47 protein-coding genes and 2 tRNA genes (1 of these 49 only partly in view) are annotated in these 57,182 nt (G+C 69.9%); 20 read left to right on the forward strand and 29 right to left on the reverse strand.

Translation table 11 applies throughout. The features are described from left to right. Window positions 1-8: 8 nt before the first annotated feature. The gene (locus tag ITJ62_RS10170) at window positions 9-281 is read right to left on the reverse strand and encodes a DUF2277 domain-containing protein (RefSeq protein ID WP_159878298.1); all 273 of its coding nucleotides are present in this window, start codon (window positions 279-281) and stop codon (window positions 9-11) included. 107 nt (window positions 282-388) lie between these two features. Between ITJ62_RS10170 and ITJ62_RS10175 the strand changes: the two genes are divergently transcribed. Continuing rightward, window positions 389-1,132 (forward strand): NAD(P)H-hydrate epimerase, encoded by a 744-nt coding sequence (locus ITJ62_RS10175; protein ID WP_194601613.1) that lies wholly within the window; start codon window positions 389-391, stop codon window positions 1,130-1,132. A gap of 68 nt (window positions 1,133-1,200) precedes the next feature. On the opposite strand, the gene ITJ62_RS10180 is transcribed toward ITJ62_RS10175, so the two are convergent. Further along, window positions 1,201-3,114: an anthranilate synthase family protein gene (locus ITJ62_RS10180; RefSeq protein WP_194601635.1), complete on the reverse strand. Its 1,914-nt coding sequence runs from the start codon at window positions 3,112-3,114 to the stop codon at window positions 1,201-1,203. 242 nt (window positions 3,115-3,356) lie between these two features. Between ITJ62_RS10180 and ITJ62_RS10185 the strand changes: the two genes are divergently transcribed. Next, a tRNA-Leu gene (locus tag ITJ62_RS10185) sits at window positions 3,357-3,438 on the forward strand. Window positions 3,439-3,490: 52 nt separating this feature from the next. Beyond that, complete coding sequence (locus tag ITJ62_RS10190) at window positions 3,491-4,237, forward strand: DedA family protein (protein WP_064296207.1); 747 nt, start codon at window positions 3,491-3,493, stop codon at window positions 4,235-4,237. A 53-nt stretch (window positions 4,238-4,290) separates the two neighbouring features. Here the strand turns inward: ITJ62_RS10190 and ITJ62_RS10195 are convergent, their stop codons facing one another. The 4 genes from ITJ62_RS10195 to murI all read right to left on the reverse strand — a co-directional run bounded on the left by ITJ62_RS10195 (window position 4,291) and on the right by murI (window position 7,487). Continuing rightward, a complete protein-coding gene (locus ITJ62_RS10195) occupies window positions 4,291-5,202 on the reverse strand; it encodes a cation diffusion facilitator family transporter (RefSeq protein ID WP_194601638.1) in 912 nt (303 codons plus the stop codon). Between the two features lie 77 nt (window positions 5,203-5,279). Further along, a complete protein-coding gene (gene rdgB, locus ITJ62_RS10200) occupies window positions 5,280-5,915 on the reverse strand; it encodes an RdgB/HAM1 family non-canonical purine NTP pyrophosphatase (protein ID WP_194601640.1) in 636 nt (211 codons plus the stop codon). Then, window positions 5,915-6,649, reverse strand: coding sequence for a ribonuclease PH (gene rph, locus ITJ62_RS10205; protein ID WP_064296204.1), 735 nt, complete (start codon window positions 6,647-6,649; stop codon window positions 5,915-5,917). The genes rdgB and rph overlap by 1 nt, the downstream gene beginning before the upstream one ends. Beyond that, on the reverse strand, window positions 6,642-7,487 hold the full coding sequence (gene murI / locus ITJ62_RS10210; protein ID WP_194601643.1) for a glutamate racemase: 846 nt from the start codon (window positions 7,485-7,487) through the stop codon (window positions 6,642-6,644). Before murI ends, rph begins: the two co-directional genes overlap by 8 nt. Window positions 7,488-7,619: 132 nt before the next feature. On the opposite strand from murI, the gene ITJ62_RS10215 reads away from it, so the two are divergent. Continuing rightward, window positions 7,620-8,903: a nicotinate phosphoribosyltransferase gene (locus ITJ62_RS10215; protein ID WP_370581889.1), complete on the forward strand. Its 1,284-nt coding sequence runs from the start codon at window positions 7,620-7,622 to the stop codon at window positions 8,901-8,903. A 43-nt stretch (window positions 8,904-8,946) separates the two neighbouring features. Here the strand turns inward: ITJ62_RS10215 and ITJ62_RS10220 are convergent, their stop codons facing one another. The 3 genes from ITJ62_RS10220 to ITJ62_RS19325 form a co-directional block, all read right to left on the reverse strand. Continuing rightward, on the reverse strand, window positions 8,947-9,222 hold the full coding sequence (locus ITJ62_RS10220; protein ID WP_064296346.1) for a DUF3039 domain-containing protein: 276 nt from the start codon (window positions 9,220-9,222) through the stop codon (window positions 8,947-8,949). A gap of 101 nt (window positions 9,223-9,323) precedes the next feature. After that, window positions 9,324-10,895 carry a hypothetical protein gene (locus ITJ62_RS10225; protein WP_137241934.1) on the reverse strand — a complete coding sequence of 524 codons (1,572 nt, stop codon included), beginning with the start codon at window positions 10,893-10,895 and terminating at the stop codon, window positions 9,324-9,326. Then, complete coding sequence (locus ITJ62_RS19325; RefSeq protein ID WP_370581890.1) at window positions 10,871-12,652, reverse strand: ATP-binding cassette domain-containing protein; 1,782 nt, start codon at window positions 12,650-12,652, stop codon at window positions 10,871-10,873. The genes ITJ62_RS10225 and ITJ62_RS19325 overlap by 25 nt, the downstream gene beginning before the upstream one ends. Window positions 12,653-12,923: 271 nt before the next feature. Between ITJ62_RS19325 and ITJ62_RS10235 the strand changes: the two genes are divergently transcribed. From ITJ62_RS10235 to ITJ62_RS19330, 5 genes are all read left to right on the forward strand, one after another. After that, window positions 12,924-13,616, forward strand: coding sequence for an NTP transferase domain-containing protein (locus tag ITJ62_RS10235; RefSeq protein WP_064296200.1), 693 nt, complete (start codon window positions 12,924-12,926; stop codon window positions 13,614-13,616). 117 nt (window positions 13,617-13,733) lie between these two features. Then, on the forward strand, window positions 13,734-14,501 hold the full coding sequence (locus ITJ62_RS10240; RefSeq protein WP_194601649.1) for an ABC transporter permease: 768 nt from the start codon (window positions 13,734-13,736) through the stop codon (window positions 14,499-14,501). Beyond that, entirely contained in the window at window positions 14,501-15,259 is a 759-nt protein-coding gene (locus ITJ62_RS10245) for an ABC transporter ATP-binding protein (protein ID WP_194601653.1), read from the forward strand. The genes ITJ62_RS10240 and ITJ62_RS10245 overlap by 1 nt, the downstream gene beginning before the upstream one ends. Window positions 15,260-15,333: 74 nt before the next feature. Further along, complete coding sequence (locus tag ITJ62_RS10250) at window positions 15,334-16,215, forward strand: hypothetical protein (RefSeq protein ID WP_194601656.1); 882 nt, start codon at window positions 15,334-15,336, stop codon at window positions 16,213-16,215. Window positions 16,216-16,299: 84 nt separating this feature from the next. Further along, window positions 16,300-17,775: a glycosyltransferase gene (locus ITJ62_RS19330; protein ID WP_194601659.1), complete on the forward strand. Its 1,476-nt coding sequence runs from the start codon at window positions 16,300-16,302 to the stop codon at window positions 17,773-17,775. On the opposite strand, the gene ITJ62_RS10260 is transcribed toward ITJ62_RS19330, so the two are convergent. From ITJ62_RS10260 to ITJ62_RS10285, 6 genes are all read right to left on the reverse strand, one after another. Continuing rightward, window positions 17,696-18,904 carry an acyltransferase gene (locus ITJ62_RS10260; protein ID WP_194601662.1) on the reverse strand — a complete coding sequence of 403 codons (1,209 nt, stop codon included), beginning with the start codon at window positions 18,902-18,904 and terminating at the stop codon, window positions 17,696-17,698. The two genes, ITJ62_RS19330 and ITJ62_RS10260, sit on opposite strands and share 80 nt — an antisense overlap. Before the next feature lie 53 nt (window positions 18,905-18,957). Continuing rightward, window positions 18,958-20,259 (reverse strand): CDP-glycerol glycerophosphotransferase family protein, encoded by a 1,302-nt coding sequence (locus ITJ62_RS10265; RefSeq protein WP_194601664.1) that lies wholly within the window; start codon window positions 20,257-20,259, stop codon window positions 18,958-18,960. A gap of 68 nt (window positions 20,260-20,327) precedes the next feature. After that, entirely contained in the window at window positions 20,328-21,212 is an 885-nt protein-coding gene (locus tag ITJ62_RS10270; RefSeq protein ID WP_194601668.1) for a glycosyltransferase family 2 protein, read from the reverse strand. Further along, window positions 21,212-22,039: a CDP-alcohol phosphatidyltransferase family protein gene (locus tag ITJ62_RS10275; protein ID WP_194601671.1), complete on the reverse strand. Its 828-nt coding sequence runs from the start codon at window positions 22,037-22,039 to the stop codon at window positions 21,212-21,214. Before ITJ62_RS10275 ends, ITJ62_RS10270 begins: the two co-directional genes overlap by 1 nt. After that, window positions 22,040-23,107, reverse strand: coding sequence for a glycosyltransferase family 2 protein (locus tag ITJ62_RS10280; protein ID WP_194601674.1), 1,068 nt, complete (start codon window positions 23,105-23,107; stop codon window positions 22,040-22,042). 121 nt (window positions 23,108-23,228) lie between these two features. Beyond that, window positions 23,229-24,890: a S1C family serine protease gene (locus tag ITJ62_RS10285; protein WP_194601676.1), complete on the reverse strand. Its 1,662-nt coding sequence runs from the start codon at window positions 24,888-24,890 to the stop codon at window positions 23,229-23,231. Between the two features lie 158 nt (window positions 24,891-25,048). Between ITJ62_RS10285 and ITJ62_RS10290 the strand changes: the two genes are divergently transcribed. Then, a complete protein-coding gene (locus tag ITJ62_RS10290) occupies window positions 25,049-26,245 on the forward strand; it encodes an aminotransferase class I/II-fold pyridoxal phosphate-dependent enzyme (protein ID WP_194601679.1) in 1,197 nt (398 codons plus the stop codon). 62 nt (window positions 26,246-26,307) lie between these two features. On the opposite strand, the gene ITJ62_RS10295 is transcribed toward ITJ62_RS10290, so the two are convergent. The 4 genes from ITJ62_RS10295 to ITJ62_RS10310 all read right to left on the reverse strand — a co-directional run bounded on the left by ITJ62_RS10295 (window position 26,308) and on the right by ITJ62_RS10310 (window position 30,522). Further along, complete coding sequence (locus ITJ62_RS10295; protein WP_079705563.1) at window positions 26,308-27,204, reverse strand: glycine betaine ABC transporter substrate-binding protein; 897 nt, start codon at window positions 27,202-27,204, stop codon at window positions 26,308-26,310. 72 nt (window positions 27,205-27,276) lie between these two features. Further along, entirely contained in the window at window positions 27,277-28,284 is a 1,008-nt protein-coding gene (locus ITJ62_RS10300) for a proline/glycine betaine ABC transporter permease (protein WP_194601680.1), read from the reverse strand. Continuing rightward, the gene (locus tag ITJ62_RS10305; RefSeq protein WP_194601683.1) at window positions 28,281-29,642 is read right to left on the reverse strand and encodes a glycine betaine/L-proline ABC transporter ATP-binding protein; all 1,362 of its coding nucleotides are present in this window, start codon (window positions 29,640-29,642) and stop codon (window positions 28,281-28,283) included. The genes ITJ62_RS10300 and ITJ62_RS10305 overlap by 4 nt, the downstream gene beginning before the upstream one ends. 397 nt (window positions 29,643-30,039) lie before the next feature. After that, the gene (locus tag ITJ62_RS10310; protein ID WP_194601686.1) at window positions 30,040-30,522 is read right to left on the reverse strand and encodes an Lrp/AsnC family transcriptional regulator; all 483 of its coding nucleotides are present in this window, start codon (window positions 30,520-30,522) and stop codon (window positions 30,040-30,042) included. A gap of 169 nt (window positions 30,523-30,691) precedes the next feature. Here ITJ62_RS10310 and ald point away from each other — a divergent pair, with 169 nt between their 5' ends. After that, on the forward strand, window positions 30,692-31,795 hold the full coding sequence (ald, locus tag ITJ62_RS10315) for an alanine dehydrogenase (protein ID WP_194601689.1): 1,104 nt from the start codon (window positions 30,692-30,694) through the stop codon (window positions 31,793-31,795). 83 nt (window positions 31,796-31,878) lie between these two features. Here the strand turns inward: ald and ITJ62_RS10320 are convergent. The 3 genes from ITJ62_RS10320 to ITJ62_RS10330 all read right to left on the reverse strand — a co-directional run bounded on the left by ITJ62_RS10320 (window position 31,879) and on the right by ITJ62_RS10330 (window position 36,220). Continuing rightward, a tRNA-Met gene (locus tag ITJ62_RS10320) sits at window positions 31,879-31,952 on the reverse strand. Window positions 31,953-32,096: 144 nt separating this feature from the next. Next, window positions 32,097-35,018 (reverse strand): UPF0182 family protein, encoded by a 2,922-nt coding sequence (locus tag ITJ62_RS10325; RefSeq protein WP_194601691.1) that lies wholly within the window; start codon window positions 35,016-35,018, stop codon window positions 32,097-32,099. Window positions 35,019-35,089: 71 nt separating this feature from the next. Further along, complete coding sequence (locus ITJ62_RS10330; RefSeq protein ID WP_194601694.1) at window positions 35,090-36,220, reverse strand: PDZ domain-containing protein; 1,131 nt, start codon at window positions 36,218-36,220, stop codon at window positions 35,090-35,092. Window positions 36,221-36,385: 165 nt separating this feature from the next. On the opposite strand from ITJ62_RS10330, the gene ITJ62_RS10335 reads away from it, so the two are divergent. After that, entirely contained in the window at window positions 36,386-37,738 is a 1,353-nt protein-coding gene (locus tag ITJ62_RS10335; RefSeq protein ID WP_194602495.1) for a zinc-dependent metalloprotease, read from the forward strand. 87 nt (window positions 37,739-37,825) lie between these two features. Beyond that, the gene (locus ITJ62_RS10340; RefSeq protein ID WP_194601697.1) at window positions 37,826-38,695 is read left to right on the forward strand and encodes a TOMM precursor leader peptide-binding protein; all 870 of its coding nucleotides are present in this window, start codon (window positions 37,826-37,828) and stop codon (window positions 38,693-38,695) included. On the opposite strand, the gene ITJ62_RS10345 is transcribed toward ITJ62_RS10340, so the two are convergent. Next, a complete protein-coding gene (locus ITJ62_RS10345) occupies window positions 38,583-40,316 on the reverse strand; it encodes an ATP-dependent helicase (RefSeq protein WP_194601700.1) in 1,734 nt (577 codons plus the stop codon). The two genes, ITJ62_RS10340 and ITJ62_RS10345, sit on opposite strands and share 113 nt — an antisense overlap. Before the next feature lie 25 nt (window positions 40,317-40,341). After that, entirely contained in the window at window positions 40,342-41,280 is a 939-nt protein-coding gene (gene nudC / locus ITJ62_RS10350) for an NAD(+) diphosphatase (RefSeq protein ID WP_194601703.1), read from the reverse strand. A 63-nt stretch (window positions 41,281-41,343) separates the two neighbouring features. Between nudC and ITJ62_RS10355 the strand changes: the two genes are divergently transcribed. Beyond that, entirely contained in the window at window positions 41,344-42,603 is a 1,260-nt protein-coding gene (locus ITJ62_RS10355) for a phosphotransferase (RefSeq protein ID WP_194601706.1), read from the forward strand. On the opposite strand, the gene ITJ62_RS10360 is transcribed toward ITJ62_RS10355, so the two are convergent. Together ITJ62_RS10360 and ITJ62_RS10365 are read right to left on the reverse strand one after the other, a co-directional pair. Continuing rightward, window positions 42,513-45,788, reverse strand: a complete 3,276-nt coding sequence (locus ITJ62_RS10360; protein ID WP_370581891.1) for a UvrD-helicase domain-containing protein — start codon at window positions 45,786-45,788, stop codon at window positions 42,513-42,515. The genes ITJ62_RS10355 and ITJ62_RS10360 overlap by 91 nt on opposite strands. Continuing rightward, the gene (locus tag ITJ62_RS10365) at window positions 45,785-48,970 is read right to left on the reverse strand and encodes a UrvD/REP family ATP-dependent DNA helicase (protein WP_194601709.1); all 3,186 of its coding nucleotides are present in this window, start codon (window positions 48,968-48,970) and stop codon (window positions 45,785-45,787) included. Before ITJ62_RS10365 ends, ITJ62_RS10360 begins: the two co-directional genes overlap by 4 nt. Window positions 48,971-49,111: 141 nt before the next feature. On the opposite strand from ITJ62_RS10365, the gene ITJ62_RS10370 reads away from it, so the two are divergent. Together ITJ62_RS10370 and ITJ62_RS10375 are read left to right on the forward strand one after the other, a co-directional pair. Beyond that, a complete protein-coding gene (locus tag ITJ62_RS10370; RefSeq protein ID WP_064296179.1) occupies window positions 49,112-49,336 on the forward strand; it encodes a DUF3107 domain-containing protein in 225 nt (74 codons plus the stop codon). A 2-nt stretch (window positions 49,337-49,338) separates the two neighbouring features. Next, window positions 49,339-49,638: a hypothetical protein gene (locus ITJ62_RS10375; protein ID WP_194601712.1), complete on the forward strand. Its 300-nt coding sequence runs from the start codon at window positions 49,339-49,341 to the stop codon at window positions 49,636-49,638. 75 nt (window positions 49,639-49,713) lie between these two features. Here ITJ62_RS10375 and ITJ62_RS10380 read toward each other — a convergent pair whose 3' ends face one another. Then, window positions 49,714-50,433, reverse strand: a complete 720-nt coding sequence (locus ITJ62_RS10380; protein ID WP_079705551.1) for a ferritin-like fold-containing protein — start codon at window positions 50,431-50,433, stop codon at window positions 49,714-49,716. Between the two features lie 136 nt (window positions 50,434-50,569). On the opposite strand from ITJ62_RS10380, the gene ITJ62_RS10385 reads away from it, so the two are divergent. Beyond that, window positions 50,570-52,129, forward strand: a complete 1,560-nt coding sequence (locus tag ITJ62_RS10385) for a DEAD/DEAH box helicase (protein WP_194601715.1) — start codon at window positions 50,570-50,572, stop codon at window positions 52,127-52,129. Between the two features lie 146 nt (window positions 52,130-52,275). Here ITJ62_RS10385 and ITJ62_RS10390 read toward each other — a convergent pair whose 3' ends face one another. Beyond that, window positions 52,276-53,130, reverse strand: a complete 855-nt coding sequence (locus tag ITJ62_RS10390) for a PHP domain-containing protein (protein ID WP_194602501.1) — start codon at window positions 53,128-53,130, stop codon at window positions 52,276-52,278. An 82-nt stretch (window positions 53,131-53,212) separates the two neighbouring features. On the opposite strand from ITJ62_RS10390, the gene ITJ62_RS10395 reads away from it, so the two are divergent. After that, entirely contained in the window at window positions 53,213-54,250 is a 1,038-nt protein-coding gene (locus tag ITJ62_RS10395; RefSeq protein WP_194601718.1) for an endonuclease/exonuclease/phosphatase family protein, read from the forward strand. Between the two features lie 41 nt (window positions 54,251-54,291). After that, window positions 54,292-55,689 (forward strand): aminopeptidase P family protein, encoded by a 1,398-nt coding sequence (locus ITJ62_RS10400; RefSeq protein WP_194601723.1) that lies wholly within the window; start codon window positions 54,292-54,294, stop codon window positions 55,687-55,689. A gap of 42 nt (window positions 55,690-55,731) precedes the next feature. Here the strand turns inward: ITJ62_RS10400 and ITJ62_RS10405 are convergent, their stop codons facing one another. Further along, window positions 55,732-56,235 carry a general stress protein gene (locus ITJ62_RS10405; RefSeq protein WP_079705546.1) on the reverse strand — a complete coding sequence of 168 codons (504 nt, stop codon included), beginning with the start codon at window positions 56,233-56,235 and terminating at the stop codon, window positions 55,732-55,734. 68 nt (window positions 56,236-56,303) lie between these two features. Here ITJ62_RS10405 and ITJ62_RS10410 point away from each other — a divergent pair, with 68 nt between their 5' ends. Then, window positions 56,304-57,182, forward strand: the 5' portion of a protein-coding gene (locus ITJ62_RS10410; protein ID WP_079705545.1) for a magnesium transporter MgtE N-terminal domain-containing protein. It continues 435 nt past the right edge of the window; only the first 879 of its 1,314 coding nucleotides appear in the window; the start codon lies at window positions 56,304-56,306; its stop codon lies off the right edge, out of view.

Raw genomic sequence — 57,182 nt, forward strand, 5'->3', positions numbered from 1 at the left:
TCAGACGCTCAGACCGTCGCGAACCGCTTCGCCGAACGCTCCTTCGCCTTCTGCGCCTCGACCTCGCGGTCCTTCGGCGGGGCGGTCGTCACGAGGTCTTCGAGCAGATGGCGGGTGATGTGGGCGATCTCCGCGACCGCCCGGTCGAAGGCCTCAGCGTTCGCCTGGGACGGCTTCGTCGACCCGCTGATCTTCCGCACGTACTGGAGCGCCGCGGCCTCGACCTCGTCGTCGGTCGCCGCCGGTTCGAAATTGTGAAGGGTGTGGATGTTTCGGCACATGCAGGCATGGTAGCCCCGGCGCACGCCAGGATCCAGAGGTGATTCCGGAGCTGGTGCCGCGCCGCAACCGCTTGCGGCGGTCGACCCGAGCCGGAAGAGTGGGCGCCATGATCAACGGCTACACCGCAGACCAGGTCCGAGCCGCAGAGGCCCCACTGTTGGACGCGGGGGAACCGCTCATGGAGCGAGCCGCCCACGGCCTCGCCGAGGAGCTGCGGGCAGTCCTCGCCGAACGCGCGGAGGGCGCCGACGGTGACGCACCCGACGTCTGGAAGATCCTGCTGCTCGTCGGCTCGGGCGACAACGGCGGTGACGCCCTCTTCGCCGCGGCGGAACTCGCCGGCACGACCGGGCCGGGCGACGTCCCGCTCGACCTCGTGGTGGCCAGGACGGGCGACCACGCCCACGAGGCGGGCTACGCGGCCGCCGTCGAGGCGGGCGTCCGCTTCCTCATGAACTCCCCCGCCGAGCCGGACGACACCGCCGACGAAGCCAAGGGCGCCGCGCTCGTCGTCGACGCCGTCTTCGGGATCGGCGCCAGCCGGAACCCCACGCTGCGCGGTGCGCCGAAGGCGATCGTCGAGGCGGTCCTCCCGGTCGTGCAGAGCGCCGGCGGACCGACCGTCGTCGCCGTGGACGTCCCGAGCGGCATCGACCCCGACGAGGGAAGCGTCCCCGAGGGTGCTGTCCTGCCGGCGGAGGTCACGGTCACCTTCGGCGCGGTGAAGGCCGGGCTCCTCATCCCGCCAGGCTCGGCCTATGCCGGAGACGTCCGCCTCATCGACATCGGTCTCGGACCGCAGCTCGCCGACGTCACGCCGTTCACGACGCTCGACCAGGCGGACGCCTGACGAGCAGCCACGCACGGTTCGCCACCTGGGCAGTCGGCATCACCGACTGTCCAGGCGGTGCATGACGTTCAGGAGCCGACGGCAGCAGCCGATCGCCCTGATGCGACACCCGCGAGCGCGTGGCCCGCGAGCGACCCGAGGGTTCGGAGTCCGTCGCGCGACAGCACCGACTCGAGGTGCCCCTGGACCGATGCGAACCCGCGACCACGCATCGCGAAGACGTCGCCGGACGCAGCATCGGCAGCGATCTCGACCCCGCCGACCGGAGCCTCACCCGCCAGCCGTGCGGTGAAGGTGTTGTAGAACCCGATCAGCGACTGCTCACCGAAGAGGTCGAGGTCGAGCTGCAGCCCCTGTCGCGGCGCGTCGAGGCGTTCGATCGGCAGCCCGAGCTGGATCGCCAGCACCTGATGGCTCAGGCAGACGGCGAGCAGCGGCGCTCCGGCGGCGAGACGCGCTGACACGATCTCGTGCATCCGGCGGACCCGCGGCTCGGCGAGGTCGAGCGGATCGCCCGGCCCCGGACCGGCGACGAGGAGGTCGACGTCCACGAGCGCGTCGGTCACCGCCGACCAGTGCTCCACGCTGACGGTCATCCCGAAGTGGCGCAGCTGGTGGGCGAGCATCGCGGTGAACTCGTCCTCCGCGTCGACGATGACCGCGGTACGGCCCGACAATGAACCGACGGGCGCCGGGTGCTGCGGCTGCAACCAGAAGGACGCCAACCGCTCGTTCCGCGCTCGGAGCGCGTCCTGTACTCCGGGTTCCGCCGCGAGGTCGACGGTCGGACCGAGCTGGGCGGGTGCCATGACGCCGAGCGCGGTCAACACGCCGGCCGCCTTCGCCGCCGTCTCGGCCACCTCCGACTCGGGATCCGAGTGGCGGACGAGCGTCGCACCGGCGGGCACGCGGACGAGGCCGGCGTCGTCGATGTAGGCGGTACGGATGAGGATCGGTGCGTCGAGTTCGTAGTCGCCGTCGCCCACCGGGGTGAACAGCGCGAGCACGCCGGAGTAGTAGCCGCGCGCGTTCCGCTCATGGCGGGCGATGACCGAACACGCGTTCTGCATGGGCGAGCCGGTGACGGTCGGCGCGAACATCGTCAACCGCAGGACCTCGCGGACGTCGAGTTCGCTCGTCCCGGCGAGCAGGTACTCGGTGTGGGTGAGGCGCGACATCTGCTTGACGTAGGGGCCGAGGATGCGTCCACCGGAGGCACACACCCGGCTCATCATCTTCATCTCCTCGTCGACGACCATGAAGAGCTCTTCCGTCTCCTTGACGTCGCCGAGGAACGCGCGGAAGTCGTCGCCGGTCGCGCCGGAGCGCGGGTGGCGGAAGGTGCCGCTGATGGGGTTCATGGTGACGGTGCGTTCACCGGTCGACGCGTCGCGGGCGACCGCGACGTGGCGCTCGGGCGTCGCACCGGCCATCGAGACGCCCGGCGTGTGCACGGCGAAGGTCCAGTAGGCGCCGGTCTCCCCCGACAGGAGCGCGCGCAACCACGCGAGGACGGCGCGCTCGGCCGGCACCTCGGTCGTCGCGGTGAACTCGCGGCGGATGACGAAGTTGGCTCCCTCGCCGCGTCCGATCTCGTCCTCGATCACGCGGCGCACGATCGACGCGTAGTCCTCGTCGGACACGTCGAACCCGCCGTCGACCAGCGGGACCGCGTCGGCGGGGAGTCGGTCGAGCAGCTCGGCGAGCGTCACCGTCTCGCGCTCGCTCACCACGAGGCAGCGCAGCGGGGCACCGTCGTCCATCGCCGCGAAACCGCGCTCGCGCACCTGGCGGTAGGGCACGAGGGTGAGGACCTCGGGCTGGTGGTCGTCGCCGGCGGATTCGAGCGGGATGTCGGCGAGCGACTCGACGTCGACGACCTCGCCCGTGTAGAGGTCGACGGTGTCGCTGCCGTGTCGGCGGAGCACCGCGAACGGGAAGTCGGGGCCGGCGTGCAGCACGCGGTGGAGCAGGGTGGTCATGGTGGTGTCCTCAGGCTGGGACCGATCCGACAGGGCCTCCGAACGAGAACGACCGCCCTGTCAGGCGGTCGAGTCGTCGTGTGTGCACGTGCGCGGTCCGCCTAGGAGGCGGGCCACCAGCTCGTTGCACACGTCGTTCGCATGGAGCCGAGCATACACGGGCCGACCCGGGCTCCGCTGGCCGCGGCTCATCCCCGAAGCTCAGGACGTTCCCGACCTCGCTCCCGTAGACTGAGCGGGCCGCGGGAGTGGTGGAATTGGCAGACACGCAGGATTTAGGTTCCTGTGCTTTCGAGCGTGAGGGTTCAAGTCCCTTCTCCCGCACGCGACATCGTCGTACGCCGTTCCATCCCTCCCCCGACAGCAGGAGCTCCGCATGGTCCACACCGCCCTCATCCCCTGGCTCGACCCGGAGGGCATCATCACGGCCGTCGGTCCCTGGGCCCTCGTCGTGGTCTGCGCGATCGTCTTCGCCGAGACCGGCCTCCTCGTCGGATTCCTGCTCCCCGGCGACACCCTGCTCGTCATCACCGGCCTCCTCGCGTTCGGCTCCGCCCGCGTCATCGAGATCGACATCTGGTGGGTCTGCCTCGCGATCGGGTTCTCGGCGTTCCTCGGCGGCGAGGTCGGATACCTCATCGGGCACAAGCTCGGGCCGAAGGTGTTCGAACGCAAGGAGTCCGGCCTCTTCAGCATCAAGAACGTCGAGCGGACCAACGCCTTCTTCGAGCGCTTCGGCGCCCTCGCGGTCATCCTGGCGCGCTTCGTCCCGATCGTCCGGACCTTCGCCCCGGTCGCGGCCGGCATCGGCCACATGAACTACAAGAAGTACTCGCTCTACAACCTCATCGGCGCGCTCATCTGGGGCGCCGGACTCACCTTCTTCGGCTACCTGCTCGGGTACATCCCCCCGGTCGCCACCTTCGTGCAGAACTACATCGACGTCATCCTCATCGGAGCCGTCGTCCTCACGCTCATCCCGACCACCTGGCACTACATCCAGTCGAGCCGGAAGGCGAAGGCGCTGCAGGGCACCATCACCGAGGAGGAGCGTCGGGCCGCGGCTTCGAAGCTCGCCGACCAGGACGTCTTCAAGCGCGACCGCGGGAACGACACGGTCTGATCACCGGTGGCGACGCTCGCACGAGCGGTCGCGACAGCCGGACCGCCCGCGCGTCAGCGGTGGTGCGACTCCTCGTGCGAGGCGTGTTCCTCGGGTTCCAGCTGGAACGTCGAGTGCTCGACGTCGAAGTGGTCGTGGAGGCACGAACCGAGACGGTCGAGCAGCTCCCCCGTGCCACCATCGGCGAACACCTCCTGCTCGACGACGACGTGTGCTGAGAAGACCGGCTGTCCGGACGTGATCTGCCAGACGTGGACGTCGTGGACGGCGACGACACCGTCGGTGCCGAGCAGGTGGTCCCTGATCTCCTGCACGTCCGTGTCGGACGGTGCGGACTCGCTGAGGACGTGGACAACGTCGCGGAGCAACGACCACGCCCGCGGCACGATCATCGCGGCGATCGCGAGCGACGCGATGGCGTCGGCCTGAGCGAAACCCGTCACCATGATGACCACCGCGGCGATGATCACGGCGATCGAACCGAGGAGGTCGCCGAGGACCTCGAGGTACGCACCGCGCATGTTGATCGACGTGTCACGGCCGCCGCGCAGCACCTGGAGGGCGGCGAGGTTCGCCACGAGACCGATGACGGCGACGATCAACATCGGAAGGCTCTTGACCTCCGCGTCCGCCGGCTCGAGGAGGCGGGACACCCCCTCGATGAGGACCGACACCGCGACGGCGATCAGGATGAGCGCGTTGATGAGCGCGCCGAACACCTCCGCGCGCTGATACCCGAAGGTCTGCCGGTCGGTGGCAGGTCGGGCGGCGACGATCGTGGCGACGAGCGCGATGATCAGCCCGGTGAGGTCGGACAGCATGTGCCCGGCGTCGGCGAGGAGGGACAGCGAACCACTCACCCAGGCGCCGACGAGTTCGACCACGAGGACGGTCGCGATGATGGCGATCGCCACCGCGAGTCTCCTGCGGTTGGCGGTGCCGGCGTGTGCGTGATCGTGACCCATGATGCATCAACCGTAGGAGCTTCCCAGCGCCCGCGGAAGGGTTCATGCCGAGATAGGAATGGTCCTGAGTATCATGCTCAGCTGGCGGTCGACGCGGGCCCCTCGGGCACGAGCCGCTGCAGCACCGGGACGAGCGCCCGGAAGGCGAGTGCGCGGTGGCTCAGCTCGTTCTTCTCAGCCGGTGACAGCTCCGCCGCCGTCCGACGCTCGCCGTCCGGGATGAACGCCGGGTCGTACCCGAAGCCGTTCGTCCCGCTCGGCTCCGTCGCGAGGGCTCCGCGCCAGGTGCCGACGGCGACGTGCTCGAACGGCTCCGTCCCATCGATCCCCGGCGGCACCACGAGGGCGAGGTGGCAGGCGAACCAGGCGGCACGATGCTCCTCGTGCACGTCCCGCAGCTGATCGAGGAGGAGGGCGAGGTTCGCGGTCGAGTCGTGCTGAGAGCCGGCCCAGCGCGCCGAGAAGATCCCCGGCGATCCACCCAGGATCTCGACGCCGATACCGGAGTCGTCGGCGAGCGCGATGGAGCCGGTGTGGGCGGCGGCGACCCGCGCCTTGATCAACGCGTTCTCGCTGAAGGTCGTGCCGTCCTCGACGGGCTCCGGGCCGTCGTAGGCGAGGACCGTGACCCCGGGGACGTCGCGGCTGACGAGCCGCTGGAACTCCTCGACCTTGTGCTGGTTGTGCGTCGCGAGGACGATCTCGACGCTCATCAGCGTCCGAGGGCCTCGAACTGGATGGCCTTGAGCGACGCAGCGCCACCGACGGCGAGGTCGAGCAGGGAGTCGAGTTCGCGGCGGTCGAACGGGGCGCCTTCGGCCGTCCCCTGCACTTCGACGAACGATCCGCCGCCGGTGACGACGACGTTCATGTCGGTCTCGGCTCGCACGTCCTCGACATAGGCGAGGTCGAGCATGGGCACGCCGTCGATGATGCCGACCGAGACGGCCGAGACGCTGTCGGTGAGGGGAGACGCCTTCTGCGAGATGAACTTCTTGCCGCGCGCCCACTCGATCGCATCGGCGAGGGCGACGTAGGCGCCGGTGATCGCCGCTGTGCGTGTGCCACCGTCCGCCTGCAGGACGTCGCAGTCGATGACGATCGTGTTCTCGCCGAGGGCCTTGGTGTCGATCACGGCGCGGAGGCTCCGACCGATGAGTCGGGAGATCTCGTGGGTACGACCGCCGATCTTGCCCTTGACCGCTTCACGGTCCATCCGCTCGTTGGTGGACCGGGGCAGCATCGCGTACTCCGCGGTCACCCAGCCTCGACCCTTGCCGTTCAGCCAGCGCGGCACGCCGTTGGTGAACGAGGCCGTGCAGAGCACCTTCGTCCGGCCGAAGCTGATGAGTGCCGAACCCTCGGCCTGCTCGCTCCAGCCGCGCTCGATCGTGATGGGACGCAGCTGGTCGTTGGTGCGGCCGTCGGCGCGCGCGATGTCACTCATGGATGTGCTCCTCGAACTGGTGGGATGGAAGGTCGATGACGCCGGTCTGGACGAGCGAGACGGTGGAGATCTCCCGGCCCATCAGACGGTTGGCGAGGGCGATGAAGTCGTCGGCACTGCTCCCGGTCGCCTCGTACCGGTGGGTGGCCGGTTCGCAGCTGTCGCGCAGCAGGTCACGGGTGACGAGCACGCGGTAGACGTCGTTCGCGGTCTCGGTGTCACTCGAGACGAGCGACACCTGCGGACCCATCACGTAGCTGATCGCGCCCTTGAGGAAGGGGTAGTGGGTGCATCCGAGGACGACGGTGTCGACGCCGGCGTGCCGGAGCGGGGCGAGGTATTCCTCCGCGGCCTCGAGGAGGTCGGGGCCGGTCGTGACGCCGGCCTCCACGAACTCCACGAAGCGAGGGCAGGCCTGGCCGAACACCGTCAGCTCGGGATTGACCTCGAAGAGGTCCTGATACGCCCGCGAGTTGATCGTACCCTCGGTCCCGATGACGCCGATGCGCCCGTTCCTCGTGCTCCGGACCGCGGTCCGCACAGCGGGCTGGATCACCTCGACCACGGGGACCGAGTAGCGTTCGCGGGCATCGCGGAGCATGGCTGCCGATGCGGTGTTGCAGGCGATCACCAGCATCTTCACGCCCTGGTCGACGAGCGAGTCGAGGACCTCGAGCGAGTAGCGCCGCACGTCGGCGATGGGCTTCGGGCCGTAGGGCGAGTGGGCCGTGTCGCCGATGTAGATCACGGACTCGGCGGGGAGCTGGTCGCTGACCGCTCTCGCCACCGTGAGTCCGCCGACGCCGGAGTCGAAGATGCCGATGGGTGCGTCGTTCACGATGACCCAGCCTACCGTCCCTGCCGATGGACGTCGCTGACCGACCGATCACCACGTTCCGAGCACGCTCGCGGCTAGGCTGAACGGGTGCACGAGTCCTCAGCTCTCCTCACCGACCGATACGAACTCACGATGCTGGACGCAGCCCTCCACCGCGGCACCGCGGATCGGGAGTGTCTGTTCGAGCTGTTCGCCAGACGCCTCTCCGGTGGCCGCCGCTACGGCGTCGTGGCCGGCACGGGCCGATTCCTCGAACTGCTCAAGCACTTCCGCTTCGGTGAATCGGAACTCGAGTGGCTGCGCGAGGAGGGCGTCGTCAGCACGACAGCGCTCGACTGGCTCGCCGACTACCGCTTCTCGGGATCGATCTGGGGCTACCGCGAGGGAGAGGCCTTCTTCCCCGGTTCGCCGATCCTGGTCGTGGAGGGCACGTTCGCCGAAGCCGTTATCCTCGAGACCCTGGCGCTCAGCGTGTTCAACTACGACAGCGCCGTCGCCACGGCCGCCGCGCGCATGACCTCAGCGGCGGGCAGCCGCCCCCTGGCCGAGATGGGCTCCCGTCGGACGGGCGAGCGGTCGGCCATCGCAGCGGCCCGGGCCGCGTACATCGCCGGCTTCAGCGCAACCTCGAACCTCGAGGCCGGACGCAGCTGGGGCATCCCGACGATGGGGACGGCCGCGCACTCCTTCACGCTCCTGCACGACTCCGAGGAGGACGCCTTCCGAGCCCAGATCGACACGATGGGCGCCGGGACCACGCTGCTCGTCGACACCTACGACATCGAGGAGGCCGTGCGACTCGGCGTCCGCCTCGCCGGCCCGGAACTCGGAGCCGTGCGCATCGACTCCGGCGATCTGCCGATCGTCGTCGACCAGGTCCGCCGCCTCCTCGACGAGCTCGGCGCCACGTCGACACGCATCACGGTCACCAACGATCTCGACGAGCACGCTGTCGCTGCCCTGGCCGCGTCCCCGGTCGACTCCTACGGCGTCGGCACCTCCGTGGTCACCGGCTCCGGCTCCCCCGCCATGGGCATGGTCTACAAGCTCGTGGCGCACCGCGACGACCAGGGCGACTGGATCAGCGTCGCGAAGAAGTCGGCCGAGAAGGCGACCGTCGGCGGCCGCAAGACGGCTGCGCGCGCCTACGACCGGCACGGGGTCGCCCGCGAGGAGCGCATCTACCTCGGCGACGGTCCTGCGGGCGAACACGAGGGTGCGGCCGACGCCGCCTCGGAACGCCCCTTGATGGTCCAGCTCGTCGAAGGCGGACTCGTGGACGAGCAGTACCTCGGCGCCGCGGGGACGCGCCGGGCGAGGGAACACCGGGCGCAGGCGGTGGCGGAACTGCCACCCCGGGCCGTCAGCCTCGCCCGCGGCGACCCCGTGCTCCCGACCGTCTACCTCGAAGGCTGACCGCGGCGACGCGTCTCAGCGTCGGCCGCGGCGCGCTCCAACGTCAGTCGCGGAGGAGCTTCTCGTAGATCTCCTTGCAGGCCGGGCAGATCGGGAACTTCTCGGGGTCGCGACCCGGCGTCCACTTCTTGCCGCAGAGCGCCTTCACCGGCTTGCCGCTCAACGCCGATTCGAGGATCTTCTCCTTCTTGACGTAGTGCGAGAAGCGCTCGTGATCGCCGGGCTCGATGTTCTCGCTCTCGATCAGCTCCTCGAGCTCACGATCCATGATCGCCGTGCTCCCACCGTCGGGCGTGCCACCGGGATCGATCGTGCTCATCTGCTGCTTCGTGCTGTCATGCTGCGCCATGGCTCCATGGTACCGCCGGACGGCACCCGGGTCTCCTGCGGGCCGATCCGTTCGCCGCCGCCGACGTCGGGTCAGTGCGAGCTGGCGAAGCCGACGATCTCGGGGCTGCGACGGTCGAAGACGCGACCGCCGGCGAAGATCCCGATCACGAGGACCAAGATGCCCGTGCCCGCACCGACCGCGAGAGCCCCGAAGTTCCAGTTCGGCTCGCCGGTGAGCCCGAGCACGGCCAGCCAGCCGGCGGGAATCGTGAGGAGCACCGTACCGAGCAGGCTCAGGAACTGCGCGGACATACCGCTGCTGCCCGGAACCTGCGGCTGCTGGAACGGGCTGTCGCCGGGAAGCGACGTCGGGTATGGGAACCGCGCGGACACAAAGCTCGCGATACCGGCACCGCTGAACAACAGGCACGTGCTCACGCCGATCATCGACGGCAGGGCGTCCCAGTCGCCGTAGAACAGGATACTCAGCGTCGACCCGACCGCGATGAGCGGGATGCCGATGAGGAGCACCGGGAAGAGCCGGCCGATCCGATCCGATCGTCCGCGGACCCCCGAGGCGACGTGCAACCAGACCGCGGTCGAATCGAAGGCGAGGTCGTTGTGCAGGAGCCAGCCGAGGAACCAGCACACGACCGGGAGTGGGACGAGGGCGAGGACGTTCATCGGGATGCCGGCGACGAGCATGGGCACGAAGAAGATGAAGGGCGCGATCGGGATGATCACGAGGGAGACGAGGTACCGCGGGTCGCGCAGCCAGTAGGTCATGCTCCGAGCGGCGATGGCTCCGGACGGGGAACCGGGGAGCAGGTCGAACCAGCCCAGGCCGGTGCTGTCGCGGCCCGTCCCGAGGCGTTCCGGCGTCACGAGCAGTCGGGCGACGAACGCCTGCCAGGCGAACCAGAGCAGGGCGATGGTGGCCGCGGTGAGCAGCAGCTTGACGATCGCCGGCGCGATGCCGCCGAGTGCGGCATCACCGGGGAACGACCAGACGGCGCCGAGCGGGGTCCAACTGAGGATGTCAGCGACCCGGCCGAGGACGGCGAATCCGTCGCGCTGCCAGTCCACGGTGGTGAGGGCGATGATCGCCGGGGCCACGGCGATGATGAGCACCAGCCCGAGGACACCCATGACCTCCTTGGCGCGACGCGTCGAGAGGAGGCTCGCGGAGATCGAGGTGGCGATCCGGGCCAGGAGCGCGCAGAGCAGCACGCCGAGAACCGCGGAGACCACGGCGAGGACGGCGGGCAGCGGCGACCGCGACCAGGTGACCACCGAAGAGGCCGCAAGGACGGCGAGGACGAGCGACGGCACCGACACGAGCGCTGTCACGAGCAAGCCGGCCGACAGGGTGCGGTTGGGCAGCCCGAAGAGCGAGAACGCCCGAGGATCCAGCTGATCGTCGACACCGAAGACGAGCGGAAGGATGATGAACCCCAGGACGACCGCCGATCCGGCCAGCACGAGCAGGTTGCGGGTGACCTCCGGATCGCCACCGCGCAGCGCGACGAGACCGGTGCTCGCGAGCACGACGATCCACACGCCCACCGCGATCGCGAGGACGAGCCCGACCAGTCGCCAGGGGCTGCGGCGGAACGCGTTGAGCGTCAGCTGCAGTTTCAGTCGGAGAAGCTGTGCAACCATTCCATTCCCTCTGCCGACTTGCGGCCCCCGGCGAGCTCGACGAACCGCTCCTCGAGCGTGCCCGTTCCGCGCACCTCGTCGACGGACCCGGCGGCCAGCACCTTGCCCTGCACGATGATGGCCACGTGATCGCACACGCGCTGAATGAAGTCCATGCCGTGGCTCGAGAGCACGACGGTTCCGCCGTTGGCGACGTACCGCTGGAGGATCTCGATGACGTTCGCCGCGGAGACCGGGTCGACCGACTCGAACGGCTCGTCGAGGATGAGGAGACGCGGCGAGTGGATGAGTGCGGCTGCCAGCGCGATCTTCTTCGTCATGCCCGCCGAGTAGTCGGAGACGAGACGACCGAGCGCGTCGTCGAGACCGAAGGCACGAGCCAGATCGGCGGTCCGCGACTTGACGGTCGCGGGGTCGAGCCCCCGCAGGACACCGGAGTAGTACAGGAGCTGGCTGCCGGTCAGGCGGTCGAAGAGCCGCAGCCGGTCGGGCAGGACACCGATCGCCCGCTTGGCCTCGGCGGGATCCTGCCAGACGTCGACACCCTGGACGGTGATCGACCCTGCGTCGGGACGGAGGAGACCCGTGACCATGGACAGCGTGGTGGTCTTGCCGGCGCCATTGGGCCCGACGATGCCGTAGAACGAGCCACGGCGGACCTCGAGGTCGACGCCGTCGACCGCGACCGTGTCGCCGAACTGCTTGACGAGTCCCGAGATCGACAGGACGACGGGATGTGCACCGTCGTCGGCGGCCTCGGTGCGCTGCGCCATCGTCGCCGCAGGCGACGAGGTGGCGGCGGACGGCGGGGTCGCCGCGGGACGACCGACAGGACGCTTGGGGGCTGCCGCCGGAGCGACGACCTCCTCCTGCGGAGGCGCCACCGACACGGACTCCGACGGTGCCGGCGTCGTCTGCGGAGCCGTGTCGTCCGCAGCCTGCTCGGCGGTGGATGAAGCGCTCGCCGGGGTCGCGGTCTGCGTGTCGTCGGGCCGAGGCTCGTCGACGACGATCCGGTCGGCGACCTCGGGGGACGGCTGCTCGGACGGGGCCGACGTCGTCGCCCGGTCGACCGATCCCGGAGCGCTGACCTCGTCGAGGACGCCGGCGACCGCGGCTGCCGTCTGTTCGGTCTGCTTCGCGGCGCTGGTGCGCGCCGGTGTGCGCTTGGCCGGCGTCCGCGCCGTCGTGGACTTCGTCGTCGAGGTCCGGGCGGTGGTCGTCTTGGCGCCTGCGGCCTTGGTCGCCGGCTTCGCGGCTGCGGGGCGCGTCGTCGTCGACCTGGGCGTCTTCGGGGCGGTGGTCGTCTCGGCAGACTCAGTGCCCTCCGCACCACCGGCTGCAGCAGCCGACTTCGCGGGCGTGCGCTTCGCGGCGGTGGTGCGCGCCGTCGTCGACTTGGTGGCCGTGGTCTTCGCCGCCGAGGTCCGAGCGGTCGTCGAGCGTGCCGTGGTCGTCTTGGGCGCCGATGTGGTCGCGTCCCCGGACTCGCCCGCGGTCTCGCTCGCCGACGTGGTGCGGGTGCGGGGCGTGCTCGGCCGCTTCGCCGGGGCCTTCGCCGTTCCGGAAGCACGAGGCGTCGTCGAGCGGGGTGCGCGCTTCGGTGCCGTCGGCGTCGCAGCGCCCTGATCGTCGGAAGCGGTCGTCGGCGCAGGTGCACCAGCGGCGTCGGCGGGGTTCGGCGTGCCCGGACTCGTCGACGTGCCGTCGGCAGGCGCGGGCTGCTGAGCGGGATCTGGCGGAGTCGTGGAAGTCACCAAGCAAACCTACCAACAGCGGCGGCCGCAGCGGACAGCGGAGTCTCAGGATGAACGGTTGACACATCTCCCCCAAGCTGTGTAAACGCCGGGTGGTCGATCACAAAACGACAACGGACCCTGGGAACCCCTGACAGACGGAGTTCACCGCGGCTAGCCTGTATTTTGGCATGACGGAGTGTCTTTCAATGCACGTCTTGGTTAATCCTCGGTGAATCGTCCACAGCATCGTGGCACCGCGTGATTCCATACCCACACTGAGGAGAACAACGTGACCACCCAGGTAGTGATCCTTGCCGCAGGGATGGGCAGCCGTCTCGGCCGCTCGCTTCCCAAGCCCCTGACCGAGCTCAGCGACGGCCGCACCATCATGCAGCAGCAGTTCGACAACATCCACCACGCGTTCGGAGCGAGCGCCAAGGTGACGATCGTCGTCGGCTACAAGCTCGAGCACATCATCGAGGCCTTCCCCGACGCCTCCTTCGTCTACAACGAGCAGTACGACCAGACCAACACCTCGAAGAGCCTCATGCGCGCCCTCGCGGCGTCTCAGGCCGGCGGCGTGCTCTGGATGAACGGCGACGTCGTCTTCGACCCCGCTGTCCTCGATCGCGCTGCCGCGATGATCGCCAAGGACCGTTCCTTCGTGACCGTCAACACCTCCAAGGTGTCCGACGAAGAGGTCAAGTACACGACGAGCGCCGAGGGCTACATCAAGGAGCTCTCGAAGACCGTCGTCGGCGGGCTGGGCGAGGCCGTGGGCATCAACTACATCTCCTCGCAGGACAAGACGATGCTGCACCGCTACCTGACCAAGGTCGGCGACCAGGACTACTTCGAGCGCGGCATCGAGCTCGCCATCGAGCGCGAAGGCATGCTCGTCGAGCCGGTCGACATCTCCGACCTCTACGCGGTCGAGGTCGACTTCGCCGAGGACCTCGAGCGCGCGAACCTCTTCGTCTGAGGGCCCCGTCCACATCACACACGAACGCCGTCCCGACGCTGAGCGTCGCGGGCGGCGTTCCTGCGTCGCCTCGATAAGGTTGGTCACGTGAGTTCTTCTGCTGAAACGCGGCCAAGGATGTCGCGTTCGGCGAGGTATCGCCACGCGCTCTGGATCCTGACCGTCCGAGACCTGCGTGTGCGCTACTCGACGAGCGCGCTCGGCTACGTGTGGTCCATCCTCGACCCCCTCGTCATGAGCGGGATCTACTGGTTCGTCTTCACGCAGGTGTTCCGGCGCGACGTCGGCGAGGAACCGTACATCGTGTTCCTCCTCGCCGCCCTGCTGCCGTGGATGTGGTTCACCGGATCGGTGTCCGACAGCACTCGCGCCTTCCTGCGCGAGGCGAAGCTCGTGCGTTCGACGACGATCCCCCGGACCATCTGGGTGAATCGGATCGTGCTGTCGAAGGGCATCGAGTTCCTCGCGGCGCTTCCGGTCCTCGCGGCGTTCGCGATCTTCAGCGGTGCCCAGGTGAACCTCGACATCGTGCTGTTCCCGCTCGCCATCGTCATCCAAGCCGTCCTGACCATCGGGCTCTGCCTGATCGTCGCTCCGCTCGTCGTGTTCTTCCGCGATCTCGAGCGAGCCGTCAAGCTCGTCCTGCGCTTCATGTTCTACGCGACGCCGATCATCTACAGCACGACGGCACTGCCCGACAAGATCGAGCCCTTCGCGGCGTTCAACCCGCTCAGCGGCATCTTCGCGCTGTACCGTTCCGCGTTCTTCCCACAGGAACTCAACTGGCACCTCGTGGGCGTGTCCGCCGCCATGTCGACCGTCATCCTCGCGGTCGGTCTCCTCGTCTTCAAGCGCTGCGAGCGCTCCGTGCTGAAGGAGATCTGATGCCCACAGGCAACTCGACCGCAGGTCGGCCGGCGATCTCGGTCGCCGACGCAGGTATCCGGTTCCGGCGCAACCGTGGCGGTCGGCGGAGTTTCAAGGACCTCTTCGCCGGTCGCGACCGTCGCTCGAAGCCGGGCGAGTTCTGGCCCCTGCGCCACGTCTCCTTCGATGTCGCCCCCGGCGAGGCGATCGGCGTCGTCGGTCGGAACGGTCAGGGCAAGTCGACGCTGCTCAAGCTCGTCGCCGGTGTCGTCCTGCCCGACGAGGGCACCGTCGGTGTACGCGAGGGCGTCGCGCCGCTCATCGAGATCACCGGCGGCTTCGTCAACGACCTGACGGTCCGCGACAACGTGTACCTGACGGCCGGCCTCCACGGCATGTCGCGCCGCGAGATCGACGGACGGTTCGACGACATCATCGCGTTCGCCGAGATCGCGGACTTCATCGACACCCCGTACAAGCACCTCTCGAGCGGGATGAAGGTGCGCATCGCCTTCGCGGTGATCGCGCAGCTCGAAGAGCCGATCATCCTCGTCGACGAGGTCCTCGCCGTCGGCGACCGGGCGTTCCGCGAGAAGTGTTACCGGCGCATCGAGGAACTCCTCGAGGGCGGGCGGACCCTGTTCTTCGTCTCGCACAACGAGAAGGACCTCAGGCGGTTCTGCACGAGGGGCCTCTACCTCGACAAGGGTTCGCTCGTGCTCGACGCCCCGATCGACGACGTGCTCGACCGCTACAACGCCGACTACAACAGCTGAGGTCCGCCAGCAAGCGTCAGTCGACCCGCAGTGGGTCGACGTAGACTGGCCGCCCCGCCCACGAGGAGGTCGTCATGACCGGACCGCAGCAGGGACCCGTTCCGGGTCCCGCCCAGTTCCCCACCACCGCAGCACAGCAGCCCCTGCTGCCCGAGCCGGGATGGGTGCGGGCGCTGGACCGGTTGCTCTGGGTCCAGCGACCGGTGGTCGTGGCGCACATCCGGTCGATCCGGCGGATGTATCCGAACGCGACGGCCGACCAGCTCATCCGCGTCCTGGAGCGCCGGTACCTCACGACGGTGACGACGACGGGAGCCGCGGTCGGCGCGACCGCTGTGGTCCCGGCGATCGGGACGGCGACGACACTTGCGCTCTCCGGTGTCGAGACGGCGGGGTTCCTCGAGGCGACCGCCCTGTTCGCCCAGTCGGTCACCGAGGTCCACGGCATCGCCCTGGCGGATCCGATGCGATCCCGCGCGCTCGTCATGACCATGATGCTCGGCAAGGCCGGAACCGACCTCCTGCGCAACTTCGGATCCCAGGCGGCCGGCAAGGGAGTCCCGCGGCAGGCGTTCTGGGGCCAGACGATCACCCAGGGTCTGCCGTCGATGATCGTGGGTCCCGTCGCCGACCAGCTGCGGGTGCGCTTCGTGAAGCACTTCGCGGCGAGCGGCAGCGCCGGCGTCATCGGCAAGGCCCTCCCCTTCGGCGTCGGAGCGGCCGTCGGCGGTATCGGCAACCACATGCTGGGCCGACAGGTCGTCCGTGCCGCTCGCCAGGCGTTCGGACCGGCGCCGTTCGTCGTCCCGCTCGATCTCGAGCCGCGGATGCGGGCCGTCTCCGGCCAGTCCGGCCTCGGGAAGATCCGCGACCAGGTGTTCCGACGCCGGAAGCACCTGGCCATCGAGTCAGGCGGCGATGCGGCCGTCGGCGACGGGACCGAGCAGCGCCCCTGACCGCCTGAGGCGGGTTCCGGGTCGGTCCCGACCGAGCCGCCCAGGATGCGGCATCCCTCCAGGTCCATCGCGTACCGTCGGAGGGTGAGACTTCCCTTCCTGCGCCGCCCCCAGAAGCCGTTCCCGGATGGTCGCCACTTCGCGGTGACCTGGGGCCTGTCAGACGACTTCGGCGGCATGACCGAGGCGATGCTCCAGCGCTCCCGCGCGTTCATCCGACTGGCGGACACCCCGGTCGACGTCATCACGTTCGACCATCGACCGGACTACCCGGAGTTGGAGTCGCGGCTGCGTGCGCGCGGAGACCTGATCGACGGCCTCCGGGTCGTCAACCTCTGGGACTGGCTGCGTGACAACCCGCTGCCGGGTGGTTCCCTCGACCTGGCCCGCCACGGGTTCACCCCGCTCCCCCTCGACGACGTCGGCACGGAACGACGCCGCGGTGACGCCGTCCTCAGCCGCGAGCGACACGACGACGCGGGTCAGATCCTGCAGGTGGACGTGTACCGAGCCGACGGCACCCTGCTCCTGTCCGACCGCCGCGACACGCGTGAACGGGGCGTGAAGGGCGGCCGCTCGGTCGTCCTCTGCGACGAGCAGGGTAGCCCCATCCGGTCCTGGGGACGCATCTGGTCCCTGTACCGCGCCTGGTTCGACGCGCTCACCGCGGGCGCACCGGCCTGGATGATCGTCGACAGCAAGACCATCGCCCCGTTCGTCCTGAGCTACCGGAAACGCAACGTCGTCACCGCGCACGTCGTGCACGCCTCGCACCTCCAGGGCACGGAACGGCCACACGGCCGGCTGCGGGAGTCGCGGCGAGCGGTGTTCGAGGCGCTCGACGACTTCGACCTCGTCGCGCTCCTCAGCGATCGACAGCTCGCGGACGTGACGACCATGCTCGGCGAGCACGCCTCGCTCAGTGTCATCCCGAACTCGCGCGAACTCGTCGCCCCGGAGGTCGCACGCGCGCCTCGGCCTCGCAGCCGCGGGATGTTCCTCGGCTCGCTCACGGCTCGCAAGCGGCCGGCGCACGCGATCCGCGCGGTCCTCGCCGCCACGTCCACGGACGGGCCTCCCCCGACGCTCGACGTCTACGGCGGCGGCGAGCTGCTCGACGAACTGCAGTCGCTCCTCCTCGCCGAAGACCCGGATCACCGCGTCGTCCTCCACGGCTACGACCGCTCCGCCCGGCAGCAGCTCGGCTCGGGTTCGTTCCTCGTGATGACCTCGACCTCGGAGGGCTTCCCGCTCGTGCTCATCGAGGCGATGGCAGCCGGGTGTCTTCCCATCGTGGTCGACGTGCCGTACGGGCCGGCCGACATCGTCCGCGACGGTTGGAACGGGTTCCTCGTGCCCTCCGCGGAACCGGCCGTCGTGTCGGCCGCCATCGAGCGGCTGCTCGCCCTTCCTGAAGCCGAGGTCGACGCAATGCGTCGCAACGCCAGAACGACCGCGGAGCAGTACGACGACGAAGCCGTCACCCGTCGGTGGGCTCAGGAGTTGCACGCGGCCGCTCGTCGGAAGAAGCGGAACGCGCTCGTCCCTCGCGTCGGCTGAGCATCCGGGAGCGCACCGCCGCGACCCCCGTCTGCACCCCTCGGCCGACGCGGCGCGCCAGGCCATGGGACGGACGCTCGACGAGCTGGAAGAACCCGGCGGCGATCAGCAGGCTGAGTGGCACGCCCACGATGCCGACCAGCCACCATCGCTCGTCGCCGAACATGAAGGCGAGCGTGGCCAGGATCGGAGCGTGCACGAGGTACAGGCTGAACGACACCTTCCCGAGCCAGAGGACGGGCGGGGTCTCGAGGAGCCGCCGGGCGAACGGGCTCCCGATGGCGACGACGATGAGGCCGGCCGCTCCCACGCCCGACAGACCCCAGAGCGCCTGACCGAGGGTCGAGGAGGACTCGACGAACGGTCGGGAGAGCCAGCTCGCGACGAGCAGGAGTGCGGAGCCGGCCGTCAGCATCGCCCACTGCAGCGGGCGGGACCGATCCGCGGACCAGGCGCGGAGGTCGTCGAGCCGGACGGCGATCAGCGTCCCGATGAAGAATGCCGGCAGGTACACGGCGGCGTCCAGTCCCGCGACCCGTCCGAGCACCATGATCACGGACATCAGCGCAGCGACCGGCCACGCCCAGCGGCGCAGCAACCGAGCGAGCAAGACGGCGATCGGGAGGAGGAGTGTGAAGATCAGCTCCCAGCGCAGCGACCACAGGGTGTTCACCAGGGTGTAACTCGCCGGTGTCAGGGTGGCCTCCGTCAGGAGGTGCAGCGGGTCGACACTCGTCGCGTTCGCGTTCGCGATCCACTCGCCGGTGGTCACCGAGGCGGGATCCCTCGGGATGAGCAGGATGAGCGCGGCCGCGAACAGCAGCGATCCCCACACGGGGAGGTAGAGCCGCACGAATCGGGCGGCGAAGAACCCCGGCCAGCTCGCGCCGCCTCGCAACAGCGGGAGCGCGACGACGAGACCACTCAAGACGAAGAACACCTGCACCGCCTCGGTGCCGGCGAAGAGCAGCTTCAGCGGTGTCTCGGTCGCGATGTCCCAGGCGGGCTCCGAGATCCGGCCCGTCGCGAAGGGTCGTGCGAGCAACGACACGTGGTAGAGCACCACGACGACGCTGGCGACGCCACGGACTCCGTCGAGGGAGGCCAGTCGCCCGGAGGACGGATTCACCTGCCCGACCCTACGCGGTTCTCCTGGGCGCGGACTCAACGGCTCAGGGCGCCTCAGGCGCGTCCTCCGTCGTCGTCATCCTCGTCTTCGTCCTCATCGTCCTCATGCTCATCGAGCTCCGGCCGGCCATCGGCGTGCGCGAGGGCGAACCGTTCCCATTCCGACATCAGATGTTCGATGGCGCTGTGGAACCTCGCCGTCGTCACCCCGGGCGTCGTGTCGCCGAAGTAGTACTCGACCCAGTGCTGCAGTCGAGCGACCGTCTCGGGATCACCGAGGAGCCGGTCGACGCCGTCGACGATGTCCGCTGCGTCCGATGCATCGAGCCACTCGCACGCCGAGAGGTACCCTCCGGTGTCGATCTCCGCCTCCGGGTTCACCGGGCGGGTGATCATGAGCGGCTTCCCGCTCGCGAGGCGGTCGTAGACCATCGCGGAGATGTCGACGATGGCGGCGTCCGCCGCCGCCAGCTGCCAACCGAGGTCAGCGCCCGTGTCGACGACGTGCTGGGCCGAGGCGTCCGCACGGTTCGCCTCCTGGAGCGCGGCCATGATCTCGCGGTTCGCACTCGCGTAGGCCGGATCGACGACACCGCTCCTCGGGTGCGGGCGGTACACGACGCGGTGCCGCCCGGTCGCGATGAGTGCTCGGACGAGGGCCACGCCGTGGCTCGCGATCGAGCCGTACGCCGCAGCCGCGCGGTCGCCCTCCCAGGTGGGCGCGTACAGGACGACGGTCCGCTCATCGGGCGTGTAGGGCAGCTCGCCCGAATAGTGGTCGGCCTGCGGGCGGCCGATCATGATCGCGCGCTTGTCGAAGTCGTAGTCCCAGAGCACCCGCTCCAGCCGGTTCCTCGCCGCCTGGCCGGCGATGAGGCTGTAATCGTAGGCCTTGAACTGGTTCGTCGTCATGTACATCTTGTCGCTCTCGCCATGGTTGACGAAGACGTGCCAGCGGGATCCGTACCGGAACATCTGGAAGTTCTTGGCGTTCTGGTTGACGTACAGCACGACGCGGATGTCCTGTTCGGCCAGCGTGCGCTCGAGCGCGACGACCGTCCGGACGTAGGCCGTCGGGATCGGCGACTCCTCGAACAGCTTCGCCGCAGCGGTCGCACCGCGACTGAGGATGAGGACGGGCCACTGCTTGGACAGTTCGGCGAGCGGCCGGTACCACTGTCGGATCTGGTACATGTTGACGGCACCGTCTGCGAAGTACACGGCCACCTTGTAGCGCCCCGGCTCGATCACGGGAGCCGCCTGCATCTGCGCCGCGAGGACGGCTCTGGCCCGACGGTTGGCGAGCAGGTCCTTGGCGAGCGTGATGGCACGACGACCGTCTCTGATCAGGCCCATGTCAGCTCCAGCATCCGTCAAGCGTAACGACGCCAGGTCACGGTGGGATCACGACGGGTGCCCGCCGCTCAGATGACGGGAGGTCGTCCAGCGCGCGTCATCCGCCAGACCGTCCGCCAGCGCAGTGGGCGACGTTCGCCGGGGTCCGTCCGCCAGCCCTCACGCCAGCCACCGAACCAGGGGCGGAGGGCCTCCGGCTTCCGCCGCCACCGGATCACCTGGATCGCGGTCCAGGAGCCCACGTACAACGGGATGAGCGGCAGGGGAAGGTTCCGCCGTGCGAGCCAGACCCGGTTCCGCGCGTTGAGCCGGTAGTAGGCGGTATGCCTCGTCGGTTCGGTCACCGGGTGGTTCGCTTCGAGGGACGCCTCGTACCAGGCTCGCCTCCCCTGGTCCCAGACCCGCCAGGCGAGCTCGATGCCCTCATGCGCGTAGAAGAACGGGTCTGCCCATCCACCGACGGCGTCGAACACCGACCGCGGCAGCAGGACGGCCGCTTCGAGGCAGGAGAACACGGCGCTCGAATGCCTGGGGTCCTTGTCGCGGGTGCGCGGCACCCAGCGGGACGGCGTCGCTGCACCGTTCGCGTCTGCGAGCCGGGGCTGGATGAGGCCGATGGAGCGGTCCGCGTCGAGCATCGCGATGGCGTCGCGGAGGAACGTGGTGGACGGGATGGTCGCGTCGTCGTCGAGGAAGAAGACGAACTCCCCCTGCACGGCGTCGGCACCACGGTTGCGTCCGGCGGGGATCCCGAGGTTCTCCGACAGGGCCAGGCCTCGAGCGCCGTCCGGAAGCCCGGTCGGCTGCCAGCCGTTGCCGACCACGACCACGTCGAGCTCCACCGCTTGCTGGGCGAGCACGCTCTCCACTGCTGCGGTGAGTTCGACCGGGCGGGTCCCCTGCGTCAAGACCACGACGCCGACGGAGCGCGTGACCGGGATCGGGCCGGACATCACGCGTGGAGCCGTTTCGACGAGACGATCGCGATGAAATGCCCGACGAGCGTCAGGAGCGCGAGCGGTACGAGGATCGCGAGCACCCAGCGCATCGCCTCGACGTCGCCGACGAACAGGCCGACCACGGAAGCGGCGAAGATCACCATGGTGAGTTCGACCGAGTGGAAGAGCCGGTGGAACGGGAGGAACCGCGCCACCGTCCGCGCCGTCGCGAGCAGTCCCCCGCGCGGCGCCGACTCCTCCGTCGAGTACGTGAGTTTCGGCGCCCCGAACCCGGCGCGGGCGACCCGCACCATGTCGTTCAGCGCCTTGTTGAGCACGACGAACAGCGCGAGTGCGAATCCGAGGGTGATCCAGACGAGATCCTCGGGCGCGTCCACCGGCCAGGCCGCGGCACGGACACCGAGCGCGATCGCGATGAGCGACTCGGTGGAGTAGTGGCCGACGGAGTCCAGGAACGCACCGGCCGGACTCGACGTCCGCCGCCAGCGCGCGACCTCACCGTCGCAGCAGTCGACGAGCATCTGCGTCTGGCCGAGCACGAGCGCGAGGGCCGCACCTCCGAATCCGGGGATGAGGAGCGCGGCGGCCGTGGCCCAGCCGGTCAGGATCATCAGACCCGTCACGCCGTTCGCGCTGATGCTCGTCCGGAGCAGCAGCCACGTGACGTACGGCGACAGGTCTCGCAGGTAGAGGTCGGCGGTCCAGTGCTCGGCGTTCTTCCGCGCGCGGACCTCCGGCGGTTGCGCCACGGCACGGAGTTCGGCGATCGTCCGCGGGGGCGTGAGCCTCGGACCGGTTCCGGCCGTGCTGGGATCCGACATCTAGACCGCCTTCGGTGGATTGCGCAGCGCGGAGATGCCCTTCGCGAGCGAGCCGTAGCCGAGCACGAACCCCGTGCCCCAGCAGAAGTGGATGCACGGCAGGACGGCGAGCATCCAGAGGCTCGTGCGTACCCCGTCCCGCCCGGTGACGACGATGCTCGCGAGCAGCACGATGGTCGCGTAGGCGATGGGGGCCGCTAACCCGATGAGCAGCCACGGCGTCGCTCCCGCACCCAGCTGGACCAGGCCTCCGAGCCCGAGCAGTGTGCCGAGCACGATGCCGAGCACCAGGACCGGCGGCGCGAAGTAGCGGAGCGTGCCGCGGGTGGGGAAGCTCCGGCTGAGTTCGCCGCGCCAGAGCCCGGTGGAGAAGAACTGTCGCGCCAGGGCCCGCATGCTCGCACGCGGGCGGTAGACGACGCGCAACGCGGGCGTGAACCAGACGAGGCCGCCGGCCTGCTTGATCCGGCGGTTGAGCTCCCAGTCCTGTCCGCGTTTGATGCGCTCGTCGAACATGCCCACCCGCATGAGCATCTCGCGGTCGAAGACCCCGAGGTAGACCGTGTCTGCCGGCCCTTCTCGACCGCCGACGTGGTGGGGCGTGCCACCGAGCCCGACGCGCGAGCCGTACGCCCGCGCCACCGCCGTCTCGAAGCTCGTGCGCCCCTGGGCGTCCATGATGCCGCCGACGTTCTGCGCCCCCGTGCGGAGCATGGTCTCGACCGCGAGTCGCGCGTAGTCGTCGGGCAGTTCCGAGTGGGCGTCGACCCGGATGACGATCGGATGCGTCGATGCGGCGATCGCCAGGTTGAGTCCGGCCGGGGTCGACCCGACACGGTTCTCCAGCACGTGGATGCGCGGGTCGGCCGCCTGGAGCTCCCGCACGAGCTCGGTCGTGCCGTCGATGCTCGGCCCGACGGCGATCGTGATCTCCACGTCGCCGGCATAGTCCTGCGCCAGGAGGCTGTCGACGGCTGCCCGGACGTGTCGGACGTCGTTCAACACCGGCATCACGTAGGAGACTCCGGGCGACGACGGTGCGTCGGCCTGGCCTGTGTCGTTCGACATGGGGGTTCACTCCGTGTTTCGTTCGATCGAGCCTAGCAGCCGGTCGTCGGGGTGGCCCGGACGCGGAGGACGCCCGCACGGTGGCCGTGCGGGCGTCCTCCGGGGCGTGACGCCCCGGGTGTCAGAGCGCGAGCTCGCCGAGCGTGACCTCGGCGGTCTGCGAGTCGTTGCCGCGGGTGAAGGTGAGCTTCGCCGTCGCCCCCGCCGCGAGCGCCCGCACCTGAGCGGTCAGGTCGTTCGCACCCGTGACCGGGACGCCGTTGAACTCGGTGACGATGTCCCCGGACTTCAGACCCGCGGCCTGCGCGGCGCCGTTGTCGGTGACCTTGTCGATGAGCGCGCCGGCGACCGTGCTCTTGGCGTCGCTCGAGGCGTCCTTCACGGTCGCGCCGAGCAGGCCGTGGGTCGCCTTGCCCGTCTTGATGATCTCGTCAGAGACGCGCTTGGCGATGTTCGCCGGGATGGCGAAGCCGACACCGATGCTGCCGCTCTGCGACGACGAGTCGGTGCTTCCGGCGCTCGCGATCGCGACGTTGACCCCGATGAGCTTGCCGGTGCCGTCGACGAGCGCGCCACCCGAGTTGCCGGGGTTGATCGCCGCGTCGGTCTGGATGACCGCGATGGAGATCGAGGAGGTCGGCGCGGTCGGGGTGGTCTGCCCCGGCACGTCGAAGTTCCACGGGCTCTGGTTGTCGCCGTTCGAGTCACCGGACCCGCCGTCGTCGCTCGATCCGGAGTCCGGAACGGCGGAGGAGGCGACGGTGATGCTCCGGTTGAGGGCGCTGACGATGCCGTCGGTGACGGTCCCCGCCAGTCCGAGCGGCGCACCGATCGCGACGGCCGTCTCGCCGACGTTGAGCTTGTCGGAGTTCGCGAACTCCATCGGGCTGAGACCCGAGGCGTCCTCGAGCTTGATGACCGCGAGGTCGTAGATCGGGTCCGTGCCGACGATCTTGGCGTTGTACAGCTTGCCGTTCGCATCGGTGACCCGGATGGTCGGGTCGGCGACCTGGCCGTCCAGGGTGACCACGTGCGTGTTCGTCAGGACGTAACCGTCCTTGCTGAGGATGATCCCCGAACCGGTACCGGCGCTCTGCCCGCCCTGGACCGAGAGGGTCACGACGCTCGGCCCGGCCGTCGCGGCGATGGCCGTGGTCAGGCTGACGTCGGCGTCGTCGTTGATGGTGAACGCCTTCGAGCCCGCCTCGTTGCTCGAGACACTCGACTTCGTCGCGTTCGTGACCCAGAGCGTCGCCCCGGCGCCGGACGCTCCTCCGATGAGGGCCCCGACGGCGAGCATCGCGACCATGCCCGCGAGCGGGCGGTTGGTCTTCTTCGTCCGCGCTGCCGGTGGCGTCGGGACGCCGGGGTGCTGCCCGGTCGGCTGCTGGGCGTACGGGGACGCACCGTAGGGACCGTGCTGCTGACCAGGCTGCGGCTGGGCCGTGGGCTGCTGACCGGTGGGCTGCTGGTAGGCGGCGTACGGGTTCGGCTGCTGCTGACGGGAGAAGGCTGCGGACGGCTGCTGCGGCGCCTGCTGGTACGGCGAACCCTGCTGGGCCGCGCCGTACGGCTGCTGCGTCGGCTGACCGGCGGGCGGTGCGGCCGGTGGCATCGCGGTCGGGGGCGGGAAGTACGCTCCTGAGGTCGACGGCCGTGCCTCGCTCGCGGGAGGCACGGTGCCGCCCGCCTGCTCAGCGGGTGCGGACTGCGGCGCGGTCTCACCGTTCGGGGTGGACTGGGGGTGTTCGGCGGGCTGCTGTCCGTCTGCGGTGTCGGTCATGGCGATTCTGCTCCTTCCAAGCGCAGTCAGCTTCCCGTGCTGAGCTGAGTGTTTCATTCGCGCCCGCTGTGCGCCGGCTAGGGCTTCGCCGCAAGGACCTGCGCACGGTGTCCTAGATTGGGAGCGGCCCGCGCCCGCGGCCATGGAGGGAGATCGACATGGTGGTTGACGGACCCTGGCGGCGCACCGCCGAAGGCGCCGGCCTCGTCGACGAGGACGGACACGTCTCGTCGACGATCTTCGCGGAGATGAGCGCGCTCGCGCTGCAGACCGGAGCCGTCAACCTCGGCCAGGGGTTCCCCGACGAGGACGGACCCGAGGCCGTCCTGGCCGAGGCGGTCGCGGCCATCGAGCGCGGCGAGAACCAGTACCCACCCGGCCCGGGCACCCTCGACCTCCGCACCGCGATCAGCGAGCACCAGCGACGGTTCTACGGTCTCCAGCCCGACCCGCAGGGAGAGGTGCTCGTCACCGCCGGAGCGACCGAGGCGCTCGCCGCGACCCTGCTCGCCCTCGTCGAGCACGGCGACGAAGTCGTGACCTTCGAACCGTTCTACGACGCGTACGGCGGACTCATCGCCCTCGCCGGTGGTCGGCACCGGACGGTCAAGCTGCGCGCACCCGACTTCCAGCCGGACCCGGACGAGCTCCGCGCCGTCGTCACCGATCGGACCAGGGTCATCCTGGTCAATACGCCGCACAACCCGACCGGCACCGTCCTCGACCGGGCGACGCTCGACCTGGTCGCCGAGTTAGCGGAGCGCCATGATGCGATCATCGTGACCGACGAGGTCTACGAGCACCTGACCTTCGACGTCCGACACGTCCCCGTCGCGACCTTGCCGGGGGCCGCCGAACGCACGCTCACGATCTCATCCGGCGGCAAGACCTTCAGCACGACCGGGTGGAAGATCGGCTGGTTGAGCGGGCCCCGCGAACTCGTCACGGCCGTCTCGACGGTCAAGCAGTACCTCAGTTACGTCAACGGCGCACCGTTCCAGCCGGCGATGGCGACCGGACTCCGACTTCCCGACGCCTCCTTCACGGCCATCGCCGACGGCCTGCGCGGCAAGCGGGACCTCCTGAGCGCGGGCCTCTCAGCCGCGGGTTTCGACACCTTCCGGCCGGACGGCACCTACTTCATCGTGGCCGATGCGGCACCGTTGGGCTTCGACGATGCTGCGGCGTTCTGCCGGGCCCTGCCCGAGCTCGCCGGCGTCGTGGCGGTGCCGCTGTCGGCGTTCTGCCTCGACCGGCACGACCCGGACTACGCGTCACTGGTCCGGTTCGCGTTCTGCAAACGCGTCGAGGTGCTGGAGCGGGCCGTCGACGGCCTCGCCCGACTCCGCAGCTGACGCTCCGATGCACGAGACGACGGGCACCGGATCGCTCCGGTGCCCGTCGTCTCATCGATCCGCTACTTGGTGAGCGAGTCCACGTACTCCTGGTTGTCGCTGATCCACTGCTTGACGACCGGCGCGTAGTCCTTCGAGTCACCCTCGTTGAACATCGCGTTCTCGAGCGAGAACAGTCGCTCCGAGTCGAAGTCGAAGTCCTTCAGCCACCCGGCGAGCGTCGGGTACTCGTCCGCGAAGTCGGCCTTGCCGAAGCTGTGGATGCCTTCGGCGTCCCCGAGGGCGCCCTTCGGGTCCTCGAGGTCCTTGATCGGGAACGCGTCGTAGGCCCAGTGCGGACGCCACAGCGTGACGGCGATGTTCTCACCGGCGTCGGTCGCGGCCTTCAGCTCCGAGAGCATCGCCGGGGTGCCCGAAGTCAGGAACTCCCAGTCGTCGAGGCCGTACTCGGGGATGACCTTGTCCTGGGTGGCCTCGGTCAGTCCGGCACCGGGGTCGATACCGACGAGGCGGCTGTCGAAGAGGTCCGCGTTGGCCGCGAGGTCCTCGAGCGAGTCGACAGGGGCGTCCTCGTTGACGGCGATCGTGAGCTTGGCGTCGGTGTTCCAGGCGCCGAGGTCGACGACGTCGTCACCGAACTTCTCGATGTAGCTCGCGTGCGTGGTCGGCAGCCAGACGTCGAGCGTCAGGTCGTAGTCACCGGTGCTGAGGCCGGAGAACACCGGGGCGGGCTCCGCCTCCTCGAGGGTGACGTCGTAGCCCTGCTCCTCGAGCACGGCCTTCCACAGCTCGGAGGCCGCGATGCCCTCGTCCCAGCCGCTGAACACGGCGATGGTCACCGCCTGCTTGTCGCCGTTCTCGAGCGTCTCGTCCGAGGCGCCCGCGGAGCAGCCGGAGATGGCGAGCGTCGCCGCCGCCCCCGCTGCGATGGTGGTTGCGATCTTGGTGCGGTACTGCATGTTCGATGATTCCTTTCGTCCCGCGTGACGCGGGGATCGGTGTCGTCGGATGGAAAGCTGTGTGCCGGTGGGTCACCGCACGGCGGTCGGCGACTCGGCGGGAGTGCGCTGCTCCTCGCCTGAGGCGGTGCTGTCGGTCGTCGTGGTGCTCGCGGCCGGTGCCGGGCGGATCCCGCCAGGCGAGGACGGGGCGGCCTTCGTGCGCTTCCCGCGCTGCTTGCGACCGCCGCCGAGCGAGGCGGTGAGACGGTCCAGGAAGATCGCCAGGATGACGACCGACAGGCCCGCTTCGGAGCCGAGCTGGATGTCGATCCGCGAGAGGCTCTTGACGACGTCGCCACCCAGGCCGCCGGCGCCGACCATGCCGGCGATGACGACCATCGAGAGCGAGAGCATGATGACCTGGTTGACTCCGGCCATGATGTTCGGCATCGCGAGCGGCAGCTGGATCTGGCGGAGGATCCGCCACGAGGAAGCACCGAACGCGTTGCCGGCCTCGACGACCTCTCGGTCGACGTTGCGGATCCCGAGTTCCGTGAGACGGACGGCCGGTGCCAGCGCGAAGACGATCGTCGCGACGATGCCCGGGACGACGCCGATGCGGAACAGGATGAGGGCGGGGATGAGGTAGACGAACGCAGGAGTCGTCTGCATGAAGTCGAGCAACGGCCGGATGATCGACGACGCGACCTTGGAGCGGGCCGCCAGGATGCCGAGCGGGATCCCGATCACGATGGCGATGAGTCCGGCCACCAGCACGAGCGAGAGCGAGTCCATCGCGTTGTCCCACTGCTCGACGCCGACGATGATCAGCAGCCCGACCGCGGAGCCGACGGCGAACACCGGGCCCCGTGCGACGAGGGCCAGCAGGGCGGCGACGATGATGATCACCCAGAACGGCGGACCGCTGAGCACGAGGTCGACGCCGTCGTACAGCCCCTGGAAGACGCCCCGGATGACGTCGAAGACGGGCTGGAAGACGTCGGTGATGAAGTCGACGAAGGCTTCGACCCACGCACCGATCTCGGGGCGGGTGATGGCGTCCAGGAACCCGGACGACTGGAGACGGATGCCGTTCATCGGACACTCCCTTCCGGCAGGCTCGCTGCCGGTTCGGCGGCGCTGGTCTCGATCGACGAGGTCACGTCGTCGGGGTGCTGCGGGTCCTCCGCGGTCGACCGCAGGGTCGCCGTGATGAGCTCGACGGGCACCGTCGCCGGCGGCCCGACGAGGCTGATCTCGTCCGTGTTGGTCGGGACGTTGCCGACGGCGGCGAGTAGGGTCACCCGCGGGACGACGCCGAGCAGGCGCGTCCGCTCGTCCACGACGGCGACGGGCAGGGCACTCTCGACTGCGGACTCGAAGAGGTCGACGAGCGCCGCCTCCGGCGAGACCGTGGCGAGGTCGGCGGTGATGACGCTCCCGAGCTCGTGGTCGCCCGCCCGGACGAGACGCAGCACGTCCTTGTCGCGGACGACGCCGAGGAGCTGCCGGCCAGGACCGACCACGAAGGCGGTCGAGGTCTGCAGGTCGCGCATGATGCGCAGGGCAGCCCGCGGTCCGGCGGACGCGGAGACGACGGAGCGCGCGGGTTCCATCACGCCACCGGCGGTCAGGACGCGGGCGCGGTCGACGTCCTGGACGAACTGGGCGACGTAGTCGTTCGCCGGGTCGGTCAGGATGTCGTTCGGGGTGCCGACCTGGACGATCCGGCCGTCGCGCATGACGGCGATCCGGTCGCCGAGGAACATCGCCTCGTTGAGGTCGTGGGTGATGAACACGATGGTCTTGCCGAGCTCGGCCTGCAGCTCGACGAGCTGCTCCTGCATCTCGCGGCGGATGAGGGGATCGAGCGCGGAGAACGCCTCGTCCATGAGGAGGATGTCGGTGTCCGAGGCGAGTGCGCGGGCGAGGCCGACGCGCTGCTGCATCCCGCCTGAGAGCTGGCCCGGGAGCTTGTCCTCCCAGCCTGCGAGCCCGACGCGCTCGACGACGGCCTGGGCCCGCTCGCGTCGTTCAGCGGCCGGGACACCCTTCACCTCGAGTCCGTAGGCGGCGTTCTCGAGCACCGTGCGGTGCGGGAGCAGGGCGAAGTGCTGGAAGACCATCGAGATGTTGTCCTGTCGGACCGCACGCAGCTGCTTCGAGGACACCCCCGAGATCGGCTTCCCGGCGATGGTCACGGTGCCCGCCGTCGGCTCGAGCAGGCCGTTGAGCATCCGGATCAGCGTCGACTTGCCCGAGCCGGAGAGGCCCATCACGACGAAGATCTCGCCCTGCTTCACCTCGAACGAGGCGTCGATGACGGCGGCGGTGGTCCCGCTGGCGGCGAATTCGTCACGCGAGGCACCGGCCTGCAGGCGTTTCACGGCTTCCTTCGGCTTCCTGCCGAAGACCTTGTACAGTCCCGTCGCGGAGACGGCAATCGTTTCGGTCATGTGTTCTCCTGGAAGCGCACGCGGAACCGCGGTGCGCTCTTCCTGTCGATCGTCAGGCCGGGTCGAACGGCTCTCGATCCGCCCCATCGGCGCACTGATGGACAGCGCGCGGGCTCGGATCACGTGGGGCGACAACGGCTACCGCGTGGCGTTCGACCGTACGTCCAGCACGCCGTCGCGGGGCGACAGGGGGCGGGACGCGGTTACGTAGGTCAGCCCTTGCGGGCCGTCGACAACGCTAACGAAACTCACAGCTGCTGGCTAATCGACGATCCCCCAAAAGGCGGACATCGCGCACGGCCTCCATGGCAAAACCGAACATGGTCAGGGTTTTCCGCCCGAGTCCTTCGTTATGCGTTCGTGACCTTCGCCCGGCCGGTACAGCCGCGGATCGCCCTCACTCCCCCACCGCGACGCCGATGAACGAGTGATCGAACACCAGACTCGTGCGGGTCGAGGCGACCGTCGGATCGGCCGACAGGTGCTCGACGACGAAGTCGCGGATGTGGGCGCTGTCCCGCGCCGCGAGATGGATGACGAAGTCCTCGGAGCCGCCGAGGAAGAACACCTGCACGACCTCCGGGAGCTGCCGGATGCCAGCGCTGAACTCGGCGATACGGGCGCGAGCCCCCGCCCTGATGTTGACGCTGATGAGCGCCTCCAGACCGAGCCCAACCGCGACCGGATCGATACGCGCCGAAAACCCCGTGATCACGCCTCGATCGACGAGCGACCGCACCCGGGCGACGCACGTCGAGGGGGCGATGCCGACGAGCTCCGCCATGCGTGCGTTCGTCATGCGTGCGTCCCCCTGCAGGAGCCGCAGGAGTGCGTGATCGACGTCGTCGAGGTCGGCACGCCCGTGCAGATTGTTCGTCATCCTGCGCCCGCTCTCGATCTTGTCCGAATTATCGTCGATTTCCAAGGAAAGTTCCGTGGAAGCTGCGGTGTTCATCAGGCTGAAACGCAGCAACCTCAGAATAGTCCCACACCGTCCACCGACGAGCGGGAGAGCCGAGCCTTGGCCCAGCCTGCGAGAGGAACCAGCCATGCGAATCGGCATCCCCACGGAGATCAAGAACAACGAGAACCGGGTCGCAGCGACGCCAGGCGGCGTCCACGAACTCGTCCGACACGGCCATGAGGTCGTCGTCCAGGCGGGCGCCGGCCTCGGATCCGGCAATCACGATGACGCGTATCGCACCGCCGGGGCGACCATCGCCGCCGACGCGGCCTCCGTCTGGGCGGCAGGCGACCTCCTGCTCAAGGTGAAGGAGCCCGTCGCCGCCGAGTACGGCTTCCTGCGGGCCGACCAGACGCTCTTCACCTACCTGCACCTCGCGGCGGACCGTCCCCTCACCGACGCCCTGCTCGCCTCTGGGACCACCGCGATCGCCTATGAGACCGTGCAGCTCCCCAATCGCTCTCTGCCGCTCCTGCAGCCGATGAGCGAGGTCGCAGGACGACTGTCCACGCAGGTCGGCGCCTACCACCTCATGCGCGCCACCGGTGGACGCGGGATCCTGCTGGGCGGCGTGCCCGGAACCCCCAAGGCGAAGGTCGTCGTCATCGGCGGCGGGGTCGCCGGCGAGCACGCCGCGGCCAACGCGCTCGGCATGCAGGCGGACGTCACGATCATCGACATCTCCATCCCTCGCCTGCGCGAGCTGGAGAACCGCTTCAGCGGACAGATCCAGACCAGGCCGTCATCGGCGTACGAGATCGCGGAGCAGCTCCGCGACGCCGACCTCGTCATCGGCTCGGTGCTCATCCCCGGGGCCCAGGCCCCGAAGCTCGTCACCGACGCCATGGTTGCGGACATGAAGCCCGGCTCGGTGCTCGTCGACATCGCGATCGACCAGGGTGGTTGTTTCGAGGGCTCCCGGCCGACGACGCACGACGACCCGACGTTCCGCGTCCACGACAGCCTCTACTACTGCGTGGCCAACATGCCCGGCGCCGTCCCGGAGACCTCGACGCGCGCGCTGACCAACGCCACCCTCCGGTACGCACTCGCCATCGCCGACCAGGGCACGGGAGAAGCGGTGGCGGCAGACGCAGCGCTCCGCGCTGGCGTCAACATCCACGCGGGTGCGGTCACCAACGCCGGCGTGGCCGCGGCGTTCGGCCTCCCCGTCGCGACGATGGGCTGACCCACCGCTCGCCGGCCGCGGGCGACCATCCCCGGAAACGACGAAATCCCGGTCTCGAGGAGACCGGGATTTCATCTTTTCTGTTGCAGGGGCAGGATTTGAACCTACGACCTCTGGGTTATGAGCCCAGCGAGCTACCGAACTGCTCCACCCTGCGGCACAAGAGATAAACCTAGCATGCATTCTGAGGCCGTGCAAATCGCGTGCCGCCAACCGCCCCGATTCCGGTCGGATCACGCCTCCTGGAACGCCGAACGGCGCCGCCCGTCAGGGCGACGCCGTTCGGATCGCAGGCTCGGAATCAGCCGTTCAGCAGTGCCAGCGCCTGCGCCAGGGCGTCGGAGATCTTCTTGTCCGCCACCCCGTAGGCAGCCCAGTCACCGCTCGCCATCGCCGCGTCCTTCTCGACCATCGCGGCCTTCGCCTGGTCGAGCAGCGTCTTGATCTGCGCATCCACCGTCGGGTCGCCCGTGCTCGGGGTCGAGCCCGTGTCGGTACCGCCGGTGTCCGTGCCGTCCGTCGGGGGCGTCGTGCTGTCGCCCGGGACGTTGGTGTCACCCGCATCCGCACCCGAGTCGCCGCCGAACAGGACGTCGAGCGCCTCGTCCAGCGTGTCTTCGAAGGCGATCTGGTCGCCGAAGGCGACGAGCACCTTCTGGAGGAGCGGGAAGCTCGTGTCGCCGGTGGACTTCACGTAGACCGGCTGCACGTAGAGCAGACCGCCACCGACCGGCACGGTCAGCAGGTTGCCGTTCAGCACCTCGGTCTGGCCCTGCTTCAGGATGTTGATCTGGCTCGACACGCTCGGATCGGAGTCGAAGGTGTTCTGCACCTGGCCGGGGCCCGGCACGGTGTCGTCCTTCGGCAGGGTCAAGAGTCTGATCTTGCCGTAGTCGGAGCTCCGCTTGCCGTCCTCGGCACCGGCGTTCGCATCGACCGCGAGGTAGCCCGTCAGCACGTTCCGCGACTGCTCACCGCCCTGACGCGGGATGAACGTGGAGTACAGGGAGAAGGACGGCGCGTCCTGCTCGGGCAGCTGCATCGTCAGGTAGTACGGCGGCTGGTACTTCTTCTCCGTGTCGGTCGACTGCGGGTCGTTGGGGGTGACCCACGCGTCCTCGCTCGAGTAGAACGAGCCGGCGTTGGTGACGTGGTACTGGCCGAGCACCGAACGCTGGACCTTGAAGAGGTCGGCCGGGTACCGGACGTGGCTCATCAGGTCGCCGGACATGTCCGACATCGGCTTGACCGTCGACGGGAACACCTTCTGCCAGGTCTTGAGGATCGGATCCTTGTCGTCCCAGCTGTAGAGCGTCACCTTGCCGTCGTACGCGTTGACGGTCGCCTTCACCGAGTTCCGGATGTAGTTGACGTCGTCGAGCGCGTAGTTCTGCGCCGGCGTGACCGAGTCGGAGATCGTGTCGGACAGACTCACGGTCTTCGAGTAGGGGTAGCTCGCACTCGTCGTGTAGCCGTCGACGATCCAGACGATCTGACCGTCCACCACGGACGGGTAGGGGTCGGAGTCGAGCGTCAGGTAGGGAGCGACCTTCTGGACCCGGGTGAGCGGGTCGCGGTCGTAGAGGATCTGCGACTGGCTGTTCACGGAGTCCGAGAGGAAGATCTGCTCGGACTGGAACTTGAGTGCGTAGACGAGCTTCTTGAAGACGTTGTCGAGCTTGGGCCCGCCATCGCCGTCAAAGGTCGTGTAGGTCTGCGACTCACCCTGCGTGCCCGACGGGTAGTCGAGCTCCACCGGGTCCGCACCCTTGGGAGCGCCGACGATGGAGTAGTCGGGCGACTGCTCGCCGAAGTACACGCGCGGTTCGAAGTCACCGAGCGCGCCGGTGGTGGGGATACCGGACTCGAGGAAGACCGGCTCACCGGAGGCCGAGCGCTGGTTGCCGTACGCGGCGACCAGACCGTACCCGTGGGTGTACACGACCGTGTTGTTGATCCACGACTGCGAGTTGTCGAGGCCGGCGACGTTCAGCTCGCGGACCGCGACGACGGCGTCCTGCGTCTTGCCGTCGATGTTGTAGCGGTCGACGTCGAGCTGCTTGTCGAAGGAGTAGAACTGCTTGAACTGCTCGAGCTGCGCGACCGAGGCGCTCACGAGCGACGGGTCGATGATCCGGATGTTCGCCGTGGTCTCGGCGTCCTGACGGAGTGCTCCGGGGGTCGCGTCGGTGGTGGCCGCGTACTCCTCCTCCTCGACGTCGGCGATCCCGTAAGCGTCGCGGGTCATGTCGATGTTCCGCTTGATGTACGGCGTCTCGAGGCTCTTCGCGTTCGGCTCCACCTGGAACCGCTGGACGATCCACGGGTAGAGGCTGCCGACGATGAGGGACGCGACGATGAGCAGCGCGGTACCGACGAGCGGCAGACGCCAGCGGCCGGTGAACGCGGTGACCACGAACAGGACGGCGACCATGAGCGCGATCCCGGCGAGGATGACCCGACCGGGGATGGTCGCGGCGACGTCGGTGTACGACGCTCCGGTGATGAGCGTGCCGGTGTCGTTCAGCGTCGTGTACTGGTCGAGCCAGAGGCTGACGGCCTGCAGGATCAGGTACAGCGCGGCGAGCACCGAGATCTGCACGCGGGCCGCCATGGAGATCCAGACCTCTCGGCTGACCACCCGGATGCCTCCGTAGAGGTAGGTGACGACGGCGGTGGCGATGAGGGCGATCAGGACGACCGCCGAGGAGAAGGCGACCACGGCCTGGAAGAACGGCAGGTCGAAGAGGTAGAACGACACGTCGAGGTTGAACTGCGGGTCCTTGGTGCCGGACGGGGTGCCGTTCATCCACAGCAGCACCAGCTGCCAGCGCGAAGCCGCGGCGACACCGCCGAAGAGGCCGAAGAGCGCCGGAATGCCGTAGGTCGCGAGTCGGCGGAGCGGCTCGACCACCTGCTGGTAGCGGTCGACCTGCGAGCTGAGCTTCGCGTAGACCGGACGGGTCCGGTAGGCGATCTCGATGGCGAGCCAGACGGGCAGGGCCATGCCCACGAACCCGACGAGGAACATGGCGATCGCCGCGATCCACTGCGTGGTCAGGACCTCGGTGAAGCCGAGCTGTTGGAACCACAGCAGGTCGGCGTAGAACCCCGAGAACACGAAGAACCCGATCAGGAGCGCGGCGATGATCGCCACCGTGATCGCGATCGGGGCGCGTCGGCGCTGAGTGGACAGGGGCTTCTCTGCTGCTGCGGATGTCACGTGTGGCCTCTTCAGATAGGGGTCGTCCCACCCATCCTAAAGCGGCCGGGCTGGGAGAGCGCCCGAAGCGGTCAACCGGCCGAGCAGGTGGGCAGCTTGCTCGTGTCGGCTCCGTCCGCGATGGCCTTGAGCGCTGCGAGCGAATCGTCGAGGGTCTTCACGGCGAAGACCGTCAAGCCGTCCGGGACGTGTCCGGCGACCTCGTCGCAGTTGCTCTCCGGCGCCAGGAACCACTCGGCCCCGGCGTCCTTCGCGCCGAACAACTTCTGCCGGATGCCGCCGATCGCGCCGACGTTGCCGTCGGCGTCGATCGTCCCGGTACCGGCGACGTCCTTCCCGCCGTTCAGCTCACCCGGGGTGAGCAGGTCGATCATGCCGAGCGCGAACATCATCCCGGCGCTCGGGCCGCCGACGTTGTCGAGCTGGATGGTGATGTCGACGGGGAGGTCGTAGGTGGTCTTGGTACCGATGCCGATCACGGTCGAGGTCGTCCCGTCCGACGCGGTCGCGGTCGTCGGCGTGATCTCGACGGTGCTCGCCGCTCCCCCGCGCACGATGTCGACCGTGACCGGCTTGTCCGTGCCGTTGGCGTTGATCGTGTCCCGCAGGGCCGCCAGGCCGGTCACCGGCGTACCGTCGACCGCGACGATCTCGTCGTCGAGCTGCAGCACACCCTGCGCGGGGGCACCCTCCGCGATCTGTGCCACCACGATGTGCTCGGGGACCTCGTACCCGAGCTCACGCAACGCCGCCGCGACCGAGTCCTGCTGCGAATCGACCATGAGGGTCGCGTTCTGCTCGTCGCGCTGCTCGGTGGTGACGCCGGGCGGGAAGTAGAGGTCCATCGGCACGACGGCGCGGCTCGGGTCGAACCAGGCCGAGACGATGTCGAGCCAGCCCGGGCTCCGTTGCGGGTTCCCGACCAGCTGGACCGTCAACATGTCGAGTGTGCCGCCGGTCTCGTAGGTCTGCTTGTCGTGGACCTCGATGAGCGGGACGTCGCCGTCGTCGCCCTCGGTCGTACCCAGCACGTTGAACACGGGACCCGGCTGTTCGATGACGTACGGCGCGGGTACCGCCGACAGCACGCCGAGGAGGACGAGCGAGAGGCTGAGCACGATCCACCCGAACCGGGCGCGACGATTGCGACCCTGACCGGTCGGCGCCGAAGCGGTGGGAGCCTCATCGGCGAAGAGCGACATGCAAGCCTTCCGGAGTGTTCGCGGTGGGCGGAAACCCGACCAACCATACCCCGGCGATTCTTCAGCGAGGTGCGACTAGCGTAGAAGGCCCAGCACCGAGCTATCTGAGAGGCGGCTGACGTGCCAGAGGATTCCGACAAGAGTCCGGAGGACGAGTTCCGCGACATGCTCCGCGAGCTCCTCTCCGGCAACGGTTCGTTCGACCCGAGCCAGCTCGCCGGCGCCGCCGGCCTCCCCAGCGATCCGGCCAGTCTCGCTGCGCTCATGTCGCAGCTCCAGGGCGCACTCCGTTCCAGTGGCGACGGCATCAACTGGGACACCTCACTCCAGCAGGCGAAGACCATCGCCGGAGACGGCGCCCAGGACACGACGCCCGAGCAGCGTGCGGCGTTCGAGCAGGCGTTCCACATCGCCTCCCTGTGGCTCGCCGACGTCACCGACGTCGCCGAGCTGTCGAGCGAACCGGCCCTGTACACGAGGACGCGCTGGGCCACGAAGACGATGCCGTTCTGGACGCAGCTCGCCGAGCCGGTGGCCACGAACATCGCGAACGCCCTGACCGGCGTGCTCACGGAACGCGCACCCGAGGAGCTGTCGAGCATGATCGCGAACGCCGGACAGCTCGTCCGCGGCATCGGCGGCACGCTCTTCGCGATGCAGCTCGGACAGGTCGTCGGTCAGCTCTCCAGAGAGGTCGTCTCCGGCGGCGACATCGGCATCCCGCTGCTCGACGACAACGAGGCCGCCCTGGTGCCCCAGAACGTCGCCGACTTCGGCGAGGGCCTCGACATCCCGGCGGATCAGGTCCAGATCTACCTGGCGGTCCGCGAACTCGCGCACGCACGACTCTTCCGCCACGCCCGCTGGCTCCGCCTGCACCTCATCTCCTCGATCACCGACTTCGCGCGCGGCATCCGGATCGACACCGACCGACTCGAGGAGCTCGCCGAGAGCTTCGACCCGTCGAACCCCGAGGAACTCCGGGAGGCCATGACGAGCGGGGCGCTCATCCCCGCCCGCACGGAGGCACAGGACGCGAGCCTCGCTCGACTCGAGACGACGCTCGCCCTCATCGAGGGCTGGGTCGACGTGGTCACCGCGGCAGCCACCGAGCGTCTCCCCCGCTCCGCTGCCATCGCGGAGACCGTCCGCCGACGCCGCGCCGCCGGTGGGCCGGCCGAACAGGCCTTGGGCGCGCTCGTGGGACTCGAGCTGCGACCCCGCCGGCTGCGCGAGGCTGCGCAGATGTGGCAGCAGGTCACCGACGCCGTCGGTACCGCGCAGCGCGACGCCCTGTGGTCGCACCCCGACCTCGTGCCGACCGCAGCCGACATCGACGCCCCGGAGGCGCTCATCGCGCGCCTCGAAGCGGAGGCCCGGGGCGAGCGTCCCGAGCAGGACGAGATGGATCTCGCGCTCGAAGACCTCCTCCGTGGCGAAGAACGCGGCGACCAGCACGACGACGAGCCCGGTTCGGAGCCCTCCGACCCGAACGGTGCCGGCGGCCCCCCGGTCTGATCCACAGCGACGCTCCACAGCTCGTCCTTCCGGGCGGGCTGTGGAGAGTGCCGACGCGACCGGTCGTCGACCCGTCATCATCGATGGATGACGACGCGCCTCGATCCCAGGAGACCGCTGCTCTGGCGAACCCCGCACAGCCTGCAGGTGGGAGTCGATGAAGCGGTCCTGCTCGACAGCGTCCGGACCGAGACCGAGCAGGTCGTCGCGGCACTGCGTGCCGGCTTCCCGGCTCTGGTCGAACGACGACTGCCGGACGCCTTCGACATCCCAGCCCAGGAGTTCGATCGCGTCCTCTCGACGCTCGACCCGGTGATCGAGCATGACGGCCCCACTTCCGGACCCACCGTGACGCACGGGGTCGTCGTGGACGGCGCCAGCCCGGCGGCCGAACTCCTCCGACGTCTCCTCTCCGAGCAGGAACCGGTCGAACTCCTGCCGCCGGAGTCCGGGTCGACCGAACCCGGAGCGCAGCCCGACCACGTCGACGTCGCCGTCCTCTTCGCCGACTTCGTCATCCCGCCGAGTCGGTACACGCGCTGGCTGCGCGACGACGTCCCGCACCTGCCGGTCGTCTTCAGCGATCGTGTCGTGAGGATCGGGCCGTTCGTGACACCCGGTTCAGGGCCGTGCCTGCACTGCGTCGAGCTGCACCGCACCGACGACGATCCGGCCTGGCCGGCCGTCGCCTCCCAGCTCCTCGGGCGCCGCTCGCCACTCGACACCCAGCTCCTCGGTGCGGAGGTCGCGACCCGCGTGACCCGCCTGGTGCTCCGACACCTCGACGCGTCCCAGCCGATCCTCGCGAGCACCCAGCTGGTGGTCGACGCCGCGACCGGTGGGGTCAGGCGCCGCGTCGTCCGGGAGCACTCGAGGTGCGCATGCCGAGCTCTGCCAGGAATCGCGACGGCTCGCGTCGACCACCACGTTGCTGCATCTCGGACCAGGACAGGTTGAGCAGCCGCTTGGCGCGCGTGATGCCGACGTAGAGGAGCCTCCGTTCCTCGTCCGCCTGCTCGAACTGTTTCGCGTAGGAGATCGGCAGATAGCCCTCGGAGAGCCCGATGAGGTGCACGGCCTCCCACTCGAGGCCCTTCGCCGAGTGCAGTGTCGCCAGCGTGACCGCCTCGACCGTCGGCTCGTGCTGCGCGGCCTGCCGCAGTTGCAGCTCATCCGTGAAGGCGCGGAACGAGGTCCCCTCCGGCGCCTGGTCGACGAGCCCCATGATCGCGTTGAGCGACTCCCAGCGGTCACGCACCGCACCGCCGCCGTCGGGCGGGTCCTGGCTCCAGCCGAGCGACCGGAGCACGTCGCTCACGGACTTGAACAGGGGCTCACCGCTGATCGAGACGGAGGCCGCGCGGAGCTGGAGCAGGGCCTGCCGCACCTCGGGCAGCTCGAAGAAGCGCTTGGAGCCGTGCATGACGTACGGGATGCCGGCTTCGCCGAGGGCCGTCTCCAACGCCGCCGCCTGGACGTTGATCCGGTAGAGCACGGCGATCTCCGAGGCAGGGACGCCCGCCTGCAGCTGCACGAGGATCTCCGAGGCCACGCCTCTCGCCTCGGACAGCTCGTTCGGGTACTGCCGCAGGCCGACCGCCGGCGTCTCGGACCGCGCGGTCTGGGTGCCCTCGTCGTCACGTGCGGTGGCCGCTGAGAGGTGCAATGCCCCCGGGCGCCCCCGCATGAGCGTGTTCGCCGCGGCCACGACCGGCGGGGCGGAACGGTAGTTGCGTTCGAGCCGGACGACCGTGGCGTCGTGGTACCTGGTCGGGAAGTCGAGCAGGTAGTCGGAACGGGCACCGGCGAAGGAGTAGATGGTCTGGCTCGCGTCTCCGACGACGCACACGTCCCGTCGTCCGCCCAGCCAGAGTTCGAGGAGCCGGTGCTGCAGTGGCGAGACGTCCTGGTACTCGTCCACGACGAAGAAGCGGTACTGCTCGTGCACCTGCATGGCGACGGCGGGCTCGGTCTCGATCATGCCGGCACAGGCGAGCAGGACGTCCTCGAAGTCGATGCGCCGACGCTCGTCCTTCAACTGCTCGTAGGTCTCCTGGAGCGAGACGACCTGCTCGAGGGACAGCTTGGCCGGCAGCGGCCGGTTCGACGCCGCGTACTGCTCGAGGGTCAGGCCGGACACCTTGCGCCATTCGATCTCGCCCGCCACGTCGCGCAGGGTCGCCGTGTCGACCCGCAACCGGAGCCGTTCGGCTGCGTGCCCGAGCACCCGGCCCTTGCTCTCGACGAGCGCGGGCACCTGTCCGCCGACGACCTGGGGCCAGAAGAAGTTCAGCTGCGAGAGCGCGGAGGCGTGGAAGGTCCTGGCCGAGACACCCTCGGCCCCGAGAGCCCGGAGCCGGCCACGCAGTTCCGCAGCGGCGCGGCTGGTGAAGGTGAGCGCCATGACGCGCGACGCCGTGTACGTCCCGGTCGCGACCCCGTAGGCGATGCGGTGGGTGATCGCACGGGTCTTGCCGGTGCCTGCGCCGGCGAGCATGCACACGGGTCCGCGGAGCGCCTCCGCTGCGACGGCCTGGTCGGGGTCGAGTCCGGCCAGCAGTTCGGCCGGACTGCTCATCGGGACCCCTCGGTGGTGCCGCGCCTCATCGAGACCAGGATCCGCGAAGCCATTCGTCGATCACGGCTCGTGCGATCGACGACGGTCCGGGGAGGATGACGTCGGTGGCCGGGTCCTCGAGTTCCTCCCGCGTGAACCACCGCAGGTCGATGATCTCCTGGCCGTCCGGGACGAGCGCCTCCGGATCCTGATCCTCCGCGAGCGGGGCGACGAAGCCGAGCATGAGCGAGCGCGGGAACGGCCACGGCTGCGACCCGAGGTAGACGGGCGTGCCGAGACGCATCCCCGACTCCTCGAAGATCTCGCGGGCGACGGCCTGCTCGAGGGACTCGCCGGCATCGACGTAGCCGGCCAGCAGTGAATACCGGTTGTGCTCCCACATCGCGTTCGACCCGAGCAGGATCCGTCCCTGCGAATCGACGACCGCGACGATGACCGCGGGATCCATGCGCGGGAAGAGTTCGTTGCCGTCGACCGGGCAGTGCCGTGCCCAGCCGGCGTTGCGAACCGTGGTCGGCGAGCCGCAGTGCGCACAGAACGGCTCGGCTCGGTGCCAGCCGGCGATCGCCAGCGACGTCGCCAGGATCCCGACGTCGCGGTCGGACAGCCGGTGTCCGCTCCGACGGAGGTCGAACCAGCGGTCCTCGTCCTCGGTGATCGCGTCGGCGTCGGCGTCAGCGAGGACCCACAGCAGGATGTCCGTGCCCGGTGGTGTCCCCGGGCTGTCCTCGACAGTGCTTCCGAGGTAGACCATGAGCTCCGGCTCGGGTAGCTCCGAAGGATCCAGGAGGTCGAGCGCGTCGCCGGTCACGAGCGCGCGCCGACCGCGGAGGACGACGGCTCGGGCGTTCGGATCGAGCCGCAGTCCGTCGAGCACGTCCGGTCGTGAACGGAGCTCGCCGTGACGGTCGAGTCCGCCTCTCGCGAGCGGTAGACCGGCGAGTGCGCGAACCTGAATCGTCATGGACAACCTCTCTGAGGGCGTGGCGAGCGCGGCTCACCGGGACGGCCCCGTACCCTGGATGTCATGGCCAGATCCCATCTCACTCTAGCCGCGTTGGCCACCTCGGCCGTCGCCGACCTCCAGGTCCGCGGGTCCGGCGCGCACACCGCCGGCGGCGAGGGGAACTACGACGCGGCCCGTCTCGTGACGGCCGACGGGCGCGAGCTCATCGTGCGCATCCCGACCTCACAGCAGGCCGAGACGGAGCAGTCCGCGGACCTCATCGCCCTTCGCGCACTCACGCCCGGTATCCGCAGCAGGTTGCCCTTCGACGCTCCGACCGTCGTGGGCCAACTGCCCGTCGACGGCACTCGCGCCGTCGTGCTCGACTTCGTGGCCGGCAGTCACCTCGACCCGACCGCGCTCGGCCGCGACGAGGTCCTCTCCGACTCGCTCGGTGCCGCGGTCGCCGCGATCCACTCCCTCCCGACGGCCTTCATCGCGGAAGCGGGCCTCCCGCTGCTGTCCACCGAGCTCATCCGGGCGGACGCGCACCGCATCGTGTCCCGCGCCGCCGAGACGAGGCTCCTCCCGACCGCTGTCAGGGAGCGCTGGCAGGCGGCCGTCGAGGACCACTCACTCTGGCAGTTCCAGCCCACCGTCATCCACGGATCCCTCGCCGCCGACCGGGTGCTCGTCATCCGTCAGGACGGCCACGGACTCGTCAACGGCGTCATCGAATGGGGCTCGCTGCGGGTCGGCGACCCGGCCCTCGACCTCCACTGGATCGCGACGCTCGGCGCGACCGGCGAGCAGGCGCTGTCCGCCTACGCGGCCTCGTGTTCCCGCGGACCCGACCGCTTCGTCACGCTCCGCGCCCGCCTCTACGCGGAACTCGAGATCGCCCGCTGGCTCCTGCACGGCCGCGACAGCCACGACGAGACCATCGTCGAGGACGCGGTCGCGATGCTCGACGGACTCGTCGACCGCGTGCTCGGCGACGTGACGGATCCCCTCGGCACCACGACCGGACCCGTCCTCGACGTCGACGAGGTCGAGGACATGCTCGACCGCACGCCGATCGGCTCGTCCTCCCCCGGCATCGCCATGCAGACCGACACCTATGACCGGTCAGAGCTCGAGCGCGCCCTCGGCCGCGATCCCGGCGGCCCGGAGGACGACGACACCGACGACGGTGACACGGACGACGATCGCGACCACGTCGGAACCGACGCGGACGCGAACGCCACGGATCAGATCGACACCTCGTCGTTCGAGCTCTGGGACTCGGCGGCCTCCCCGAAGGACCGCTCCCACTCCGACAGGAGCTCCTCCTCCGAGTAGAGGCGTTCCGGCCGGAGCTGCACGTCGTGGCTCACGTAGTAGAGCACGGCGTCGATGCGCTCGGGGTCGACCTCCCGGTGGTGAGCGTACGCCAGACGGTAGAGCGCGAGCTGGAACGAGGCGTTCCGCACGTCCTCCGGTGTCGTGGGTACCGCGCCGGTCTTCCAGTCGACGATCTCGAACCGGTCCCCGCGCTCGAACACCGCGTCGAGCTTGCAGACCACCACTCGTCCGGTGTCGCCGAGCGGCACGTGGATCTCGGTCTCGACCTCGACCGGTCGGACGTCCGCCCATTCCGAGGCGAGGAACCGCTCGGTGAGCTCGTCGAACCCGATCCCCTCCGACGCGTCCGGCCCCGGGCGTTCGACGTCGAGCTCCTCGGGGAGCGCGTCGACCAGCTCCTGCAATCCGAAGCGTCCGTAGTGCGCCTCGACCCACGAATGGAACCGGGTCCCGAGACGGGTCTGCCGGTAGGGCCGCTGCGGGACGGGGCGACGCAGACGTTCGAGTGCGGCCTCCGGTTCCGTGACGAATTCCTTGAACTTGGACGCGGGGATGCGCACAGGGAGCTCACCGCGCGCGGTCGTCGTCGCGGCACGGCGTCGTTCCTCGAGGAGCAGCGTCAGCTCGTTCTCGAGGGGGCCGAGGGTCGCCAGCAGCTCGGACTCGGGCCGTCCGCGCCGCTGGTCGACCTCGGCCGCCGCCCGCTCGACGACGTTCCGACGCGCTCCGAGCGGATCGAGTGGCCAGTCGAGGACCGCGGCACCGGAGTCGACCGGGTTCTCCTCGAAGGCGGAGGCTGCGGGGAGCGGTGCGATGACGCCCGCCGCGGCCAGCTCCAGGAGGTAGGTGCTCGCAGCACGGGGTCGCTTCCGATCGCCCGACCAGAACGAGCCGGTGAGCAGGAGGTCGTGCTTGGCGCGGGTCACCGCCACATACGCGAGCCGGCGTTCCTCGTCGAGCGCGCGTTCGCCGAGCGCCTCCGAGAAGGCGAGCTGAGCGTCGACGACCTCCTTCCGCGTCTCGGCCGTCCGCCAGGCGAACTCCGGCAGCTCCGCCGCGTCGCCTCGGAAGTCGTACGGCAGCGTCCCGAGACGCACCCAACCTTTGCCGTCCTTCGGTTTGGCTGGCAGTTCGTCGACCACGAGCCGCGGGATCGCGACATGGTCCCACTCGAGGCCCTTCGAACCGTGGATGGTGAGCAGTTGGACCGCACCCTGGTCGGGTGCGTCGCTCGCCGGTCCGAGGTCGTCTCGGGCGAGCGAGCGGTCGATCCACGCCAGCAGGCTGCCGAGCGTCACCTGCTCCTCCGCCTGGATGAACGAGATGACCTCGTCGTGGAAGGCCTGCAGTCTGGCCGGGGCGCGCGCCGCGGAGCCGGTCGACTCGTTCGCGACGACCTCGATGTCGAGTCGCAACTCGCGCTCGACCGCTCTGACGAGATCGGGGAGGCCGCTGCCCGCACGACGCCGCAGGGAGGCGAACACCAGTCCGGCCTCCCGGAGACGCGAACGCGCCTCGTCGGTGAACCCGGCGGCGAGGCCGGCCGGCACGCGGTCGGCGGCGATGAAGTCGAGCGCGTCGATGATCGACCGCCCGTCGTCGTCGGCGACCGACTCACGGAGCCGGGCGGCCAGTTCGGCGTCGTACCGCTTCGTCTTCCAGTCGATGGCCTGCAGGTACCGGGCCACCTCCACGAGGTGTCCGAGGTCGTGGACGCCGATCCGCCAGCGAGGCCCGCTCAAGAGCCTGATGAGCGAGGACCCGGCACCGGGATCGTGGATGACCCGCAGTGCCGCCGTCACGTCGACGATCTCCGGCGAGGAGAGCAGACCGCCGAGGCCGAGGATGTGGTGGGGGACGCCGAGCGCGGCGAGGCCGTCGGCGAACTCCTGCATCGGTCGACGCGCCCGGAACAGGATCGCGGCCGAACCGGCCGGGTCTCCCCCGCGTTCTGCGAGCAACCGGTCCGCGCACCACTCGGCGACCACCCGGACCTCCTCGGCACCGGTCTCGGGGAACTCGACGGCCAGGGAGCCCGCCCCGGCGCCGGGCTTCGGCTCGAGGTCGAGGACACGCAGCTTCCCCGCCGTCTGCGCCTGCTGCTGCAACGGGCGGACGAGGACGTTCGCGGCTTCGAGGACCGTGCGGTCGTTCCGCCAACTCGTGGACAGGTTGAACTGGGTGGCGGCGACCTCCCGACCGAAGTCGCGGGAGAACCGTGCGAGGTTCGCCGCGCTCGCGCCGCGCCAGCCGTAGATGGACTGGTGCGGGTCGCCGACCGCCATGACGGGGTGGTCGGCGAACAGGGTCGACAGCAGTCTGGTCTGCACGACCGAGGTGTCCTGGTACTCGTCGAGCAGGACGACGCCCGCGCGATCGCGTGCGACGGCGGCGACCTTCGACGAACGTTCGCAGGCGGCGAGCGCGAGGGCGACCTGGTCGGAGAACTCGACGAGTCCCTGCCGGCGCTTCTCGTCGGCGTACCGGTGCGCGAGGTCGAGCAGGACCGGCAGGGCACCCACGACCTCGACGGCCTGGTCGATCTGCGCGTACGCCCCGCGACCGCCGTCGGGGAGCTCGCCGATGCCGACGAACCGTTCCACGAAGCCGAGCAGCTCCTCGGTGGTGCCGTCGATCTCGGCGAGCTCGTGACTCAGTGAGAGGACGAGCTCGGCCACCTGGTCGACGGACTTGCCGAGGGTGGCGAGCCGTTCGTCTCCGTGCCGGACCACGACGCGCCTCGCGAGTCGCCAGGCGGACGCCTCGGACAGCAGGACCGACTCGGGCTCACGGCCCACCAGGAGGGCGTTGTCGCGGAACAGGGCGTTCGCATAGGCGTTGTAGGTGGACACCTCGGGACGGTCGAAGAGCGCGTCGGCCGCCGGCTCCAGGATCCCGATGTCCTGCAGGGCGGCGATCCGCTTGCCGATCCGTGCCGCCAGCTCACCCGCGGCCTTCCTGGTGAAGGTGAGCCCCAGGATCCCGTCGACGCTCACGTACCGGTTGGCGAGCAGCCACACGACGCGTGAGGCCATGGTCTCGGTCTTCCCGCTCCCCGCACCGGCGACGACGAGTACGGGCGCCATCGGGGCCTCGATGACCTCGACCTGCTGCGTCGTCGGTTGTGGGAGGCCGAGCAGGCCCGCGAGCATCTCGGCCGAGTAGGTCTCCTCCGTGCTCACGAGCTCACCGCCGGGACGACGTGGATGGCGCACTCGCCGAACGCGAACGGGTCATGACAGTGGGTCCCGACACGGGCCTCGAACACCGCGCCCGCCATGCCGACCGCGTCCGCCAGAACACGCTCGCGGAAGCGCTCGAGGGCGTCGTCGTCGAAGGCGGGCTGGGCCGGGTCGTAGTACTCCTTGCGCTTCGTGCCGGCCGACACGACGATGAGCTTCGCGCCACCGCTCAGCAGCCCCTCCGTACCGACGATCGCACCGGACGCCAGCGCGAGCTGGTAGGCACCGAGCTGCGCCATGTCGGCGACCTCCCGGTCCTGTCTGGGCGCCGAGCCACCGGTCTTGAGGTCGGCGATCACGACGCGTCGCGTCCCGTCGGCGTCGGGCACCAGTTCGACGCGGTCGATCGAGCCGCCGAGCACGGCCGCGCCGCCCAACTCACCGATGGGGATGCGGAGGCTGAACCGGCTCTCGTTGCCGATCGAGGTCACTCCTGCGCGCTCCGCGTCGTGGAGGTACGCCGACAGCCGATGGACGAGTTCCGCCGCACGCCGTTTCGTCGCCGCGCCCTCCCAGTCCGCTTCGAAGTGGAGTTCGTCCCAGCGGTCCTCCACCGCTGCCCAGAGCGCGCCCTCGTCGGAGGACTCGGCGTGTTCGAGCGCGGAGTGCACGATCGTGCCGAGCCCGGAGGCGAACCCGGAGGCTCCGCCGCCCAGTCGGGCGATCGCCCAGTGCAGCGGGCACTCCTCGAAGGCCTCCATGCGGGACGGGGAGACCGGCAGCTCCTCGACGGCGGGGTCGTGGAGCGGTGCCGTCGAGCTCGGTGCGGCCACGCCGTACCACTCCTCGGTCGGAGCGCCAGGGACCCCCGCGGTGGCGAGGATGGCCAGGGCCGAGGCGGATGCCGCACGTTCGGCCGGGTCCGCGGGTCGGATCCGGCGGGTGAGCGAGCGACGCAGGGTGCCGACGAGCCCCCGGAGCGACAGGGGCGACAGGGATGCGCGGTGCGGATCGGGTTCCGGGAGCAGGGTGAGGAACGGGCTCGCCTGGTGGTCGTCGTCGACGACCGCGACCACCATGAGCGACCGGTGCGCACGAGAGGTCGCCTGGGCGAAGAGTCTGAGCTCGTCATGGAGGACCGCGCGTCGTGCGTCCGCCGTCGCGGTGGCCGTGCCCTCCAGCAGCTCCACGAGCTCGGAGGCGCCGAGCAGTGAGTCGCGGACCCGCAGATTGGGCCACACGCCGTCCTGCATGCCGGCGACGACGACCGTATCGAACGCGGTACCGACCAGGGCGGCGGGCGTCGCGATCGTGACCGCCTCCCGGAGGCCCGTCGGCGCGAGGGAGTCGTCGCCGACCGTCTGTTCGAGCAGGCGGTCGAGGAAGACGGAGGCCGGGGTGTCGGGCTCCGCCTCGACGAAGGTGCGTGCCGCATCGGCCAGCTGGGTGATCGCGTCGAGGTCGCGGTTCGCCTCCTCGGCGGCCTGACCGCTGCCCTTCGACAGCGAGACCCAGGAGCGCTCGAGCCTGCTCCGCGACCAGAGGCCGTAGACGAGCTCCTCGGCGGACGCGCCCGCCGCGGCTTGCGCGCTCGCCTCGGCGAGGCTGTCGGCGAGTGAGCGGGCGCGGGCGGCGGAGGGCGTCTCGAGTCCGATGAGTGCACCGGGGACGGCGAACGCCTCCTCCAGCAGGCGGTCCGCGCTGCGGTCGAGGCCCTCAGCGAGATCGGCGTGGCGGAGCGCGGCCCGGAGTCGCCTGACCCCGATCGAATCCAGTCCGCCGAGCGCACTGTGGAGGAGTTCGGTCACGACCTCGGCGTCGAGCGGCGTCCGTCCGAGCGCCACCGACATGGCGAGGAGGACCGACCTGACGAACGGGTGGTCGCGCAGCGGTGCTCCGCCGGTGCTCGCCCGGGTGGGCACCTCGAGGGAGGACAAGCCCCGTTCGATCGCCGGGATCAGCCCGCCGCTGCGGACGACCACCGCCATGTCGGCCCACGCGACGCCGTCGAGGACGTGGCGCTCGCGGAGGAAGCGTGCGACGACCGCGATCTGCTCGGCCGGGGAACCGGCCGCCACGGTGACGACGGAGTGTTCGGGCGTCTCCGCGTCATCGACCGGTGGCGCGGCCGTGCGGTGGAGTCCGGCGCCGGCCGTGCCGATGCGTTCCGCGACACCGCGGACGGTCGCCCGGATGTCCGGCGTCCCGCGGTGGACCTGCCCGAGGACGAGCGTGTCCACCGGGCGGCCGAGCACCTCGGCGAACCGCCCGAGGGCGTCGGCACGGGCACCGTGGAAGGCACCCGTTGTGAGGTCGGGGTCGCCGAACGCGACGACCGTGACCCCGTGTCGGGCGAGCGCGGCGAACAGCTGCAGGACGCCGTGGGTCGCCTCCTGGGCGTCGTCCACGAAGACCACCCGCAGGCTGCCGAGCACGCCCGTTCCCGGTTCCTGTTCGTCGAGGAGCCGGACGGCGCGGGCGAGGGCCGCCGCGGGCGTGAGGTGTCCGCGCCAGTCGTCGGCGAGGAACCCCTCGATGAAGCCCGCGGACGCGACCCACTCGGGACGCCCGTGCTCCGTACCGAGCCGACGCAGCTCGGCAGGCGCGACGTCGTGTTCGACGCTGCGTTCCATGAGGTTCCGGAGCTCGGTGCGGAACCCCTGCAGGCGCCTGACCTCCGGACCGAGCTCGGCGGGCCACAGCGGACCGGTCGCGTCCTGTTCGTCGCCGAGGAGTCGCTCGGCGATGGTCTGGTCCTGCTCGCCGCCCGTCAGCAACCGCGGTCGTCCTGAACCGGCGAACGCCCCGGAGCCCGCGATGACCTCGAGCGCGAGGGAGATGGCGGTGCGCGCCAGGGATCCGGGTGTGGCGCGCGCGACCCGTGCCTCGAGGCGGTCGCGGAGGACCTGCGCCGACGACCGGGAGGAGGCGATGACGAGCACCTCGTCGGTGCGCAGACCGCGCGAGTGCACGCGTTCCGCGACCGCTTCGATGAGTGTCGTGGTCTTGCCCGTGCCGGGAGCCCCGAGCACGACGGCGGACCGGTCGTCCGCGAGCCGCAGCACGGCCTCCTGCGAGTCGTCGAGCCGGACGCCCGTGCCGACAGCCGGGTCGCCGACGGGCGCGCGGTCCGCGTCACGGACCGCACCCGTCGGATCGTCGGAGGCGTCGGGAACGGTCATGGTCCGCACGTTACCGGAGCCTCCCGACATCGCCGCGACGGCCGACCGGCGTTCCGCTGTTCGCTGACAGCAGCCGACCCGCGCCGGTCGGAGGACCACGACTCCCGTAGTCTTGCCCTACGCAACCGAAAGGCACTCAAGGTGGAAATTCGCATCGGAATCCTCAACAGCCCTCGCGAGATCGGCTTCGAGACCTCGCAGCCGGCGTCGGAGATCGAGCAGGCGGTCAAGACCGCGCTCGAGACGGACGCCAAGCTGCTCGCACTCAAGGACGACAAGGGCACCAGCTACCTCATCCCGACCGCGGGCATCGGCTACGTCGAGCTCGGAACCGAGGAGTCCCGCCGCATCGGATTCGTCGGCTGACCATGGAACTCCTCTTCGTCGTGCTCGGCGGTGCCATCCTCGGTCTCGCCGTCCGCTACCTCCTGCCCGGCCGCGACCAGCACGGGGCCGCGCTCATCCCGGCGGTCGCGACGCTCGTCGCCGCCGTCGTCTGGGTCGCGGCGACGTGGGCCGGCATGGCGTGGGACGGCGGCTGGATCTGGGTGCTCGCCTTCGGCGCGACCGTCGTCGTGAGTGTGGTGGTCGACCTCGTGCTCGTCCGCGTCCGCACCTCGTCGGACGAGGCGATGCTGACCCGCTTGCAGCAGGGCGTCGCCGCCTGACCCGAGGCGCTCGATCGATCGACGCCGTCGCTCCACCCTGGGCGGCGGCGTCGTCGTGTCGGAGGGGACGACCGGTCAGGCCGTGAGCCCGAGCGCGTCCATCCGTCTGGTGTGGTTCGCGATGAGCTCCGTGTAGACCGGTTCGACCCGGGCGTCGTCCGGCAGCGCCTTGCTCTCGGTCACGAGGGCGGACCTGGCGACGAGCATGGTGTCGCCGAGCAACCGACGGCCCCACATCGCGAGCGTCGAAGCGCGCTCGGGGTGCGTTGCGATCACCCGGTGCAGGATCCCGACGAGCGGGTCCTCCTCCGGACCGGGGGCGACGATCGCAGCCAGGTCGCGGGCGTCCGCCCCGTCCAGGCCGCGGGCGAGCTGCGCGAAGAACTCGTCGAGGAAGCCCCGCGCCACGAGGACGCCCAGCAGGAGTTCGTCCCAGGTGCCGGTGCGCAGGATCGCCTGGAACTCGTCCCGCGTGCGTGCGTAGGGTTCGAGCACGGCGCCCGGGTCGTCGCTCGTCCGGCGGAGCCAGGCGAGTAGCGCCTGGTGCTTGCGCAGCGCCGTGGCGGCGGCCTCGGCGACCGTCTCCCGATCGGCGTCGTTCGGAGCGTGCTCGACCGCGAACGACAGCGTCATGAAGAACCCGAGCTGCAGTTGCGCCACCTGACCGAGGTAGTCCGCGGTGCTGGGCGCGAGCTCGTGGAGGTCGACGCGGGTCGCCTGGACGGCGTCCTCCCGCGAGCGCAGACGAGGCGTCTGGGTGCCGGGACGCCGACGTCGTGCAAACCAACGAGCCATGCGACCACCCTATCCGCAGCGCGCCGATCGCCGCGTTCAGCGCGCCCAGCGGCCTCTCGGGGCGTCCCGGGTAGGATAGCCGTGCCCCGGCGTCGGATCGGGGCCCTACACCTGTGTGCAATCGAAGGTGTAGACCATGACTGCACTGACAGGTATCTCCGTGACTTTCTCTGATCTCGGTGTCGACCAGGACATCGTCGACGCCCTCACCACCAAGGGCATCATCGAACCATTCCCCATCCAGGAGCAGACGATCCCCCTCGGGCTCGCCGGCCAGGACATCATCGGCCAGGCCAAGACGGGCACGGGCAAGACCTTCGGGTTCGGCATCCCGATCGTCCAGCGCCTCGGCCTCGACCCGGCTCCCGGCGTCAAGACCCTCGTCGTCGTCCCGACCCGTGAGCTCGCCGTCCAGGTGTCCGAGGACATCGAGATCCTCATCTCGAACCGGTCGACGACGCTCGTCTCCATCTACGGCGGCAAGGCCTACGAGGGACAGATCGAGCAGCTGAAGGCCGGGGCCCAGATCGTCGTCGGCACGCCCGGACGTCTCATCGACCTCAACAACCAGCGCCTCCTCGACCTCTCGGGCATCACCGAGATGGTGCTCGACGAAGCCGACAAGATGCTCGACCTCGGCTTCCTCGCCGACATCGAGAAGCTCTTCTCCAAGACTCCCGCCGCGCGTCACACGATGCTGTTCTCGGCGACCATGCCCGGTCCGATCGTGGCCCTGGCCCGCCGCTTCATGAGCAAGCCGATCCACATCCGGGCGAGCGACCCCGACGAGGGGCTCACGCAGGCCAACATCAAGCACCTCATCTACCGCGCGCACTCGCTCGACAAGGACGAGGTGATCTCGCGCATCCTGCAGGCCGAGGGTCGCGGCAAGACCGTGATCTTCACGCGGACCAAGCGTGCCGCCGCGAAGCTCGTCGAGGAACTCACCGACCGCGGGTTCAACGCCGCGGCGGTGCACGGCGACCTGAACCAGGAGCAGCGCGAGCGGGCGATGGCGTCGTTCAAGGCCGGCAAGCGCGACGTCTTGATCGCCACCGATGTCGCCGCTCGTGGCATCGACGTCGACGACGTCACCCACGTCATCAACCACACGATCCCCGAGGACGAGAAGACGTACCTCCACCGCGTCGGCCGTACCGGTCGCGCCGGGAAGACGGGTATCGCCGTCACGTTCGTCGACTGGGACGACCTCCACAAGTGGGCGCTCATCAACCGCGCCCTCGAGTTCGGTCAGCCGGAACCGACGGAGACCTACTCCTCGAGCCCGCACCTGTTCACCGACCTCGGGATCGCCGAAGGCACGAAGGGCCGGCTGAAGCCAGCCAAGGCCGTCGAGCCCGCTCCACGACGCGAGGGTTCGCGGAGCGCCGGCGGACGCGACGGTTCGCGGACCGGCGGCGGACGCGAGGGTTCGCGGACCAGCGGCGGTCGCGGAGGTGAGCGCGGCGGACGCGGAGGCGACCGCACGCAGCCGACCAGCACCCGTCTCGAGTCCCAGCCGAGCACCCGCGCCCACTCGCGGACGCACGACGCCGCCTCGACCGACACCGTCGACCGCAGCGCGCCCGCAGCAGGCACCCACGACGGCCACGGTCCGGAGCACCGCGACGGCAACAGCGCTCCCCGCCGCCGGAGCCGGACGCGCCGCACCGCTCCCCCGGCCCCCACGGCGTAGATCCGCCACGCAGAACGCCCGCACCCTTCCGGATGCGGGCGTTCTGCATGTCGCGAGCGCGGCACTCGGAGCCGGACGCCCCGTGGGCACGTCGACAGGCTCAGTGACCGAGGGGAGTTCGACCGGGACTCCGGACGCGCGGCAGATCAGTCGGGCAGGACGGGTGCCGAGCCGGTGGCCTCGGCCACGATGCGCCGGACCACGTCGATGTCCGTGGTGTTCTCGCCGAGGCGGTTCGGCTTACCGGTCCCGTGATAGTCGCTCGAACCGGTCGCGACGAGACCCAGCTCGGAGGCGATCCGCCGCACGACGACCTTCCCCTCCTCGGTGTTCTCGCGATGCTCGATCTCGAGCCCGAACAGGCCCGCGTCAGCGAGTTCGCGGAAGTACGGTTCGGGCAGCATCCGGTCGCGGCCGGCCGGGACCGGGTGGGCGATCACGGGGACGCCACCGGCGGCGCGGACGAGCTTGACCGCGGTGAGCGGGTCGGGCGCGTAGTGCGGCGCGTAGTACCCGGTGCGCGGATGCAGGATGCCGTCGAAGGCTTCGCCACGGTCGGCCACGATCCCGAGGGCGACGAGGGCGTCGGCGATGTGGGGCCGTCCGACGGTCGCACCTTCGCGGGTCTGCGCGAGGACGTCCGCCCAGGACAGCGGGTAGTCGCCCCCGATGCGTGCCACGATGCCTTCGGCCCGCCGGAGCCGGGACTCCCGGATCTTCGCGGTCTCCTGGAGCAGGTCGCCGTTCAACGGATCGATGAGGTATGCGAGCAGGTGCACGCTCCGCCACTCGTAGCGGGTGCTCAGTTCCATTCCGGGGAGCAGGGTGATGCCCTGACGGCGCGACTCGCCGGCCGCCTCGGCCCAGCCGGCGGTGGAGTCGTGGTCGGTGAGGGCGATCGTGCCGAGCCCCGCGGCACCGGCAGCGCGCATCAGCTGCGTCGGCGTCTCCGTGCCGTCCGAGACGCTCGAGTGCGTGTGCAGATCGGCGGGGCCGTGCATGTCTCGAGCGCTCACCACGCTTCCACCCTAGTCGCAGGTCCCGCCCCGAGGACTCCCAGACCGCTCGCCTACGCTGACGCGGGTGCTGAAGACCGTCGGTGGCGTCATCGCGGCCGTGCTCGCGATCGCGACCACGGCCCTGCTGGTCGTGGCCGTCCTCCCCGGGCTGTTCGGTCTCGCGCAGGCCCAGGTCGTCGTCCAACTGAGCGCGTTCCGCCTCCTCGTGGCGATCGTCGCCGCAGGCGGCGCCCTCCTCTGCATGGTGACGGCGATCCTCGTCCGGGGATCCCGGCGGGTGCTCCCCTCGGTCCTGGCGGTCGTCCTCGCCGCGGTCTCGGTCACCGGCGCCGTCGTCACGGCCAACCGCGGGATCGACGACCAGATGGTCGCCGGAGAGGCGACCGACCTCCCGGATCAGGTCACGGTCCTCGCCTGGAACACCCTCGGCGACGCCGTCGACCCCGGGACGATCGCGGCGATCGCGGTGCGTGAGGGCGCCGACGTCGTCTCCCTGCCGGAGACCTCGTCCGACACCGCGGCGGTCGTCGCCGCCGCGATGACCGCCGCCGGACGGCCGATGGTCGCGCATTCGACCGACGCCGACGCAGGAGGGACGAGCCTCCTCATCAGCACCGGACTCGGCGAGTACGCGGTCCGCGCACCGACGGCGACCGGCCCGACCGCCATCGAGCGCTCGGAGACCCTCATCGCCGATCCGGTCCTCGGTCGCGGACCGGCCCTCGTCGCGGTCCACACCACGGCCCCACTGCCGAGTCGGCTCGACGACTGGCGCGCGGAGCTCGCCGATCTCGCCGGCCGCTGCACCGACGACGCGGACGTGATCATGGCCGGCGACTTCAACGCGACGCTCGACCACCTCGCCGGGTTGCGGGGCGTCGGCGACCTCGGCGCGTGCCACGACGCCGCCGCGGCCGACGCGGCAGCCGGGCTCGGTACCTGGCCGACCGAGCTCCCGGCGGTCCTCGGCGCGCCGATCGACCACGTCATGGCGACACCGGGATGGGTCACCGTGTCGGCTCACGTCCTGACCGACGTCGACGGCACGGGCAGCGATCACCGGCCCGTGGTCGCGACGCTGCTCCCCCGCACGGCGAGCTGAGCGTCGGGTGCCTGTCGCGACCGCAGTGCGACAATGGAGGCATGGCGACTTCCGCAGACACATCCAGTTCGAACACCGTCCAGACCGAGGCGACCTCCAACCGGGCGGCCGCCTGGTCCGAGGGCTTCCGCGCCTTCATCGGCACCGGGTGGGCAGACCGCCCAGAGGTCCTGCCGGAGCCGCGGGAGACCGCCGGCCTCGCAGCGGCTCGTCGTGAACGCCTCTCGGCCCAGTTCCCCGGTCAGCGTCTCGTCCTCCCCGCGGGCGGGATGAAGCAACGGTCGAACGACACCGACTACCTGTACCGGGCGCACTCCGCCTTCTCGTACTACACCGGCTGGGCGGCCGACACCGAGCCCGACAGCGTCCTCGTGCTCGATCCCGAGGAGTCCGGCCACACCGCGACCCTGTACTTCCGAGAGCGAGCGGGCCGCGACACCGACGAGTTCTACACGAACGCGGCGATCGGCGAGTTCTGGATCGGCGCGCGTCCGTCGCTCGCCCAGGTGGCAGCCGACCTCGCGGTCGCGACCGCCGACCTCTCGACGTTCACCGCCGACGCAGCCGATCTCACGGTCGACGTCGACGACGACCTGACGCGCGCCGTGTCCGAGATGCGCCTCGTGAAGGACGCCTACGAGATCGCGCAGATGCGTCTCGCCGTCGACGCGACCGCGCGCGGCTTCGACGACGTCGTCGCCGAACTCCCGAAGGTCCTCGCTCACGAGCGCGGCGAGCGCATCGTCGAGGGCGTCTTCGCCGGGCGGGCTCGAGCCGACGGGAACGGCGTCGGGTACGAGACCATCGCCGCCGCCGGGCCGCACGCCTGCATCCTCCACTGGACGCGCAACGACGGACGGGTCGTCCCGGGCGACCTCATCCTCATCGACGCCGGCGTCGAGCTCGACAGCTACTACACCGCCGACATCACCCGCACGATCCCGGTGTCCGGCATGTTCACCGAGGTCCAGCGCCGGGTCTACGAGGCCGTCCGTGAGGCCGCCGACGAGGCCTTCGCCATCGTCCGCCCCGGCATCCGGTTCCGCGAGGTGCACGCGGCCGCGATGGCGGTCATCGCACGCAAGACCGCCGATTGGGGACTGCTCCCCGTCACCGCCGAGGAGGCCCTCCTGAAGGAGAACGAGCAGCACCGGCGGTACATGGTGCACGGGACGAGCCACCACCTCGGCACCGACGTGCACGACTGCGCGCAGGCCCGCCGCGAAATGTACGCCGACGCCGTGATCGAGCCCGGCATGGTCTTCACCATCGAGCCCGGCCTCTACTTCCAGGTCGACGACCTCACGGTCCCCGAGGAGTACCGCGGCATCGGCGTCCGGATCGAGGACGACATCCTCGTCACCGAGGACGGCGCCGAGAACCTGTCGGCCGGCATCCCGCGCACCGCGGACGAGGTCGAGGCCTGGCTCGCGCGCTGAGCCCGTCCGCCGGGCGACGGCTCGGAGCCTGACGCGGCCGGATCAGCCCGCGTCGGTCTCCGGGCCGCGCTCCAGGAGGTTGCGTGCGCGGTTCGCGAGCTCACCGCCGACGATGAGGTCGTAGCGCGTCGCCACGACCAGCGTGGCCGAGGTGTACTCCTGTCGCTTGCGGGTCACCGAGTACGACACGATGCCGAACAGCATGCCGAACGCGGCACCCATGAGCACCGCGGCACCCAGCAGCATGAGGTTCGTCTCGGGGTTGAAGATGACGAGGACGAGCCCGAGGAACAGTCCGAGCCAGGCACCGCTGACCGCACCGGCTCCCGCAGCACGGCCGTAGCTGAGGCGACCGGTGACGCGTTCGACGCTCTTGAGATCACTGCCGACGATCGAGATCTCCTTGACCGGGAAATCGGTGTGGGCGAGCGACGAGATCGCGGCCTGCGCGGACTCGTAGCTCTCGTAGCTGGCCACCGTCTCGCCTCGCGGGATGACGCCGAGCGCCGGGGCGCCCTTCCGGCCGAACTGTCGCGGATCACTCATGCCTCCATCCTCTCACCCCGCCCGGAGCGGGCACTCCAGGCCGACCACCGGCGGGTAGGTTAGTAGTCGTGAGTGCAACCAGAGTGTTCGTCGCCAGGCTCGCCGGGTGCACCGTCTTCGACCCCGCGGGCGATCGTGTCGGCAAGGTCAGGGACGTGCTCGTCGTCTACCGCACCGGCAAACCCCCGCGGGTCGTCGGCCTCATCGTCGAGATCCCCGGGAAACGCCGTGTGTTCGTGTCGATCGGCCGCGTGACGAGCATCGGCGCCGGGCAGATCATCACCACGGGACTCATCAACGTACGCCGGTTCGAGCAGCGCGGTGGCGAGGTGCGCGTGATCGCCGAACTCTTCGGCCGACGCGTCGTCTTCCGCGCCACCGGCGAGGAGGCGACGATCGAGGACGTCGCCATCGAGGAGCAGGGCCCCGGCGAGTGGCAGGTGTCGCAGCTGTTCGTCCGCCGCCCGAAGACCACCGCCTCCCCCTTCGTGAAGGGCCCGACGACCTTCGCCACCTGGAACGAGCTGCGCGAGGAGCAGGAGCTCGGCGAGGCCCAGTCCGCCGAGCAGCTCATCGCGACCTACGCCGACCTGAAACCGGCCGACCTCGCGAACACGCTCCTCGACCTCCCGCGCGACCGGATGATCGAGGTCGCGGAGGAGCTGTCGGACGATCGCCTCGCGGACGTGCTCGAGGAGATGCCCGAGACGGACCAGGTGCAGATCCTCGCCCAGCTCGACGACGACCGCGCAGCAGACGTCCTCGATCAGATGCAGCCGGACGACGCGGCCGACCTCATCGCCCAGCTCCCCGAGGACCGCGGTGAGCACCTCCTCGAGCTCATGGAGCCGGAGGAGGCGGAGGACGTCCGCATGCTGCTCCGGTTCGACCCGGAGACCGCTGGTGGCCTCATGACGACCGAGCCGATCATCCTCTCCGCCGACGCC

This window comes from Plantibacter sp. VKM Ac-2876 (assembly GCF_015350715.1).
Taxonomy (GTDB): domain Bacteria; phylum Actinomycetota; class Actinomycetes; order Actinomycetales; family Microbacteriaceae; genus Plantibacter; species Plantibacter auratus.

Excerpts from the sequence above, each read along its gene's own strand:
- ITJ62_RS10170 (WP_159878298.1), bottom strand. The coding sequence starts at position 281 with ATGTGCCGAAACATCCACACCCTTCACAATTTCGAACCGGCGGCGACC.
- ITJ62_RS10175 (WP_194601613.1), top strand. The coding sequence starts at position 389 with ATGATCAACGGCTACACCGCAGACCAGGTCCGAGCCGCAGAGGCCCCA.
- ITJ62_RS10180 (WP_194601635.1), bottom strand. The coding sequence starts at position 3,114 with ATGACCACCCTGCTCCACCGCGTGCTGCACGCCGGCCCCGACTTCCCG.
- ITJ62_RS10190 (WP_064296207.1), top strand. The coding sequence starts at position 3,491 with ATGGTCCACACCGCCCTCATCCCCTGGCTCGACCCGGAGGGCATCATC.
- ITJ62_RS10195 (WP_194601638.1), bottom strand. The coding sequence starts at position 5,202 with ATGGGTCACGATCACGCACACGCCGGCACCGCCAACCGCAGGAGACTC.
- rdgB (WP_194601640.1), bottom strand. The coding sequence starts at position 5,915 with ATGAGCGTCGAGATCGTCCTCGCGACGCACAACCAGCACAAGGTCGAG.
- rph (WP_064296204.1), bottom strand. The coding sequence starts at position 6,649 with ATGAGTGACATCGCGCGCGCCGACGGCCGCACCAACGACCAGCTGCGT.
- ITJ62_RS10215 (WP_370581889.1), top strand. The coding sequence starts at position 7,620 with ATGCTGGACGCAGCCCTCCACCGCGGCACCGCGGATCGGGAGTGTCTG.
- ITJ62_RS10220 (WP_064296346.1), bottom strand. The coding sequence starts at position 9,222 with ATGAGCACGATCGATCCCGGTGGCACGCCCGACGGTGGGAGCACGGCG.
- ITJ62_RS10225 (WP_137241934.1), bottom strand. The coding sequence starts at position 10,895 with ATGGTTGCACAGCTTCTCCGACTGAAACTGCAGCTGACGCTCAACGCG.
- ITJ62_RS10240 (WP_194601649.1), top strand. The coding sequence starts at position 13,734 with ATGTCGCGTTCGGCGAGGTATCGCCACGCGCTCTGGATCCTGACCGTC.
- ITJ62_RS10245 (WP_194601653.1), top strand. The coding sequence starts at position 14,501 with ATGCCCACAGGCAACTCGACCGCAGGTCGGCCGGCGATCTCGGTCGCC.
- ITJ62_RS10250 (WP_194601656.1), top strand. The coding sequence starts at position 15,334 with ATGACCGGACCGCAGCAGGGACCCGTTCCGGGTCCCGCCCAGTTCCCC.
- ITJ62_RS10265 (WP_194601664.1), bottom strand. The coding sequence starts at position 20,259 with ATGGGCCTGATCAGAGACGGTCGTCGTGCCATCACGCTCGCCAAGGAC.
- ITJ62_RS10270 (WP_194601668.1), bottom strand. The coding sequence starts at position 21,212 with ATGTCCGGCCCGATCCCGGTCACGCGCTCCGTCGGCGTCGTGGTCTTG.
- ITJ62_RS10275 (WP_194601671.1), bottom strand. The coding sequence starts at position 22,039 with ATGTCGGATCCCAGCACGGCCGGAACCGGTCCGAGGCTCACGCCCCCG.
- ITJ62_RS10280 (WP_194601674.1), bottom strand. The coding sequence starts at position 23,107 with ATGTCGAACGACACAGGCCAGGCCGACGCACCGTCGTCGCCCGGAGTC.
- ITJ62_RS10285 (WP_194601676.1), bottom strand. The coding sequence starts at position 24,890 with ATGACCGACACCGCAGACGGACAGCAGCCCGCCGAACACCCCCAGTCC.
- ITJ62_RS10290 (WP_194601679.1), top strand. The coding sequence starts at position 25,049 with ATGGTGGTTGACGGACCCTGGCGGCGCACCGCCGAAGGCGCCGGCCTC.
- ITJ62_RS10295 (WP_079705563.1), bottom strand. The coding sequence starts at position 27,204 with ATGCAGTACCGCACCAAGATCGCAACCACCATCGCAGCGGGGGCGGCG.
- ITJ62_RS10300 (WP_194601680.1), bottom strand. The coding sequence starts at position 28,284 with ATGAACGGCATCCGTCTCCAGTCGTCCGGGTTCCTGGACGCCATCACC.
- ITJ62_RS10305 (WP_194601683.1), bottom strand. The coding sequence starts at position 29,642 with ATGACCGAAACGATTGCCGTCTCCGCGACGGGACTGTACAAGGTCTTC.
- ITJ62_RS10310 (WP_194601686.1), bottom strand. The coding sequence starts at position 30,522 with ATGACGAACAATCTGCACGGGCGTGCCGACCTCGACGACGTCGATCAC.
- ald (WP_194601689.1), top strand. The coding sequence starts at position 30,692 with ATGCGAATCGGCATCCCCACGGAGATCAAGAACAACGAGAACCGGGTC.
- ITJ62_RS10330 (WP_194601694.1), bottom strand. The coding sequence starts at position 36,220 with ATGTCGCTCTTCGCCGATGAGGCTCCCACCGCTTCGGCGCCGACCGGT.
- ITJ62_RS10335 (WP_194602495.1), top strand. The coding sequence starts at position 36,386 with ATGCTCCGCGAGCTCCTCTCCGGCAACGGTTCGTTCGACCCGAGCCAG.
- ITJ62_RS10340 (WP_194601697.1), top strand. The coding sequence starts at position 37,826 with ATGACGACGCGCCTCGATCCCAGGAGACCGCTGCTCTGGCGAACCCCG.
- ITJ62_RS10345 (WP_194601700.1), bottom strand. The coding sequence starts at position 40,316 with ATGAGCAGTCCGGCCGAACTGCTGGCCGGACTCGACCCCGACCAGGCC.
- nudC (WP_194601703.1), bottom strand. The coding sequence starts at position 41,280 with ATGACGATTCAGGTTCGCGCACTCGCCGGTCTACCGCTCGCGAGAGGC.
- ITJ62_RS10355 (WP_194601706.1), top strand. The coding sequence starts at position 41,344 with ATGGCCAGATCCCATCTCACTCTAGCCGCGTTGGCCACCTCGGCCGTC.
- ITJ62_RS10365 (WP_194601709.1), bottom strand. The coding sequence starts at position 48,970 with ATGACCGTTCCCGACGCCTCCGACGATCCGACGGGTGCGGTCCGTGAC.
- ITJ62_RS10375 (WP_194601712.1), top strand. The coding sequence starts at position 49,339 with ATGGAACTCCTCTTCGTCGTGCTCGGCGGTGCCATCCTCGGTCTCGCC.
- ITJ62_RS10380 (WP_079705551.1), bottom strand. The coding sequence starts at position 50,433 with ATGGCTCGTTGGTTTGCACGACGTCGGCGTCCCGGCACCCAGACGCCT.
- ITJ62_RS10385 (WP_194601715.1), top strand. The coding sequence starts at position 50,570 with ATGACTGCACTGACAGGTATCTCCGTGACTTTCTCTGATCTCGGTGTC.
- ITJ62_RS10390 (WP_194602501.1), bottom strand. The coding sequence starts at position 53,130 with ATGCACGGCCCCGCCGATCTGCACACGCACTCGAGCGTCTCGGACGGC.
- ITJ62_RS10400 (WP_194601723.1), top strand. The coding sequence starts at position 54,292 with ATGGCGACTTCCGCAGACACATCCAGTTCGAACACCGTCCAGACCGAG.
- ITJ62_RS10405 (WP_079705546.1), bottom strand. The coding sequence starts at position 56,235 with ATGAGTGATCCGCGACAGTTCGGCCGGAAGGGCGCCCCGGCGCTCGGC.